Genomic DNA, 54,280 nt, shown 5'->3' with positions numbered 1-54,280 from the left:
GGATTCGTCTTCCGTGTCGCCGACACCGAGGACATGTGGGTCGCCGGTCGGTCCATCGGGAACGTCGAGAACGGGATGGCGATCGGGGCGAACTGGATGTCCGCCGCCTCGTACCTCGGCATGGCGGCGTCGATCGCGCTCGCGGGGTTCTACGGGCTGGTGTACGTCGTCGGCTGGACAACGGGGTACTTCATCCTGCTCATCTTCCTCGCCGCGCAGCTGCGCCGGTTCGGGAAGTACACGGCGCCGGACTTCGTCGGCGACCGATTCAACTCCGACACCGCGCGCGCCATCGCTGCGGTGACGACGTTCCTCATCGGCTTCGTCTACGCCATCGGACAGGCGAAGGGGATGGCCTTGGTCGGCCTGTACATCTTCGGTAACTACGGGGGTCTCATCCCCGGCCTCGACGGGTACCAAGTGATGGTCGTCGCCATGATGGTCGTCACCGTCGGCTACCTGACGCTGTCCGGGATGCTGGGCGCCACGAAGAACCAGGCGGTCCAGTACGTCATCCTCATCCTCGCGTTCGTGGTCGGCCTGTTCGTCGTCGGCTGGACGAACGGCTACTCCACGGTGCTGCCGCAGCTGGAGTACGGCGCGCTGATCAGCCAGCTCGGCAGCGAGTTCTCCGAGCCGTTCGCCTCGTCGAGCTACTACCTGTGGGTCGCGACGACGTTCTCGCTGATCGTCGGGACCTGCGGGCTCCCGCACGTGCTCGTCCGGTTCTACACGGTCGAGAGCGAGCGGACGGCCCGCTGGTCGACGGTCTGGGGGCTGTTCTTCATCTGCATCCTTTACTGGAGCGCTCCCGCGTTCGCGGCGTTCGGGACCGACCTCTACTCGCAGAACGTCGGTGCGACGTACGGTGACCCCGGCATGACGAGCGCGGCCAGCGAGGTCATCGTCGTGCTGGCGACGCAGCTTTCGGGGCTGCCGCCCTGGTTCGTCGGCATCGTCGCGGCGGGCGGTATCGCCGCGGCCATCGCGACGGTCGCCGGGCTGTTCATCGCCGGTTCGTCGGCGATCAGCCACGACATCTACACGAACATCATCAACGAGGACGCGACGCAGCGCCAGCAGATCCTCGTCGGCCGCCTCTCGATCGTTGCGCTGGGCGCGCTGACCACGCTGGCGGCGCTCAACCCCGCATCCTCGATCGCGGCGCTCGTGGGATACGCGTTCTCGCTCGCCGGCTCCGTCCTGTTCCCGATGTTCTTCCTCGGCATGTGGTGGGAGAACGCCAATCGGCAGGGCGCGCTCGCCGGCATGACCACCGGACTCACGCTCTGGTCGCTCCCGATGATCAACCAGATCGTGCCGACGTACATCGGTTCGCTCGAAGCGCCGCTGTCGGCGGGGCTGGCGCAGTGGATGCCCGCCATCGGCTCGGCGCTCATCACGCTCCCGATCGTGTTCGTCGTCACCATCGCCGTCTCGATGGCCACCGACGAGCCGTCGCTCGAGACGAAGCGGATCGTCCGGCAGTGTCACAGCCCCGAACCGATGGGCCAACAGGAGACCGCCGAGGACGTCGTCGCCGACGGCGGCGAGGACGTCGCGACCGACGGCGGCCGCGCAATGGACGACGCGGCCGCCGAGTGCGACCGCGCAGTTGAGGAAGACGAAAACACGGAGGAGCGATAATGTACGACCGAATACTCGTTCCCACGGACGGCAGTGACGTCGCGGAGGCCGCCGTCGACCACGCGCTCGACCTCGCGGAGAAGTACGACGCCGAGGTCCACGCGCTGTACGTGGTCGACATCGACTCCGTGAACTTCAGCCTCGGCACCGAGCAGGTCGACCGGCTCAAGCAGGGCCGGTTCGACGAGATGGGTGAGCTGAAAGAGCAGGCCGACGAGGCGACCGGCGTGGTCGCCGACCGCGGAGCCGAACGCGGCGTCGATATCGTCGAGCACGTCTCCGGCGGTCGACCGCACAAGGTGATCGGCGACTACGCCGAGAACCACGACATCGACCTCATCGTGATGGGGAGTCACGGCCGCGCGGGCGTCCGCCGCGCGCTGCTGGGCAGCGTCACGGAGCGCACCCTGCGCTCGACGCACGTGCCCGTTCTCGTCGTCGACTACCTCGACGAGGACTGAGGTCGCCGCACCGGGAGCGAACCGCCCGGTCCGCGAACCGTTTCCTCGCGCGGTCGACCCCGCGCGATTCCGCAACACCGACGTATCCCCTCTTCCACACTCAGTTCATGCCCGACTCGGACGCCACGGAGACGCCGGACGACCAGCCGACCGACCCGAGCGTCGCCGACCGCGCCCGGCACGTACTCAGCGAGAACGGCACCGGGATGCTCCAGGACCTGCTGTTCGCGCTCGTGTGGGTGGGGCTCGCGTCGGCGCTGTACAACGTCGCCTTCTCGACGGCCCCGCAGTGGGTGCTGTACATGTTCATGCTCGCGGGGATCCCGGCGTACTTCGGCTTCTTCATCTCGCTGGAGATGGCCAAGGAGCGCAGCGCGCGCTGACGGCTTTTTTTAATCAGGTATCGCTCCGCCGTTCACCCGGCGAGGTCGCGGATATCGGAGACGTCGAGCAGTCGCTCGTCCGGGTCCAGCGCGGCGCGATACGTCGCCCGCGCGACGGTGTCGACGGAGAGCGGTCGCGCCTCCCCGAGCCGCGACGCGAGCGGCGGCGCGCTCGCGACGAACCGGAGGACGCGGTCGACGACGCCGGGGAGGTGCGGCTGTCCCGGGCCGTAGACGGGACCGGGCCGGAGGGTGACAACGTCGAGATCGAGGTCGGCGATGGACGCCTCGGCGCGGCGCTTCGCCGTCAGGTAGGCGTTTCGAACGCCGGGCGGCTTCGCCGCCGCCGAGAGGAAGGCGAACGCGTCGACGCCGGCGCGCTCCGCCTCCAGCGCCGTGAGGAGGGCGGCGTCCCCGTTGACGCGCTCGAAGGTGACTCCCTCCCTCGGCGCCTCGGCGAGCGTCCCGACCGAGTGGACCACGGCGTCGACGCCGTCGAGGCGGTCGCGCCACGCGTTCGGGCGGAAGAGGTCGGCGCTCGTCCACGAGACGGCGTCCGCCCACGCCTCGTCGACATCGGGGCGGCCGCTCCGCGAGACGCTGCGGACCTCGTGGTCGTCGCGGACCGCGAACCGGCACACGTCGCGTCCGATGAAGCCGCTGCCGCCGACGACGAGGAGGGTCGACATGTGCCGGCGTACGCGCCGCGTCGTCTTGGGGCTTCGGGACCGCTGGCGGAGAAGGGAGATTGGGCCGCGCTCAACGCCGCAGGAACCCGAGGAGCCTGTAGTCGCCGTCGGGGTCGTACCGGCGGAACAGGAGGCTGTTCGTCAGCACCGACACCGAGGAGAACGCCATCGCCCCGGCCGCGAGGACGGGCTGGAGCAGCCCGAGCGACGCCAGCGGGATCATCGCCGTGTTGTAGCCGAGCGCCCACACGAGGTTCTGTTTGATCTTCTGGAGCGTCGCGTCCGAGACGCGGATCGCCTTCACGACGTCGAGCGGGTCGTCGCGCATCAGCGTCACGTCGGCGGCCTCGATGGCCACGTCGGTCCCGCTCCCGATGGCGGTGCCGACGTACGCGACCGCGAGCGCCGGCGCGTCGTTGACGCCGTCGCCGACCATCATCGCCCGGCGACCGTCGGACTGGATCTCCTCGACCGCGTCGGACTTGTCCTCCGGGAGGACGCCGGCGCGGACGTTGTCGGGGTCGATGCCGACCCGCTCGGCGACCGCGCGGGCGGTGCGCTCGTTGTCGCCCGTGATCATCATCACGTCGATGCCGCGGTCGCGGAGCTGACTCACCGCCTCTTCGGCGCTCGATTTCACCGTGTCCGCGTCGGCGACGACGCCCATGAGCTCCCCGTCGTCCGCGCCGTCTCGAATCCGGGCGACGAGCATCGCCGTCTTCCCCTCGCTCTCTAAGCGTTCCATCGTCTCGGCGGCGGGCGCAGGGTCGATCCCCGCGTCGCGCAGCAGCTTCCGGTTGCCGACCAGCACCTCGTCGCCGTCGACGGTCGCCCTCACCCCGTGTCCGGGGACGTTCTCGAAGTCCTCCGGGTCGGCGAGGTCGAGTCCGCGCGACTCGGCGCCGTCGACGATCGCCTGAGCGAGGGGGTGTTCGCTGCCGCGCTCCGCGCTCGCGGCGAGCCGGAGGACCTCGTCCTCGTCGGCCCGCGCGCCGGTCCCGGCGGCCCCGTCCGCGTCGTCGGCGGCCGTCGCGTCGTCGTCCGTCGCCTGCGCGTCGCCGCCCTCGGCGACAGCGCCGCCGTCGGGGACGCGCTCGTTGCCGACCGCGACGACGTCAGTGAGTTCCATCTCGCCTCTCGTGAGCGTCCCCGTCTTGTCGAACACCGCGGTGTCGACGTCCTTCGCGCGTTCGAGGACGTCGCCGCCCTTGAACAGGACGCCGTGTTGCGCGCCGATGGTGGTGCCGACCATCGTCGCGGCCGGCGTCGCGAGGCCGAGCGCGCAGGGACACGCGATCAGGACCGAGGAGGCGAAGACGACGATCGCGAACTCGAACACCGAGACGGTCCCGCCGACCACCGCGGGGCCGCCCGCGACCTGTCCCCACAGCGGAAGTCGGTCGACGAACGCGGCGAGCGTCTCGGGGAAGGCGAACCAGACGACGCCCCAGAACAGCGCGTTCGCGATGACCGCGGGCACGAAGTACGCGGAGATGCGGTCCGCGAGGTTCTGGATGTCGGGCTGTCGGGACTGCGCCTCCTTCACCGTCTGGACGATCTGCTGGAGCGCGGTGTCCGCGCCGACCTTCGTCGCCTCGACGACGAGGAGCCCGTTCTCGTTGATGGTGGAGCCGACGACCTCGTCGCCCTCCGACTTCTCCACCGGGACGGACTCGCCGGTCACCATCGACTCGTCGACCGCGGACTGCCCCTCGACGACGACCCCGTCGGTCGGGACCTGCTCGCCGGGGCGGACCTTCATCCGGTCGCCGACCTCGACCTCGTCGATCGGGACCTCGCGCTCGGTCCCGTCCTCGTCGACGAGGGTCGCGGTGTCGGCCTCCATCTCCAGGAGCTTCCGGAGCGCCTCCCCGGCCTGCCCCTTCGAGCGGGCCTCGAGGTAGTTGCCGAGCGTGATGAACACGAGGATGAGCGCCGCCGTGTCGAAGTAGACGCTCCCGGCGACCAGGTTGAGGAGGACCGCGACGGAGTAGACGTACGCCGTCGTCGACCCCAGCGCGATCAGCACGTCCATGTTGGCGCGCCCGTTCGTGACGAGCGCCTTGTAGGAGTTCACGTAGAACGGGCGACCGAGGACGACCTGGACCGGCGTCGCGAGCGCGAACGCGACCCAGTGGATCCCGACGCCGAAGAGCCGGTCCGGCACGACCGCACCCCCGAGGAGGAGGTTGTCGACGAGGAAGAAGAGCAGCGGCGCGGACAGCGCGGCGCCGAACAGCGTCAGGCGGCGCTGCTTTCGGATCTCGGCGTTCCGAGCCGCGTCGCGCGCGCTCTCGCCCGAGCCGTCGCCCTCGCCGTCCGCCTCCTCGCCGCCGCCCTCGCCCTCGCGCACCGGCGAGTAGCCGGCGTCCTCGACGGCGTCGTACAGCGCCGACAGCGAGGTCTCGGCGGGGTTGTACCGCACCTGTGCCTCGTCGGTCGCGTAGTTCACGTCGGCCTCGACGACGCCGGGCACGGACTCTAAGGCGTCGCGGTTCGCGTCCGCGCAGTTCGCGCACGTCATGTCGGTGATCGCCACGGTCGCCGTCTCGGAGACCGCCCCGTAGCCCGACTCCTCGATCGCGTCGTAGACCGCCGCGAGCGACGTCTCCTCCGGGTCGTACTCGACGGTCGCCTCGTCCGTGGCGTAGTTCGCGTCGGCTCGCGTGACGCCGTCTATCGACTCCACGGCGTCGCCGACGGTCGCCGAACAGTTGGCGCAGCTCATCCCCGTGATGTCGAGGTGGGTGGTTCTGGTGCTCATCTTGTGTAGTACTAGGGGCTACTCCCTTAGTGCGTTTTCCCCTTCGAAACCAAAGCTATCGACCGCCGATATCTTCGGATCGAAAGCGGTAGCGGCCCGAAGACCTCCGACAGGGAACCGACGAGAGCGAAATCGGTCGGAACGCCCCGTCTCCGTCCCCGGTCCGAGTCACCGGCCCAAGTCACCGGAACGCGCCGAAGAAAGACTATTGGAAGCGGCGCCTCGTACCCACGACATGGCCCGTTTGGAGCGACTCACGGTGTTTCCGGTGAAGGGGTTAGACGGGGTCGACGTCGAGGCCGCCCGGGTCCTCGACGGCGGGACGCTGAAACGCGACCGCGAGTTCGCGCTGTTCGACGCCGACGGCGACGTCGTCAACGGGAAGCGGACCGACCGGGTCCACGACCTCTCGACCGACTTCGACACCGAGTCGGGCGCGCTCCGGGTCGAGACGCCCGACGGGACCGTCCGGCGGTTCGACCTCGACGGGGAGCCCGCCCGCGCCGCCGAGTGGTTCGGCGACTTCTTCGACGCGGAGCTCCGGCTCCGGCGCGACGAGTCGCTCGGGTTCGTCGACCGCCGGGAGATGGGCCCCTCCGTCGTCAGCACGGCGACGCTGGAGGCGGTCGCCTCGTGGTTCGATGGAATGACCGTCGAGGGGGCGCGCCGCCGCCTCCGCGCGAACGTCGAGGTGTCGGGCGTCCCGGCGTTCTGGGAGGACCGGTTCGTCGGCGACGGGGCGCCGGCGTTCGAGATCGACGGCGTCCGCGTCGAGGGCGTGACGCCCTGCGGTCGGTGCGTCGTCCCGGAGCGCGACCCCGACACCGGCGAGCCGACGCCGGAGTTCCGCGAGCGGTTCGTTCGGCGGCGCGAGGCGACGTTCCCCGAGTGGGCCGACGAGGACGCGTTCGACCACTACTACACCTTGATGACCATCGCGCGGATACCCGAGCGCGACCGCGGCGAGACGCTCCGCGTCGGCGACGAGGTCACGGTCCGCGCGTAAGCGAGGGCGACCTCGTCGATCGAACGCGATCGATCCAGCGCGGAAATTCCCTTCTAAGCGGCGAATACGCCCGAGAGAGCGCGGGCGGCGGCGATTCAGCGCGGCACACAACACTTATCACCTCGTCGGGAGACAGTTAGGATGCGATGGCGACAGGCAAGGTTGACTTCTTCAACGACACTGGCGGCTACGGATTCATCGAGACTGACGACGCTGACGAGGACGTGTTCTTCCACATGGAAGACGTCGGCGGCCCGGACCTCGAGGAGGGACAGGAGGTAGAGTTCGAGATCGAGGAGGCGGACAAGGGTCCGCGCGCGACGAACCTCACTCGGCTGTAGCTCGTTCGGCAGTATCCGCTACCGGCGAACTCGGACAGCTCTCGAAACGCGTTCCGCGTATATTATCACCGCGAGCGACAGCGCCGCCGTTTTGGTCGCAGAGCCGGAAGCGGCGCGCATGGAGGCAGACGATCCCGACGCCGACGGTCCCGACGCGAACGCCCGCGACCTCGACGCGTTCGTCGCCGAGAACCTCGACCGCTACGCCGAGACGCAGGGCGTCCTCCCGGAGCGGCTGGAGGAGTTCGGCGAGGCGTACCGGTCGCAGGGGCACCTGACCCGCGATCAGCTGTACGAGATCGCCTACGAGTCGTCGACGCGGAGCGCCTATCACGTCGAAAAGAACCCCGAGTCCCGGTGCCGGGAGGTGACCCGCAACGCCCGCGCCGTCGACGGCGACTTCTCGACGGTCCACCTGCTCACCGGCCTCGCCGGCTTCAAGGCGCCGACCGCGTCGTGCGTGCTGGCCGCGCTCGACGGCGACCGCCACGCCGTCGTCGACACGCGGGTCTGGGCGTCCTTGGAGCGGCTCGGCTACCTCGACGGTCGCAAGGAGTCGTTCGACGCCGCAGACTACGTAACGATGATCGAGCCGATCCGCCAGATCGCCGACGAGACCGAGCACCGCGCGGTCGACGTGGGATACGCGCTGTTCGCGCACGACGCGCACGTCCGAGAGGGGACGCTCCACTGACACCTTCGAGAGACCGGAGCCGAGGACCGATCAGCTCTCGGAACGGGTGGACCTCGGAGCGGTCGGACGCAGGAGAGTGCGCTCCGAGCGAGGCGGAGCCGGAAGCCGGATATTCAAGTCGGTCCGGCGAGATGCGCGTGACATGGCCTCCCGCAGACGATTCCTCCGAGCCGGGGCGGCGGGCGCTCTCGCCGGCCTCGCGGGGTGTTCGGCGGTCCCGGCTCCGCGGCCGATGCTGGACCTCACCGTGAGTAACGTGCGCGACACCGCCGTCTACCTCGGCGTGCGGTTCTTCCGGCCGGACGTCGCCGAGCGGAGCGAGGCGCTCGTCTACCGCAACAGCGTCGAGATTCCACCCGGGGACTCGGACGACCCTTGGACGGCCGAGGACGTCGTCTCGGACCGGCCGTACCGGATCGAGATCGAAGACCGGAGCGCCCGGAGTTCACATCACTACCACTACCGACCGGACTGTTCCGACGACGATCCGTACGATATCGGCGTCCTCGTCCGATTCAACCCGGACGGCGGCGTCACCTTCTCGCAGACCACGTGCTCGTCCGACGCGCCCTTCCTGTAGGCTCCGGAGTGGGACCGCACGCGAGATCCGAAGGCGTCGCGCCGCTCACAGCGGGTACTCGACGGCGGTCGCCTCGGTCGAGTACTCCCAGAGCCGCCGGGCGTCCTCGCGGTCGTAGGAGGCGTCGTTCGACCGGCCGACGGTCGGGTGCCCGCGCATGTTCATGAGGCCGCCGGGCTCGACGTAGGCGCCGCCGTCGACGTCGGTCGTCGCGGCGAACAGCATCGGCTCGACCCCGATCTCGGGGGATTGTCCCAGCACCGCGTTCGCGGCCGTCATCGCGACCTTCATCAGGGGGTTGCCGCTCTCGGCCGCGGTCCGCATCTGGAGGTTCGTGTCGGTGTAGCCGGGGTGGCAGGCGACGCTGCGGATCCCCGGGTCGTCTGTCTCGTCCGTCTCGCCGCGCGCCGCGTCGAGGCGCCGCTGGAGCTCGTAGGCGAACAGCAGGTTCGCGAGCTTACTGCGCCCGTACGCCTTCCACTTGCCGTACGACGCCTCCCAGTTGAGGTCGGCGAAGTCCATCTCGCCCTGCTCGTGGGCGCCCGACGACTGGGTGACGACGCGCGCGTCGCCACCGATGCCGTCGGCGTCTTTTAAAAGGGAGAAGAGCCGCCCGGTGAGCGCGAAGTGGCCGAGGTGGTTGACGCCGAACTGCGTTTCGAAGCCGTCCTCGGTCTCGCTCCGCGGGATCGCCATCACGCCGGCGTTGTTACAGAGAATGTCGACCGCGTCGTAGTCGTCGTTCAAGCCCTCGGCGAACGCCTCGACCGAGTCGAGCGAGGCGAGGTCGCACTCGCGGACGTCGAGTTCGCCGTCGACCTGGCCGCCCGCGTCGGTGCGGATCTCGCTGGCCGCCGTCTCACCGCGCTCGACGCTCCGGCACGCCATCACGACGATCGCGCCCCGGGCGGCGAACGCGCGGGTGCCCGCGTAGCCCAGCCCGCTGTTCGCCCCCGTGACGACGACCGTCTTCCCGTCCAGTCGCGGCATCTCGTCGGTCGTCCAGTCTGCCATGGGGTACCGAAGGGGTGTCACGGGGAGAAACCTGTCGGCCGGATCGGACGTTTCCCGTTCGTGCGAGAGGTTCTCGATCGGGGCGACGAGACGGCGTCTGACGCCGGGATCCACTTTCACCTCGCCGCCGGTGCGTTTTTAGGTGCCTCGGAGGTAGGAACGGGTACCGAATGACGTCCTTCCAGTCGACGATCGGCGACGAGGAGGGGATCGCGGAGGAGCTGGCCGAGGGCCAGCGCGAGATCTCCATCGCCGAGTTCTTCGAGAAGAACAAACACATGCTCGGGTTCGACTCGGGCGCCCGCGGGCTCGTCACCGCCGTCAAGGAGGCGGTCGACAACGCCCTCGACGCGACCGAGGAGGCCGGCGTCCTCCCCGACATCTACATCGAGATAGAGGAGGTGGGCGACTACTACCGGGTCGTCATCGAAGACAACGGGCCGGGCATCACGAAGGAACAGCTCCCGAAAGTTTTCGGCAAACTCTTGTATGGTTCAAGATTTCATAAGCGTGAACAAAATCGCGGTCAACAGGGGATCGGGATCTCGGCGGCCGTCCTGTACTCGCAGCTGACCTCCGGCCAGCCCGCGAAGATCACCTCGCGGCCGAAGGGGCAGTCGCGGGCGCAGTACTTCGAGCTCATCATCGACACGGACACGAACGAGCCGGAGATTCAGGCCGACGAGGAGACGACGTGGGACCGCCCGCACGGCACCCGGATCGAGCTGGAGATGGAGGCGAACATGCGCGCGCGCCAGCAGCTCCACGACTACGTGAAACACACCGCGGTCGTCAACCCCCACGCGCGGCTGGAACTGCGCGAGCCGGGCCTCGACGAGCCGCTGAAGTTCGAGCGCGCGACCGACGAGCTGCCGGCGGAGACGGAGGAGATCCGCCCGCACCCCCACGGGGTCGAACTCGGCGCGCTGATCAAGATGCTGGAGGCGACCGAGTCGTACTCCGTCTCCGGGTTCCTCCAGGAGGAGTTCACGCGGGTCGGCAAGAAGACCGCCGACAGCGTGATCGACAACTTCCGCGACGTCTACTACGGCCGCGAGCTCGCCTGGTCGCCGCCGCGCGCCCACGACGACCGCGACGTCGCGAGCGCGGTGAGCGAGGCCGTCGCGAACAAGGGCGCGGAGGCGACGACCGCCTTCGCCGAGGGCGTCGCCGAGACGGTTTCGAACAACGAACGGATCGCCCGGTCCGAACTCGCGGAGATCGTCGACAACGTCGCGGAGACGGTCGAGGGCGACACCGGGAAGACGTTCGGCGGAACCGTCCGCGAGAACGCGGTCGACGCCGCGTGGCGGGCGGTGACGGGGCTCGGCGGCGACGAGGACGAGAGCGAGGAGGGGGCCGCCGACTCCGGCGAAGCCGACGGCGACGCGGACGAGTCGCCGCTCGTCCCCGACGTGTACGCCCTCGTGGACGAGGCGACGTCGACGCGGAAGGACGACGCCGCCGTTCAGGCGATGGCCGAGGCGCTCTCGCGGCGGTTCGAGAACCTCGACGGCGACGCGTTCCGGATCACCCGCGACGACCTCGAACGCCTCGTCGCGGACGCGGCCTCGTTCGTCGCCGAGCAGCGCGACGCGACGTTCGGCGAGACCGCCCGCGAGAACGTCGTCGAGGCGTTCTGGTCGCGGGCGCGGACGGTCCCGGACGACCCGCCGAAGGTGAAGGCGATCGGCGGCGACCGCGACGCCGCCGCCGACCTGCTCGACGCGATGCGGACGACGGACATCCTCTCGCCGCCGACCGACTGCCTCGCGCCGATCACGGCGGAGCTGGTCGAGGCCGGGCTCCGGAAGGAGTACGACGCCGACTTCTACGCGGCCGCGACCCGCGACGCCGACGTCCACGGCGGCGACCCGTTCATCGTCGAGGCCGGGATCGCCTACGGCGGGTCGATCCCGGCGGAGGGGTCGGTCGAACTGCTCCGGTTCGCGAACCGCGTTCCGCTCGTCTACCAGCGCGGGGCCTGCGCGACGACGGACGTGATCAAGAACATCGGGTGGCGCAACTACGGGCTCGACCAGCCCGGCGGCTCGGGGATGCCGAACGGGCCGGCCGTCATAAGTATCCACGTCGCCTCCACGAACGTCCCGTTCACGAGCGAGTCGAAGGACGCGCTCGCGAACGTCCCGGAGATCGAAGACGAGATCGAGCTCGCGGTGCGGGAGGCCGCCCGCGAGCTGAAGTCGTACCTCAACAAGCGGCGCTCGATGCAGCAGCGCCGCGAGAAGCAGGACGTGCTCGGCAAGATCCTCCCGGAGATGGCCGACAAGGTGAGCGAGGTCACGGGCCGGCCGCGCCCCGACATCGACGGCGCGCTGGCGCGGATCATGAACAACGTGAGCGTCGAGCGCGAGGTGAACGGCGAGACGGTGACGCTCGTCGTCGAGAACCACTCGGACGTGAACGAGGAGCTGGAGATCACCGACATCGTCTCGACGGAGCCGACGGACCTCTCCGACGGGACGGTGGTGGACATGGACGGCGAGTGGTTCGTCCAGTGGAAGCCCGAGGTGCCCTCGGGCGACGAGCGGGAACTGACGTACGCGGTCGACGGGGACCCCGAGTTCGAGGTCAGCGTCGGCGGCGTGGAGACGGAGAAACTCACGGTGAACGCCTAAATGACGACCGAAAGCGACGCACGAGACGAGCTGATCGACCTGGCGGCGGACTTCTACGACCAGTTCGCTGCGGGGTCTATTCCGGAGATGACGCTTCCCACGCGGACGAAGAGCAACATCGAGTACGACGAGGAGAGCGGCGTCTGGACCTACGGCGACCGCACCTCGACGCGCAGCGCCAACTCGGTGCGGGGCGCGCGCAAGCTGTTGAAGGCCGCGTACACCATCGAGTTCCTCGCGAACCAGCTCGACGACGACCGCTCGTCGACGCTGCGTGAGCTGTACTACCTCTCGGAGTCGTGGGACAACGACGAGGCGCAGTTCAAGAGCCAAGACGAGTCGAACGACCTCGTCGAGGACTTGGAGATCGTCACGGGCGTCACCCGCGAGGACTTCCACATGCGCCCGGAGGAGTCGGGCGCGAAGGTGATGGGCCCGCTGGAGATCCGCGAGCAGACCAACCGCGGCGACCGCGAGATCCACTGCCAGCTCGACGTCGGACAGGGCGGCTACCAGATCCCCAACAACCCCGACACCATCGAGTTCCTCGACAACGACGCGGAGTTCGTCCTCTGCGTCGAGACCGGCGGCATGCGCGACCGGCTCGTCGAGAACGGGTTCGACGAGGCACACGACGCCCTCGTCGTCCACCTCGGCGGCCAGCCCGCCCGCGCCACCCGGCGCCTGACGAAGCGCTTCCGCGACGAGCTCGACCTCCCCGTGGTGGTGTTCACCGACGGCGACCCGTGGTCGTACCGCATCTACGGCTCCGTGGCGTACGGCTCGATCAAGTCCGCGCACCTCTCGAAGTACCTCGCGACGCCGGAGGCGCGGTTCATCGGGATCCAGCCGGAGGACATCGTCGAGTACGACCTCCCCTCGGACCCGCTCTCGGACTCGGACGTCAACGCCCTCGAATCCGAGCTGGAGGACCCGCGCTTCCAGACCGACTACTGGGAAGAGCAGATCGAGCTCCAGCTCGACATCGGCAAGAAGTCCGAGCAGCAGTCGCTCGCGAGCCGCGGCCTCGACTTCGTCACGGACACCTACCTCCCCGAGCGGCTGAACGAGATGGGCGTGCTGTAGGCGCGACCGCCGCCCCGGGCGCGGACGGCGCCCCTCGCTACTCGTCGGCGTATCCGATCTCGTCGACCTCGCGCCGTTCCTCGTCGGCGTCGTCGTTCGGGTATTTATAAACGACGCCGTCTTCCTCGTCGGTCGTCGCGTTGTGCGACCCGTCACAGAGCGGCTTCGTGTCCGACAGGCCGCACTGACAGACGTAGATCAGTCCGTCGTCGCCCTTGTCGTCGTCGTCGAGTATCGCCGGCCCCCGCTCCTCGTGCGTGACTTCGCGCGCCATGGGCGCGGTTCGGCTCCCACCCGAATACGGCTTGTGTCCGCCGCAACCCCCTTGCCCGTGGGGCGCGTACGAGCGGTATGAGCGAGACCGACGAGCGCGACCCGAGCGAGCTGACCGACGAGGAGTGGCGCGAGCGGCTCTCCGAGGAGGAGTACCGCGTGCTGCGCGAGAGCGGCACGGAGGCGAAGTTCTCGGGCGAGTACGTCGACCACCACCCCGACGACGGGGAGTACCGCTGTCGGGCCTGCGGGACGGTCCTCTTCGAGGCCGAGACGAAGTACGAGTCCGGCTGCGGCTGGCCCGCCTTCTACGCCGCCGAGGAGGAGTCGGTGACGACGCAGGTCGACACCAGCCACGGGATGCGCCGCACCGAGGTCCGCTGCGCGAACTGCGACTCCCACCTCGGTCACGTGTTCGACGACGGCCCCGAGCCGACGGGCAAGCGCTTCTGTATCAACTCGGTCGCGATGGAGTACGACGACGAATAACTTAGTTCGCCAGACACGTTGGGAGAAGACGTTTATAAATCGATCTCGGGCACTGTTGTCAGCGATATATAAGCGATCGACGACGCAATGAAGGTTTCCGAATCTCCAGCCGTTCGCTTATAAGTAGTTGTCAGTGGTTCTGCGGTAAACAACTTCAAAGCCCCAGCCGCTCGCCCATAAATGACTAATCACAGATCGGTGTCGAACACCTCCAAAGCCCCAGCCGTGAGGCGGGCGCAGGCGACGCAAGCACCGCAAGGAGCGAGCACCGCGAGCGACTGAGGAGCGTGGTTCGAGAGAGCGAAGCTCTCTCGTCATCCCGAAAATCTTCGATTTTCGGGCGACAGCGAGCGTGCGCCCGCCTCACGGCTGCCCCTTTGAGTCCCGCCCCTCCGGAAGACGGTCCTGCTCGCTCACTCCGTTCGCTGCGCGGGCTGCGACTTCCGTGCTCCCGCTCGCTTCGTCGCCGGCGCTTTGCGCCGGCTGCCAGAGGGACCTTCGGTCCCTCCCTGCTCGCGGGAACGCACAGCACAGCACCTCACACCTCCCCAGCCTCGCCGCTCACGCCCTCCGGGCGTTCGCGGCGTCCCTCGCGCGTGCTGTCTCGCGGTCGCCGGGGCGACCGCTCGCAGGCACGCGCCACCGCGTCGTTCTTTATAAGTAATCGTCGCCGCTGTTGGCGGGAAATTAAATATCACGCCGCTGCCGCCGATATGATCCACCAACGTTCGCTATCGAACGCCGTCGCGTCCGCTGAGTGTCACCCCTCGCAGAGCGGCAGTTGGACGACGAAGATCGCACCCTTCGGTTCGTTGTCCTCGACCCACACGTCGCCGCCGTATATCTCGACGAGCGACCGGACCAGGTAGAGGCCGATCCCCGCTCCCGGGCTGTCGAGCCCCTTCTCGCCCTTACCGAATATCTCGTCGCGCTGGTCCTCGGGGATCCCCGGTCCGTTGTCGGCGACGCGGATCTCCGCGACGCCCTCCGCCTCCTCGACGCTCGCGGACACCGTCACCTTCGGCGGAGTCTCGTCGTTGTGCTGGACCGCGTTCCGGAGGAGGTTCCGGAACACGGAGCTCAGCATCTCGTCGCCGACGACCTCGACCTCCGGGAACGAGCCCTCGACCGTGAAGACCGCCTCCGGGCACCCCGACCGGACCTCCTCCACCTGCTGCGAGAGGACCCGGTCGAGCGCGACGCGGCTCGGCTCCGTGTCCTCGCGGAGCATCACCTCCGCGAGGTCGCGGACCGTCGTGGTGAGCGAGACCGCGCTCTGGGTGTTGCGCTTGATCACGTCCAGGTACTCTCTCCCCTCCTCGTCGACGTGGTCGTCGAGCAGCTCGGCGTACGCGCCGACGAGCTGGAGGTCGTTGCGGATGTCGTGGCGCATCACCTGGTTCAACAGCCGGAGGTCGTCGCGCTGTCGCTTGAGCCGCTCTTCCGGGTCCACCTCGGCCTCGCTCATGACGATACGTACGCCCGCCCTGAATTTTTAAATGCCGGTTGCGGACGACGCCCGGGCGAGCCGCGCCCGGCCTACATCCCCTCGTCGAGCAGTTCGCGGGCCACGATGTTCTTCTGGATCTCCGTGGTCCCCTCGTAGATCTGGGTGATCTTCGCGTCGCGGTAGAGCCGCTCGACGTCGTGGTCGTTGACGAAGCCCGCGCCGCCGTGGACCTGGACCGCCTCGTCCGCGACCTCCACCGCGGTCCGCGAGGCGAACTCCTTGGCCATCGACGCGAGCGCGGTCAGGTCGCCCGACTCGTTGTCGACCGCCCACGCCGAGCGGTAGGTAAGCCAGCGGGCGGCCTCGGTGTTCGTGTGTATCTCCGCGAGCTTGTGTTTGATCGCCTGGAAGTCGCTGATCGGGCGGTCGAACTGCTCGCGCTCCTCGGCGTACTCCAGGGCCCGCTCGGCCGCGCCGCGGGCGATCCCGACGCCCTGCGCCGCGACCGCGGTGCGCGTCTCGTCGAAGAACTGCATGAGCTGGAGAAAGCCCATCCCGCGCTGGCCGATCAGGTTCTCCTCGGGCACCCGGACGTCGTCGAAGCGCAGCTCCGCGGTGTCGCTCGCGCGGATCCCGAGCTTGCCGGTGATCTTGTCGCGGGTGAGCCCGTCGCGGTCGGCCTCGACGAGGATCTGCGAGTAGCCGGAGTAGCGGTCGTCGATCTCGGGGTCCGTCTCGCAGACGACGACGAAGTAGTCGGCGACGGTGCCGTTCGTGATCCACATCTTCGAGCCGTTTATCACCCACTCGTCGCCGTCCTTCTCGGCGCGCGTCGCGACCGAGGTCACGTCCGAGCCCGCCTGCGGCTCCGAGATGGCCGAGCCCATCACCGCGTCGCCCGCGGTCACCTCCGGAAGCACGCGCTCCTTCTGCTCCTCCGTCCCGAACTCCATCAGCGCCTCCGCGCCGAAGCCGGCGCTGGAGATACAGAGCCCGATCCCGGGGTCGGCCGCGAACAGCTCCTCGGTGAGGATCGCGTTCTCCAGCGAGGAGTAGCCGATCCCGCCGTACTCGACCGGGACGTGCGGCGCGAGCAGCCCCATGTCGGCCGCCTTCTCCATCACCTCGTGGGGGTACGCCTCGTCGACGTCGTACTCGGTCGCCACCGGCCGGATCTCCTCGTCGGCGAACTTCCGCACCTCCTCGCGCAGCTGCTTCTGTTCGTCCGTTAGCTGGAACTCCATACGCGGACGATCAGGAACGAGCGTGATAATCGTTAGCGAACGCTCGACAATTCGCGAGGAGTTGTTCGTTTAGGAACCGTCCGCCGGGTACTCGCGCTCCTCGCGCACCTCGTAGTGGCGCGCGCGGTCGTCGTACCGCTTCAGCACCTCGCGAGCGGCGTCCGGGACGTGCGCGTCCCGGTACTCCTCGCCGGCGAACGACTTCACTGACTCCAGCGAGTCGAACCGCAGGATCGTGACGAACTCGACCTCGTCGCCGTCGGCGTCGCGGCGGAGCACTCGGGCGCCGCGGTACCCCTCGTTGTCGGCGTCCGCGAAGTCGGGAAGGATCTCCTCCCGGAGCAGCCGCTCGTACTCGTCGGCGTTCGCCGGCGTCGTCCACCCGTGCCAGATCCTGTCGATCATCGTCGTTCGGCGACCCCGGTCACCGTCCGCTTGGCGGTCCCGATCATCGACCCTCCACGAACGACGCGATCCGGTCGGTCGCCTCCTTCAGTTCGCCCATCGAGGTCGCGTACGAGACGCGGAGGTGGCCCTCGCCGCCCGCGCCGAAGACGGAGCCGGGGACGACCGCGACGCCCTCCGCCTCCAGCAGCGCCTCGGCGAACGCCTCGTCGTCGCCGCCGCACTCGGGGAAGGCGTAGAAGGCGCCGCCCGGCTCGAACGTGTCGAGGCCCATCTCGTTGAACCGGGAGACGACCAGCCGCCGGCGGCGGTCGTACTCCTCGACCATCTCCGTCACCTCGTCGTCGCAGCGGTCCAGCGCCTCGATGGCCGCGTACTGCGGCGTCGTCGGCGCGGACAGCATGGTGTACTGGTGGATCCGGTTCATCGCGTCGATCGCCTCCGCGGGGCCCAGCGCGTAGCCCAGGCGGAGCCCGGTCATCGCGTACGCCTTCGAGAAGCCGTTGACGACGACGGTGCGCTCGCGCATTCCCGGCTGGGTGGCGATCGAGTTGTGGTCAGTCTCGTAGGTGAGCGCGGAATAGATCTCGTCGGCGACCACTCGGAGGTCCTCGTCGCGGCAGAACGCGGCGACCTCGGCCAGCTGCTCGTCGGTCATCGTCGCGCCGGTCGGGTTGTTCGGGTAACAGAGGACGAGCAGGTCGGCGTCGCCGGCGCCCGCCGCCTCCAGCGCCTCGCGGGTGAGCGCGAAGTCGTCCTCTGCGCGCGTGGGGACCGTCAGCTGCTCGCCGCCCGCCAGTTCGATCCCCGGCCCGTAGGAGATGTACGTCGGCTCGTGGACCGCGACGGTGTCGCCGGGGTCGACCAAGGCCCGGAACGCGAGGTCGACCGCCTCGCTCGCGCCGGTGGTGACGAGCACCTCCGACTCCGGGTCGTACGACTGGTCGTAGCGCTCGTGGTGGTCGGCGATCCGCTCGCGGAGCGCCGCCATCCCGCGGTTCGCGGTGTAGGAGGTCTTCCCGCGTTCGAGCGAGTCGATCGCGGCGGTGCGGGCGGTCCACGGGGCCGAGAAGTCCGGCTCCCCGACGCCGAGCGAGATGACGTCGTCGCGCGCCTCCGCGAGCTCGAAGAACTTCCGGATCCCGGACTCGGGGAGGGTTCGCGCGCGGTCCGACAGTCTCATGGCGACACGGAGAGGCGGTCGTCGTCGTCGCCGTCCTCGAACCGGATCCCCCCGTCCTTGTACGTCTCCATGATGTAGTGAGTCACCGTCTGGGTGACCTCCGGCATGGGCGCGACCTGCTCGGAGATGAACTCGGAGACGTCCTGCATGTTCTCGCCGAGCACCTCGACGGCGAAGTCGTAGTCGCCGGACACGAGGTGTAAGGCGTCGACCGCGGGGAACTTCGCGATCCGGTCGGCCACCTGCTCGTACCCCGTTTCGCGGTCGAGCTCGACGTTGATCTCGACGACCGCGCGGATCTTCCCCTCGTCGACGCGGTCCCAGTCGACGACGGCCTGGTAGCCGTGAACGACGTTTTTCGCCTCCAGCGCGTCGATCGCGTCCGCGACCGCCGCCGCGTCGAGGCCCGTCTGGGCCGCGATGTCGTCGATGTCCTCGCGGGCGTTCCGCGCCAACACGTCGAGTACCTCGCGCTCGGCGTCCATACCTCACGATCGCGCGGGGACGGTTTATGAGTAGCGACGGGCGCAACACGGGCGAGCGGCGGGGGGTCAGGTGCGTGCGCCCCGAACCCTTTTTAGTGATACCACTGTATCACACGATATGAGCACCGACACAGACGCGGGCGACGACCGGATGGAGAAGATCAACGTCCGGGTTCCGAAGTCCCTGCTGGACCGGATCGACGAGGAGTGGGAACGGCGGGGGTACGCGAGCAAGTCCGAGGCGATCCGCGACGCGCTGCGCGACTGGGTGGACCCGTCGGTGACGCTCTCCGAGGAGACGCTGTCGGATCTGGCGGAGAGCCGCGAGCAGGCGGAACGCGACGAGACGGTGTCGGCCGACGAGGCCCGAGAGCGACTGGGTCTGGATGACTGAGGTCGAGTACACCGAACAGGCGCTCTCTCACCTCGAATCACTCGATTCGCAGGCCGCCGATCGGATCCTGAACAAGGTCGACGAGGCGACGGAGTGGACCGAACACCGATTGGAACCGCTCTCCGGCTACCCGTACCACAAGCTCCGCGCCGGAGACTACCGAGCCATCGTCACGTGGGACCGGGGCGCTGACCTCATTCGCGTCGAGGCCGTCGGTCACCGCCGGAACGTGTACGATCGACACCTCCCTCCCTGAGCGCTCACTGCTGTTCCTCCCCTCTCCTTCCGGCATCCCCACGGCTTTCCGCGTGGCGCGAGATCCGTCGCGCATGGCTTCGAACACCACCGGCGGGAGCGAGACGTTCGACATCGGCGGCGAGCTTACCGTCAACCGACTCGGCTTCGGCGCGATGCGGATCACGGGCGAGGATATCATCGGCCGCCCCGAGGACGAGGCGGACGCGAAGGACGTGCTCCGGCGCGCGGTCGACCTCGGCGTCGACTTCGTCGACACGGCCGACTCCTACGGGCCGGGCGTCTCGGAGCGGCTCATCGGCGAGGCGTTGGGCGACCCCGACGACGTCGTCGTCGCCTCGAAGGCCGGACTGCTCCGCAACCGCGAGGGCGACTGGCTCCCCCACGGCGACCCGGACTTCCTGAAAAATCAGGTGCTGTGTAGCCTCGACCGACTGGGGACCGACACGATCGACCTCTACCAGTACCACCGCCCGGACCCCGACACCGACTTCGAGGAGTCGGTCCACGCGTTCGCGGAGATGAAAGACGCCGGGCAGGTCGCCCACGTCGGCCTCTCGAACGTCACCGTCGAGCAGCTGGAGACCGCGATGGAGATAGTCGACATCGCGACGGTCCAGAACCGCTACAACGTCGGCCACCGCGACGACGAGGACGTGCTGACCGCCTGCGAGGAGAAGGGCGTGGGGTTCATCCCGTGGGGCCCGATGTACGCGGTCGACGACGGCGAGGCCGGCGAGGCTCTCGCCGAGGTCGCCGAGCGGCGGGACGCGACCCCCCAGCAGGTCTCGCTCGCGTGGCTCCTCGACCACTCCGACGTGACGCTGCCGATCCCGGGGACGTCGAGCGTCGACCACCTCGAGTCCAACCTCGCGGCCGCGGACCTGTCGCTGACGGACGAGGACCGGGCCGCGCTGAACGACGTCGACCCGCAGTAGGCCGCGAGGCCACGCCTGCCGGCTTCACCCGGCGGTCTCGACGTCGGCCATCTCGGCGACCTTCAGCGCGGTCGCGACGTTGAATGCCAGCCCGAGCGGCGCGGCGACGACCGCGGCCGCGACCGCGCCGCCGGGGCCGGCGTGCGCGAGGAGGCTCACCGGGACCGAACAGAGCGCCGTGACGACCGCGACGGCGAGGAAGAACCCGAGCGGTCGGTGTTCGTCCACGAGCGCTCGTGCCCGCCGCGCCGCGGACTCGATCCCGCGGTCCTCCAAGGCGAGGACGTAGACGGTCGGGAAGTACAGGTACGAGACGACGAGCGCCGCGAGGACCGCGACCACGAACAGCGGCGGGAAGAGGAGCAGCGGCAGGAACAGGGCCGCGAGTGCGAGGACCACGAGCGCTTCGAGGAGGATCATCCGAGCGCCAAACCGGCGGACGGCCGTGACGAAGTCGAAGCGCCCGGTCGTGATCCCCGCCGCGATGCTCCCGAAGTACCCCGCGCTCAGCGCGCCGGAGACGACGACGTACGCGCCGATCAGGGGTGCGAGCAGCGGCAACGGGTCGACGGCCCCAAACGGGAGCGACACCGTCACGCCGTCGCCGCTCGGCGCGTCAACGAAGCTCCAGAGGTCGTACCGGTACACCGGGAACGAGGCGCGGAGCGAGAGCCCGTTCGTCCGTCCCGTCGCGAGCAGTTCCCGGGCGCGGAACAGCGCCGTCGCCAGCGGGACGAGCGCGAGCGGAAGCAGCCGCCCGAGGTGCGCGAACGTGCGTTGGAGGATCGGTTCCGGGGGCGGCGTGTCGGCTGACGGACCGGTGGAGGGCTCGGCCATGGCGGGTTGATTGCGTTCGATCGTGAAAAGCGTCGTCCGTTCGCTCCAATCGACCGCACGCCGCGACGGGATCGAGGTCCGGTGGCGAGCCTACTCCTCGAACGGGTTCGTCAGCTCGACGGTCTCCTCGCGGTCGGGGCCGACGCCGACGGCGTACACCGGGGTGTCGATCTCGTCGGCGAGGAACTCCAGATACTCGCGGGCCGCCTCGGGTAAGGCGTCGTAGCCGGCCTCCGCGACCGTCGAGGAATCGAACTCTTCCCACGTGTCGAGCGTCTCGTATATCGGCTCGCAGCGCTCCCACCGATCGGTCGTGGTGGGGACCGTGTCGATCTCTTCGCCCTCAAGTTCGTAGCCCGTACACACCCTCAGCTCGTCGAGCCCGGCGAGTACGTCGACGTGGTTGACCGCGACGCCGGTGAACCCGGAGACGCGCGCCGAGTGCCGGAGCATCGGGAGGTCGAGCCAGCCGATCCGGCGCGGACGACCGGTGACCGTGCCGAACTCGCCGCCCTTCTCGCGGATCTCGTCGGCGAGCGCCTCCTCGGCGGCGTCGCCGTCGAGCTCCGTCGGGAGCGGGCCTTCGCCGACGCGCGAGAGGTACGCCTTCACGATGCCGACGACCTCGCCGTCGCCGACTTTCGTGACGCCGAGCCCGGAGCCGACGGCCGCGCCGCCGGCCGTCGGGTTCGACGAGGTAACGAACGGGTAGTTCCCGTGGTCGACGTCGATGTGGGTTCCCTGCGCGCCCTCGAAGACGATCGCGTCGCCGGCCTCGTGACGGCGGTAGAGGTAGTCGGAGCAGTTGACGGTCATGCCCTCGTCGGCGAGGCGCTCGCCGATCGCGGCGAACTCCTCGTGGAGCGCGTCGACGTCGAACGCCTCGGCGCGGTCGTCATCGTCGAGTTCGAGCCCGTACACGTCCTCGACGAGCGCGCGCTTCTGCGGCACGGCGTACTCCAGCTTCTCGCGGAGCGCGTCCGGGTCGAGCAGGTCGGCGACCCGGATTCCGCGGCGGCCGGCCTTGTCCTCGTAGGTCGGGCCGATCCCGCGGCCGGTGGTGCCGACCTCGTCGCCGGCGTCGTCGTCGGCCTTCACCTCCTCCTCGATTCCGTCGAGCACGCGGTGGTACGGCATGATAACGTGCGCGCGGCGGGCGACGCGCACGTCGGGGTCGAGCCCGCGCTCGCGCAGGTCGTCTATCTCGGTGAACAGCGTGCGCGGGTTGACGACGCAGCCGTTGCCGAGAATGCCGACGGTCCCCCGGACCGCGCCGCTGGGAACCAGCGAGAGCTTGTACTCCGCGCCGCCTTCGACGACGGTGTGGCCGGCGTTGTCGCCGCCCTGATAACGGACTACGACGTCCGCGTCCCCTCCCCACCGGTCGACGAGGGCGCCCTTGCCCTCGTCGCCGAGCTGGGAGCCGACGATGGTGAGTGTCATTCCGCCTGCCGGTTTCCCGCGGGGGGTAAAACCGATTACGGTCTGCGACCGGAGAGACCAGCATAAATACGGATCGAATTCAGAGATATTTCCGTAAAATCGCCTTGTTCGTGTATTGTCTCTCAGCAGTATATCTGATGGCTCTCCTCGTGAAATAACCCCTGACTCGGATTGCTGAATCACAGGTAAAATAGGTTAAATATCGATGAATTTGTAGTTCTGTTCACAATGACCTGCTGACCATGTTCCCGGAACTGAATTAATATAAAATAGCATATAAATCCTCAGATTCATTTACTAACGGTCAAATTATGAGTCATGTCAAATCGGATCCTTTTGTACTCTGGCCAAATGGGAGGAAAATCGACGTTCACAGGCGGCCTGTTCAGTCACTTACAGAACCGCGAAGATACGGTGGTGAGTCACCGGATGCAGTATGGGAGGCCCGAGGACTTTGAGAAGCGCATTTTGTCGCAACTACTTGAGAGCCACCAGTACCCTCACCAAAATCCGGAACTATATATTGTCGACGTAACGCTGGGCGGGGGCGCACGAGATGGGCGACCTGACGAAATCACAATTATCGATTTTCCGGGAGAGTCCATAGAACTCATTCGTGACGACCCTCCCTGGAACCAACAAGATACGGATTCGATCGAACGACAGTACGAAGAACTCGAAACACACGATGATGGTTCCAGTTTCCTTATGTCGATAGAAGAACGAGAAACGGTGATTAAGCACGAATACTTTCAGAGCGATACCGTGATTTTCCTATTAAACTTCCATAAACTGCTCATGACTAATCAGCACACGCCCGTATACGACGCACGCGATTTGCGAACAGTGGCCGAAGAAAAGGACATCGCCCTCGTCGCTATCGGTACGGATATTCTCGACTACAAGCCGAACGATGATGTCGTTAGTAGCGACGGATTATTGAGTTTTATCCGAGGGTCCGGGAGTTCAGTCGACTCGGAGTTACTCGATACCATAGACGACACCGTTTCGGTGCCAGGCATTTGGGACATACTATACACAGCCAAATCAAATAAAAATATCTCGTTTTTCGGGGTAGCAGTTCCGAGCCGAGAGTCTGGTGGAGACGACCGCTCAGTTGTCTCCGAAAACGGAGTGGCGGAAACGTGGGGATACAAAAATGTCCTCAAGTGGTTATCTTGACTCGTTCTACAAACCAACTGATCAGGAGCGACGTCAAATCGGCGCTATAGCTCTCTGAATTCCGATGGAAGTACTGAGAACTGGACCTGATCTCCGAGGATTTACTGTCGTATTTATAACTCTGCCGCCGTGCCGCGATCGAACACGTTAATTACTCCCACGTCAAAGCCTGCGATCTGACGAGGCCTCCCCGGCCGCCGACAGCAACTTTTAAACGGGGGCATGACGAGTTAACATGTGCCATGATAGATCGACTAGAGAAGGAGGTAGACATGCTGGAACGTCACCTCCAAGTCCTGCGGATGGTCATCGAGAACGAGCCGATCGGCATCGTGAAGATGTCGAACGAGACGGGCTACCCGCACCACAAGGTCCGCTACTCGCTGCGGGTCCTCGAAGAGGAGAACCTCATCGAGCCGTCCAGCCAGGGCGCGATCACCACGGAGCGGACCCACGAGTTCGTCGACGAACTCGACGAGAAGCTCGACGAGACCGTCGAGAAGCTCGGCTCCATGCGGATCGACGACGCCGCCGAACTGGAGAACTGACCTGAATTTCGATTTCGCCCGCCGACGTGACTGACGCGTTTCTGCGCTCCCGGTAGCCGTCTCCGACAGGGTCCCGTGACGGCTACAAGTCGGGGACCGTCATGTGGAACCCGCCGTCGCGCGCCTCGACGAGGCACAGGTGGTACCCCTGCTTGCGCGAGAGCTTCACGAAGCTCGCCCGCTTCGACCGGCTGAACAGGCCGCCGCCGACCGCGTCGCTCGCGGTCTCTAAGGCGCCCGGCTCGAAGAAGCTCTCCGTCACCGCGAACGCCCCGGCGAACGTCTCGTTCGAGGCCGCGATGTCGCGCCCGTTCTCGACGAGCGACTCCAGCGTTCCCTCCGGCGTGGGGTCCCGGCTGTCGTTCAGGTCGGCGACGAACAGCGGGTGGCCCATCCGGTCGCGCAACACGAGGTCGAACGCCCGCTGCTCGCGGACCTCCTCGCCGCCCTCTCGGAGCTCGACGGACACCGTCCCGCCGATCTCGGCGCGGTCGATCTCGGGAAGCGCGTCGTAGAGGTCGCGGAGTGTCCCCTCGTTGCCGGTGCCGCGGACCTCGAACGGGAGGTCCTCGACGAGCCAGCGGGTGAAGCCGTACTCGATGGTGTCCTCTAAGAACTCCGCGAACGGCCGGCCGTCCACCGCGAGGCCGTCCGTCTCGAAGCTCGTGTGGTGTTCGACCCGGAGGTTCTCGCGAAGCGCCTCGCGGTCGACGGTCCCCTCGTGGGCGTCCGCCAGCGTCGCGCCCTCCTTCGAGTCGTACCTGATGAACAAGTTCGTCCCGTTACGCGCCTCGCCCGGCGTGAGCGTCCGCTCCGCGTCGGGGAGCCGCTCTTTGGCGTTCGAGAGCTCGCTGCGGAGCCGGTCGCGCTCCTCCTTGAGCTCGTCGACCTCGGACTCGAGCCGGTCGACCTCGTCGGCCAGCTCGTCGCGCTCCGACTCGACCTCGTCGCGCTCGGTCGCCAGCCGGTCTCGCTCCTCCGCCAGCGACTGCCGCTCCGTCTCCGTCTCCTCTAAGGCCGCCTCGAGTTTTCGAACCCTATCGGGGTCGGCGCCGCCCTGCGCGTCGCGTCCGTCGCGTTTCGACACCGCGGACGGCCCCGACGACGTTCCGTCGGTGGAGCGCGGCGACGGCGACCCGCCGTTCGCGTTCGACCCGTCCCGATCGGCCCTGCCGCGGTCGGCGCCCGAGCGGGAGCGCCGCGACGACGCGGCGCGGCGCTCTTCCGCGCTCCGGGGCTCCCCGCCCGCCTCGGAGGGGTCGAGCGCCGGGATCGACTTCTGTTCCCGCCACTCGGCCTCCTCCGAGAAGACGTCCTCGGAGTCCGGCGCGTCGGCGGCGTTCGGGTCGGGAGAGTCCCCGGCGTCGGACTCCGAATCGGACGCCCCGTCGGGCTCGGTCGGCGGGCGGCGCACGCGGTCGGATCCGGCCGGTCCGTCGGCGTCCCGCTCGGCCGACTCCGCGTCGCCGATACGGACCTCGTCGGGCGTCGATCCTTCTTCCGCCGACGCCTCGCCCCCGTTGCGTTCGTCTCTCGCGTCGACACCCGGCGACTCGTCGCTTCCGCTCGCGGCGGTCGGGTCGCCGTCTCGGCCGGCGCTCGCGGCGGGACCGACCGCGCTCGCGGGGCCGCCGTCGTCTCCTGCCGTCTCCGGCTCGGCGTCGCTCTCGGCGTCCGACGGTCCGTCGTCCGCGTCGCTCGCGTCGTCGGAACCGGCGGTCTCGGTCGGGTCGACCGCGGCGCTCGGTTCACCCGCGTCGCCCGCGTCGTCCGCATCTTCTGCGTCGTCGCCGTCCGGGAGCGGGCGGACGTCGAGGTCGACCTCGTACACCGTGTAGATGCCGACCTCGTCGGCGGCGAGGTCGAACGCGTCGTCGCCCGTCTCCAGCCGCCGCGCGTTGCCGACGTACGCGGCCGCCATCGACTCGCCGCCGGTGTAGGCGACGTAGTAGTCGCCGGAGAGGACGTTCTCCGACAGCTCGATGTAGCCGGTGAACCCGCCCTGCGAGAGCTTCCGGTCGGCCTCCTTCAGCGGCGTGTCGTTGGTGTAGTACTTCGCCCGCGGCTCGCCGCCCAGCTCCTGCATCGCGAAGAGCACGGGGAGCGCGTCGTCCGGGGCCCGGTAGACGGTCCCGGCGGCGTCGGCGAAGGCGTCGAGCGTCGCGTCCACGACGCCGACGACGCGCCCGTCGACGAGGAACAGCCACCCGGTCCCGTCGGTCGCCGCGCCGGAGAACCCGTCGTCGACGATCCGCCGGAGCCCCGCGAACCCGTCGGAAAAGGAGCGGTCGTCCCACTCGGTGATCGCTTCCCGTCGCTGTGCGTCCATCCTTGCGTTTACGTCGCCAACACCGACCCAAATACCTTCCGGAGCGTGAGACGGCCGTCTGACGCCGCGACGCCCTTCGTTCAGTCCCCTCCGACGGCGGCGATCGCCTCTCGACCGAGGTCGACGACGTCGTCCGGGAGGTCGCTCGCCGCCAGTTCCTCCGAGGTGTACCAGCGCCAGCGCGCCGGGTCGACCTCGTCGTCCCCGTTGGGAGCGATCTCGCGGGAGTCGACGCGGGCGTAGTAGAGGTGGTCGACGTGCTGGTGGCCCACCGACCCGTCCTCGTGGACGTTGATATCGTGGAGCATGAGGTGGGCCGGCTCCGGGAGCCCGCGGGTGTTCGGGCCCGTAACCTCGGACTCCGTCGCGACCAGCTCGGGGGTCAGCCCCGTCTCCTCGCGGACCTCGCGGCGAGCGGCCTCGTGCGGGAGCTCGTCGCGGTCCACGTGCCCGCCGGGAGGCAGCTTAATTCCGAGCCGCTCGTGGTCGTGAAGGGCCGTCGCGCCGTCGTGGACGATGTACGTCGTCGCCGTGAAGTGGCGAGTCGTCTCCATGTCCGCGGGTGGCGACGCGTCGCCTTCGCGGTTTCGGCTCGGGCGGACGCCGCGACGCGGGGGCGCGGGCCGGACGACGGACGCTCCCTCGGCGACGCGAACGATTTTGGCGTTCCCACCTAACAGTGGTCCATGCCACCTATCAACGCGGACGACCTGTCGTGGACGGCCCCCGACGCGGACGACGCCGCCTGGCGGCGGAAGCGTCTGGGCGCGGCGGCGGGCGGCGAGGACCTCGGGTGTAGCCTCTACGAACTGCCGCCCGGAGAGCGGTCGTGGCCGTACCACTACCACACGGCCAACGAGGAGGCGCTGTACGTCCTCGCGGGCGAAGGCACGCTGCGGCTGGACGAGGAGACGCACCCGCTTCGACCGGGGGAGTACGCCGCGTTCCCCGCCGACGCCTCGGGCGGCCATCGCGTGGTGAACGACGGCGACGACACGCTGCGTTACCTCGTCGTCTCGACGATGCGGGAGCCCGACGTGACCCTGTACCCCGACTCGGAGAAGTTCGGCGTGTACGTCGGCTCGCCGCCCGGCGGCCGCGAGGAGCGGTCGCTGTCGGGATACTATCGGATCGGCGACGACGTGGGGTACTGGGAGGACGAAGAACGCGGATGAAAACGGCGGAAATCGAACGTCACGACGACCGGACGCGGAGCGACGCGTCAGTTCAGCGCGACCGAGTCCTCGGCCTCGAGGAGCTCGTGGTACCGGTTCCGGATGGTGACCTCACTGATGTTCGCGACCTCGCTGACCTCGCTCTGGGTCACCTTCTCGTTGACGAGCAGGGAGGCGGCGTAGACGGCGGCCGCGGCGAGCCCGACCGGCGACTTGCCGGAGTGGATCCCCTGTTCCTTCGCCGTGTCGAGCAGGCTGCGGGCGCGGCGCTCGGCCTCGTCGGAGAGGCCGAGGTCGGAGGCGAACCGCGGGACGTAGCTCTCGGGGTCGGCGGGCTGGATCTCCAGCTTCAGCTCGCGGACGACGTAGCGGTACGTCCGGGCGATCTCGTCTTTCTCCACCCGGGAGACGCCCGCGATCTCGTCGAGGCTGCGGGGCGTCCCCGCCTGTCGGGCGGCGGCGTACAGCGACGCCGTCGAGACGCCCTCGATGGAGCGGCCTGGGAGCAGGTCCTCGTCGAGCGCGCGGCGGTAGATGACGGAGGCGGTCTCGCGGACGTTGTCGGGGAGGCCGAGCGCGCTGGCCATGCGGTCGATCTCGCCGAGCGCCTGCTTGAGGTTTCGCTCCTTGGAGTCTCGGGTGCGGAACCGCTCGTTCCACGTCCGCAGCCGCTGCATCTTCTCGCGCTGTCGGCTGGACAGCGACTTGCCGTAGGCGTCTTTGTCCTGCCAGCCGATGTTCGTCGAGAGCCCCTTGTCGTGCATCATGTTCGTCGTCGGGGCGCCCACCCGCGACTTGCTGTCCTTCTCCTTGGAGTCGAACGCGCGCCACTCCGGCCCGCGGTCGATCTCGTCCTCCTCGACGACCAGCCCGCAGTCGACACAGACGGTCTCGCCGTGTTCCGTGTCGGTCGCGAGCTGGCCGCCGCACTCGGGGCACCGCAGCTCCTCTGCCTCGCTCTCCGACTCGGTCTCGCTCTCGTCGTCGACGTTCTCGGTCGTGTACGTTCGAAGGTTCTCGCTCATTGGTTTGGTGCGTGGAGGGAACAACGAAACCGAGAGACGGGTCTCGGTGTTTTCCTCACCTTCGGGTAAGTGAGCGACGAACTTAAATGTTTGCGTGTTTGGTGCCGCCGAGACACGGCCGAATTCAACGTGTAGAACCCTGTACGATTCGGAATTTGTGACGGTGCGAGTCGACCCGTCGCGAGAACCGATCCGACGGTGAAAGCGCGGGATATAGTATATAGGCGTTTCGTGGAAGCCGGACGCCGCCCGAGCGTCCGATCCGTCCGTCAGTCTCCGGTCGCGGCCGTCGCGACCGCGCCGGCCACGCCGCCGATGACCACGCCGGTCCCGGACACGAGTAGCAGGGTCGCGACGAGGTCGGGGGCGGCGGTGACGCCGGCCGCATCCGTCACCGGAACCCCGTCCGCGTCGGAGATCGGGAGCGCCTCGTCGCTCGCGTGACCAGTGCGCGTCGAAGCGGAACCAGACCGTCCCCTCGACCGCGGATATCTGTCCGCCGACCACGCCGGGCGACGGCCGAGTCGCCCGGTGACACGCCGGCGAACGCGAGTCCGACCCACGTGAGCGCCAGTCCGAGCAGCGCCGCGCCGCTCCCGCAGGCGACGTCGACGGGCAGCCAGCCGGACGGGAGGGACACGAGCGAACGGAGGGTAGTTCGTCGGTCGGTCGACATCGCAGCCGCCTCGTTCCGGAGTGAGCGGTATCTGCCTTTCTCGGCGCCGTCAACGGCCCCGCCGTTCGGCCGGTTCCGCGAGGACAACCGCTTTGACCGTCGCCCGAACAGGGGCAGGTATGAACCGAGCGCGACTCGACGACCGCCTCGCCGACCTCGACACGGACGGCTACCTGCTCGACGCCTCGCAGGAGGACGCCAACCAGCTGTACCTCTCCGGGTTCACCGGGCCCGACCCGTTCCTCACGCTGTACGCCGACGGCGAGGTCCACCTCCTCGTCAGCGGGCTGGAGTACGGCCGCGCGACGGCGGAGGCGGCGGCGGACACGGTGGAGCGCCACGCCGACTACGACTTCGAGTACGGCGGCCGCGAGGAGCGCAACGACATGTACGCCGCGTTCGTCCGCGACAAGGGCGTCGAGTCAGTCTCGATGCCGCCGCGCGGCCCGGTCGGCACCGCGGACGCCCTCCGCGAGCGCGGCATCGACGTCGCGGTCGACGCCGACGATCGACTACAGGAGGTCCGCGCGGTGAAGACCGACGAGGAGATCGACGCGATCCGCGACGCGCAGCGGGCGAACGAGGCCGCGATGCGGGCCGCCGAGGAGCTGATCGCCGGCGCCGACGTGGCCGGGGAGGACGTCCCGGCGGACGGCGACGTCGAGCCCGGCACCCTGCTCCACGGGGGCGAGCCGCTCACCAGCGAGCGGGTGACCGAGGAGATCGAGGTGACGCTGCTGCGCCGCGGCTGCGCGCTCGACGAGACGATCGTCGCCGGCGGCGCGCAGGCCGCGGACCCGCACGACCGCGGCTCGGGGCCGCTCCGCGCCGACGAGGCGATCATCGTCGACATCTTCCCGCGCTCGAAGGCGACGAAGTACAACGCCGACATGACGCGGACGTTCTGCGTCGGCGAGCCGAGCGAGACCCTCCGCGAGTGGTACGACCTCACCGAGCGGGCGCTGGACGCCGCGCTCGACGCCGTCGAGCCGGGCGCCACGGGCGAGGAGGTCCACGCCGCCGCCTGCGAGGTGTACGAGGAGGCGGGCGAGCCCACCTTCCGGACCGACCCCGAGACGGAGACCGGGTTCATCCACTCCACCGGTCACGGGATCGGGCTCGACGTCCACGAGTCGCCGCGGCTGGCGAACGGCGGCGAGGAGCTGGAGCCGGGTCACGTGATCACCGTCGAGCCCGGCCTCTACGACCCCGCGGTCGGCGGCGTCCGGATCGAGGACCTCGTCGTCGTCACCGAGGACGGGTACGAGAACCTCACCGACTACCCGATCCGGTTCGCGGCGGAGTGAGCCGCCGCGGGGCGCCCGGATCGCCGTCGGCGACGCGGCGCCGCGCGACACCCGGCCCGTCTGACCGCGATCGGAAGCCGCTTTGACCCGTGCCGGGAACGGCGACCGTGAACTGGCGGTACGAACACGCGGCGCTCGCGCTCTGTACGCTCGCGTTCACCGGCACGATGGTGGCGCGGCTGGTCGTCAGCCCGCTCGTCCCCGAGATCACGGCGCGGTTCGGCGTGACCAACGGGACCGTCGGGCTCGCCTTGAGCGGGATGTGGCTCACCTACGCGCTGGCGCAGTTTCCCTCGGGCGTCCTCGGCGACCGCTACGGCGAGCGCCGCGTCATCCTCGCCGCGGTCGGCGCAACCGCGGTCGCCTCCGTCCTCCTCGCGGCGTCGCCGTCGATGCTCGCGTTCGGGCTGTTCGCGGCCGCGCTCGGCGTCGGGGCGGGGCTCCACTACTCGGTCGCGACGACGTTCCTCACGCGGCAGTTCGACGACACCGGCCGCGCGGTCGGCGTCCACGTGGCCGGCGGGCCGCTCGCGGGACTCGCCGCGCCGCCCGCCGCCGCGCTCGTCGGGTCGCGGTACGGCTGGCGCGCCGGCGTCCTCCTCGGCGCCGCCGTGGCGGTCCCCGTCTTCGTCCTGTTCGCGTGGCGGGTCCGGCCGACCGAACCCCTCCGCCCCGACCAGCCGATGGGCGAGCGGTTCGCGCTCGGTCCGCTCGTCGAACTGCTCTCGCGGCCGCGGATCCTCTACACGACCGCGCTGGCGACGATGGGCGCGTTCACGTGGCAGGCGACCGCCTCGTTCCTCCCGACGTTTCTGGAGTTCGGGACCGGCCTGTCGAGCGCGCTGTCGGCGCTTCTGTTCTCGGTGTACTTCCTCGTCCACGGCGGCACGCAGCCGGTGACCGGGTCGGTGTCCGACCGGATCGGCCGCGACGCCACCGCGATGGTGACGATGGGCGCCGGCGTCGTCGGCTACGGGACCCTCGTCGCGGCCGCGGCGTTCGACTGGGGGATCGCCGCCGTCGTCCCGGGCGTCGGCCTCGTCGGCCTCGCGATGTCGTGGGGGGCGCCGGTCCAGTCGCGGTTCATGGACCTCCTGTCCGACACTGAGCGCGGCGCCGGCTTCGGGCTCGTCCGCACCGCGTACATGGTGACGGGCGCCACCGGGAGCGTGGTCGTCGGCACCGTCTCCGACGCCGCGGGGTGGGCGGTCGCCTTCGGACTGCTCGCCTGCGTGATGGCGCTCGGACTGGCGACGCTGTCGGCGAACCGGCTGTTCGGGTTGGGGTACTGAACCGCGGTTCGTTTAAAAGGAGCGCAGCCGAGCGCGAGTACTTAGAGTCGGTCGTCTTCGATGCTGCCCGGGTCCTCCGCGGTGTCGAACATGTTGTTCTCGGCGCCGTCGAGCATCTCGTCGCGGGGCTCGTCGTCGACGACGCTCACGTTGTACGCCTCGATGCCGGACGCGATGAGGTCCTCCGCGGCCTGCTCTTCGGAGACGAACTCGTCGTCCGCCAGCTGCTGAAACTCCGCGTACACGTCGTCCGAGAGGTTCAGCTCGAAAGTGGGCATACCCCTCGTTCCGACCGGACACTTTTAAATTGATCCCTCGTTGCGTGACGTGTTCGGAGTCCCCCGCTCATGAACGACGGCGACGAGACGGTGATCGAAGCGTACGACGACGGTCTGCGGGTCGTTCACGAGGAGCGCATGCGACCCGACGCCTACCACGTCGACGGCCCCGACGGCCGGATCGCGTCGTTCGAGATCGCGGCGGCGGCCCGGCTGTACGCCGACCTGTACGCGATCACCGACGGCTTCGACGAGAAGCAGACCGGCAGGCGGGGCGTCCCGCCGACGATCGCCCGCGCCGACGAGGGGATCCGAATGACGTACCTCGCCGTCCGCCGGTCGGTTGCGTACGCCGCAGCGGCGTTCGACGTCGACGAGTCGGTCGTCCGCGACGCCGTCGACGGCGTCCACGCGCGGGCGACGGAACTGCGCTCGGGGCCGGACGGAAACGGCTGAGGCCCGCTCGCCAGTGACGGCCCGAACATCTGCGGGGTCAGGAGTACCCCGGCGGACCGCCACCTTACGCACATGCCCAGTTTCCCGTCTCCCTTCGGCTCCGACGAGGACGACCTGTTCGACGGCTACGACGAGTTCGTCGCGGACGACCTCCCGCGACCGGGCGGGTTCCTCGACGGCCACGACGTGCTCACGGGGGCGGACCATCTCGCGTTCCACCGCCTCACGCGCGAGTGTTTCGAGGCGCGGACGGTGTACGACATGACGTTCGACTACAACCTCGCGCGGCTGAACCTGGACACGCGCCACGAGGACGCCGGGTTCCGCTACGCCGTCGAGCGCGGCGACGCGGCCGACGCCGTCGACGCCGCTGACGCCGGCGGGGACGCCTTCGACGGGAGCGGGGTCGACCGCGTCCTCCGCGCGGAGTTCACGCCGACGACCGCGTTCTGCCCGCAGACGCACACGCTGACTATCGGAGCCTTCCGCGCGTGGAACGGCCTCGCCGACCGCCACGAGTACGACCTCGTCCGGGTCCGCGCGGCCCCGATGCACAACCAGAGCGAGGCGGTGAACGACCGGCTCGCGGAGTTGGAAGACCGGTTCCTCGAAACGGGCGACGTGGAGGCTGAGGGCGACGAGGGCGTGGGAATCGGGTCGAACCCGGTGGGTGGAAGGGGAGAAGCGAGCGCGCCGAGCGGCTCGACCGACGCGCCGTTTTAAATAGCGATCTCGAAGCCGGCTACAGGTCCCGCCAGGCCCCGAGGAACCGCTGGACCGCGGTGAGGTGGCCGACGACGGCGAACAGCGCGAGCAGCACGCCGACGACGTTCAGGCCGGCGACGATCGGCGCCGAGTAGACCGCGGCGACGACGCCGACGATCCCGGCGAGCGCGAGCCGGTCGGCCCGGCCGAGGAGCCCGCCGTACTCGCGGCCGATGCCGACCGCCTGGATCTGCGTGCCGAGGTAGGAGGTGAGGAGGACGCCCGTGACGGCGGCGAAGCCGAGGGCGTACGCCTCGATCCCCGCGGTGAACCCCGCGATGATCGCCACGTCGGCGTAGCGGTCGAGGACGTGGTCGAGGAAGTCGCCGCCGTCGGAGGCGACTCCCTGATGGCGTGCGAGCGCCCCGTCGACCACGTCGAGCCACCCGTTGAGGAGGACGAGCAGCGCGCCGGCCGCGTAGAGGGGAGCAGAGCCGGCGGCGAAGGCGGCGGCGGCCGCGACCGCGACGAGGAAAGCGATAACGCTCACCTGGTCCGGCGAGAGGCCGAGCCTGTCGGCCGCCGACACCCACGGGCCGAGGAGGCGGTCCGCCACGGACCGGTACTGGTCGAGAGTCATCTACCGTCCCGAGGGTTGCGGCCGGCTCATATATAATCGATGAAGTCCACGGTGCCGGCGCTCGGCTCCCGCTCGCCCTCGATCACGGCGCGGACCGCGTCGGCGACCGCCTCGGGGTCGCGGTCGGTCGCGTCGACCTCGTAGACGTTCTCGACGCCGTGCTCGTCGACCGCCTCCGAGAGGATCACGTCGAGCGCCTCGCTCTCGGCGTTCTCCGCGGCGGTCTCCGGGGACTCGCCGCGCTCGCGGAGCCGGGACTCGATCGTCTCGGGGCGACAGCGCAACACGACCACGCGGTCGACGTCGAACCGGTGAGCGAGGTGCGAGTCGAGGACGCCGGCCCAGTCGCCGAGGTGATCGCGGACCGCGTCGAGGTCGGCGACGAGCGTGTCGCGGTCGTCGTCGCGCTCGGTCCAGAGCTCCTCGTCCTCCTTGATCCGGTCGTTGAGATGGATCACTTCGTACTCGCCTTCGAGCAGCGCGGTCGCGGTCGACTTGCCGGTTCCGGGCGTGCCCGTGACGGCGACGCGGTCGGCGCGGCCGCCGTCGGCGCCTCCGCTGGCGTCGGCGTCCGCTGCGGCCTCGGTGTCGCCGTCGCTCACGCGCGGACACCGAGTTCGAGGTCCGCCAGCGTCTCGTTGAGCAGGGCGACCGCCTCGCGGGTCTCCTCGCGGGTGCCCGTCGAGATCCGGACGTGCTCCGGGAGGCCGAACGAGGTACAGTCGCGGATGATGACGCCGCGCTCCTGGGCCGCCTCGGCGACGCGCTCGCCGTCGCCGACCGCGGCGAGGACGAAGTTGCCCGCGGAGTCGACGGTGGGCGCGTCGAGCTCGCTCGCGATGTACTCGCGGGCCCATCGGGCGGTCTCGACCGACTGCTCCACGTGTTCGTCGTCGTCGAGCGCGGCGAGCGCGGCGCGGCAGGCGAGCTCGTTGGCCGCGAACGGGGTGTTGACGCGGGCGTACGCCTCGCCCCACGCCTCCGGGACGACGCTGTAGCCGATCCGGAGCCCCGCGAGGCCGTACGCCTTCGAGAAGGTGCGGAGGACCGCCACGTCGTCGCGCTCGTCGACGAGCGGGATCGCGCTGTCGACCTCGGCGAACTCGCCGTACGCCTCGTCGACGACGACGAGCGTCTCCTCGGCGGTCGCGTCCGCGATCGCCTCGATCTCGTCGAGTGGCATCGTCGAGCCGGAGGGGTTGTGCGGGGAGGTGACGTAGACGATCCGCTCGCCGCCGTACGCGGACAGGACGGTCTCCGCGTCCTGCGCGAAGCCGTCGGCCGGAGTGAGGTCGTACTCCGTCACCTCGCCGTGGTGGTACCGCGACGACATCGCGTAGTAGGCGAAGCCGGGGCTCGGCACCAGCACCTCGTCGCCGGGATCCAAGGCCGCCCGAGAGAGGTAGTCGATCGAGCCGTCGGCGCCCGGCGACACCCACACCTGCTCGTCGTCGACGCCCCACTTCGCGGCGATCTCCGCGGTGAGGTCCGTGTGCGACGACTTCGGGTACTGGTTCACGCTGTCGGCGTGCTCGCGGATCGCCTCGACGGCCGCCGGGCTCGGGCCGTGCGGGTTCTCGTTCGAGGAGAGCTTGATCAGGTCGTCGGGGTCGAGCCCGCGCTCGCGGGCGACCTCCTCGACGCCCCGCCCCGGGACGTACTCGGAGTGGTCCGAGAGATCGCGTGGTTGCATGCCCGGGAGTCGGAGACCGGCGGGCTTAAGCGTGGTCTTGACGGTCGACCGGGTCCGACCGCTCGGCGCCGCGTTCGGGACCGCCCGCCTCGACTCAGGGAATCCGGACGTCGTGTTCGAGCGTCCCGACGCCCTCGACCTCGACCTCGACGGTGTCGCCGTCGGAGAGCGCGCCGACGCCCTCGGGGGTGCCGGTCGCGATGACGTCGCCGGGTTCGAGCGTGAGGTACGTCGTGATCTCCTCGATCAGCGTCGGCACGTCGAAGATCATGTGCTCGCGGTCGCTCGACTGCTTCGTCTCGCCGTTGACGCGGAGCTCGACGCTCGCGTCGTCCGGGACCTCGTCGGGCGTCGCGAGGACCGGGCCGAGCGGCGCGGCGCCGTCGAACGCCTTCCCGCGCACCCAGTTCTGCTCGCGGTTCTGGTCGTCGCGGTTCGACACGTCGTTCATACAGGTGAACCCCGCGACGACGTCCATCGCGTCCGCGGCGTCGACCGCCTTACACTGCTCGCCGATGACGACCGCGAACTCCGCTTCCCAGTCGATCCGGTCCTTCCCGGCGGGGACGGTCACGGTGTCGCCGTGGCTCGCGACCGCGTTCGGCGGCTTTAAGAATAGCAGCGGGCGGTCGGGAACGTCGTTGCCGAGCTCGGCGGCGTGGTCGGCGTAGTTGCGGCCGATACAGACGATCTTCGAGGGCTCGGTCGGGGCGAGCACGTCGATCGCGGGGTCCGAGAGCGCGTAGTCGTCGCCGCCGAAGGCGACCGTGTCGGTCGCCGGGTCGTACTCGCCCTCGCGGATCGATCCGGCCGGGTCGCGGAACCGTGCGCGGTACATACGCGAGCGAACGGGCGGCCGCCCGAAAAGCGTTCCCGGAGAGGCAAGCGACGCCCGCGGGGGGTCGGGACCGCCGGCTCACTCGGTCGCTTCCGTGGCCCGCTCGTCGCGGGAGGCGTCGTCCGCAGCGTCCCCGTCGTCGGCGTCCGCGTCTGCGAAGCCCTCGTCGATCGCGTCCGCGCCGTCGACCGGGCTCGCGTCGTCCGCGATGTCGTCGAGCGACGGCGCCCCGACGCGGTCGCCGAACAGCTCGGACTGCGCGCAGTCGACGCAGTAGTAGTTGTGGCGGATCGAGTGGGTGCGGACCGGGACGCCCGCGGCGACCGTCTCGTCCCGCCGCCGCCTGACGAGGCCGCGGTCGAACGCCTCGCCGCAGACGACGCAGGGCTCGTCGACGGACTCGGGCGGCCGGACGACCCGATGGTCGACCGTCTTCTTCCGGCCGAACGCCGTGATCCCGTGGCGGCGGTCGAGCCGCCGGCGGACCGGCGGGGCCACGCCGAGGCCGAGGCCGGCGAACGCGATCCCGATCAGCGCGGCGGGCGGGGAACCGCTCGTCGCCGCGAAGAACGCGATCAGGCCGCCGATCAGCAGCAGCAGCGTCGTCAGGACGTACGCGGTGGCAGTCTCCATCCGCCCCGCGTCCGCGACGCTCGACGGGGCGCGCGCCGGCGTCTCGTCGCCGCGGACGAGTCTGCGCCGCTCGGCCAGCTTCGAGTAGTGCCACCAGCCGTACAGCAGGTTCCCGATGCCGCTGGTGAAGATGAAAAGCAGGATGTGGACGCCGACGGAGCCGACACCGCGGTCGACGAGGACCACTCGGTCCCCGTCGTCGCGCTCGACGTCCCAGCCGGCGTCGAGGTGGTCCTGGACGCGGCGGCGGAAGGCGCGCTCGCTCTCGGCCGCGGTCGACGCCGAGCGCGACGGGGACGAGTCCGGCCCGCCCGATTCCTCGGGCTCGCGGCTCGTCGGCCCGGACGCGAGGGGTTCACCGCCGGACCGCGACGCGCCGCAGTTCGAACAGAACCGGTCGTCGTCGTCGAACGCCTCGCCGCACGCGGAACAGTACGCGGGGTCGTCCGGGTCGCCGAGGTCGGCACCGCAGTCGGGGCAGAAACTCGCCCCGGCCGGCACCGCCTCGCCGCAGGCGGGGCAGGCGGCCGGCGGGTCGCCTGGGTCGCTGGTCTCGGAGGGCATCTGATCGGCGTTCGCGTTCGTCCCTGTTAATTGCTTTCGCCGGCGGGCGACGAGTTCCGCGGCGTCGAGTTTTATTACCGTTCGCCGAGACGTACCGAACGAACCATGGAACTCACCTGGCACGGCCACTCCACGTGGCACGTCGTCGTCGACGACACCGAGCTGCTGATCGACCCGTTCTTCGACAACCCGAAGACCGACGTCGATCCCGGGGACCTCGACCCAGACTACCTCCTCCTGACCCACGGGCACGCGGACCACATCGCCGACGCCGCGGAGTTCGAGGACGCCACCGTGGTCGCCACGCCGGAGCTGACCGCGTACGTCCAGGAGAACTTCGGCCTCGAACACACCCTCCCGGCCGGCGGGATGAACGTCGGCGGCACCGTCGAGTGCGGGGACGCGTGGGTGACGATGGTCCGCGCGGACCACTCGAACGGCATCGAGAACGACCCCGACTACTCGGCCGGCATGCCGACCGGGTTCGTGATCGGCGACAAGAAGCCGACCCAGGAGTCGGACGCCGACTGCACCACGTTCTACCACGCGGGCGACACGGGCCTGATGTCCGAGATGGTCGACGTGATCGCGCCGTACCTCGAACCGGACGCCGCCGCCCTCCCCGCCGGCGACCACTTCACGATGGGGCCCGCGGGCGCCGGCATCGCCGCCGACTGGGTGGGCGCCGACGTCGTCTTCCCGATGCACTACGACTCGTTCGGCCCGATCGAGATCGAGACCCGCGAGTTCGTCAACGAGGTGAAGGCCGCGGGTGCGGCCGCCGAGCCGGTCGTCCTCGAGGGCGACGAGACGTACACGCTCGACTGACGGCCACGGGTCGGCGACCCCACCGGTGACTCCGCAATTTTTCCGAGTCCGACCGCGCAGCGACGCGGCCGCCGTCCGGGGAACGCGGCCCTCGCCCCGGCAGCGACGTCCCGTGTCGGCAGCCTTTAGCGGCGGGAGGTCGAACCGTCACTCGACTATGGCAGACATCGAGACATCCACGGTTTCCGAGGAAGGGTACGCCAGCACCAGCCAGGTCGGCGAGTTCGACCTCCAGATCGACGCGACCGACGAGACGGGCCCGAACCCGAACGCGGCGCTCGTCGCCACGTACGCCTCCTGTTACCTCCCGGCGCTCCGCGTCGGCGGGAGCCAGCGCGGCGAAGAGGACCTCGGTAAGGTCCAGATCGACGCGAGCGCCGAACTCGACGACGACGACGACCTCGAATCCATCGCCTTCGACGTCCACGTCGAGGCCGACCTCGACGAGGAGACCGCCGCCGACATCGCCGAGCGCGCCGAGGGCATCTGCCACGTCCACAGCGCGCTCCGCGAGGGGCTCCACGCCGACGTCAGCGTCTACCCCGGCGCGTTCTGAGGGCGTCGACCGCCGGCTTTTCCCGATCGGTTCGGACGTGCGACCCGCACTCAGTCCCGGGGCTCGACCGTCTCGCCGGGCGACGCTGACCCCTGCGGCGACGGGTCCGGGCGGTCGACGCCGGTGAATTCGAACCGGGCGCCGCCGCGCTCTCCCTCCGTGACCGCGACGTCCCAGCCGTGCGCCTCGGCGATGCGCTGGACGATGGAGAGCCCGAATCCGGTCCCCGTCTCTGAGGTGGTGTAGCCGCTCTCGAACACCGTCTCCCGCTCGTCGGGGTCGATCCCGGGCCCGTCGTCCTCGACGTAGAACCCGTCGGAGAGATCGCCGACGACGACGCGCTCGCCGCCGTGTTCGGCGGCGTTTCGGAACAGGTTCCCGAGGAGCTGGCGGACCCGCCCGGGGTCGGCGCAGATCTCGCCGTCGGCGTCGACTTCGACCTCGATCGGAGCGGTCTTCGCCCCGCCGCCGCTCGTCTCGTCGCCGCTCGCCCCGCCGCCGAACGGGTCCTCGTCGCCCGCCGATCCGAACGCGTCGTCGCTGTACCCGGCGGCCAGTTCGCCGAGGTGAACGCGCTCGAACGACCCGACCGCCTCGCCCTGCTTGGCCAGCGCGAGCACGTCCTCGATCAGCCGCTCCATCTCGTCGAGCGCGCGCTCGCAGCGGTCGAAGTACGAGTCGGTCCCCGTCTCGCGGGCGAGCCGGAGGTACCCCGAGAGGACGTTGAGCGGGTTCCGGAGGTCGTGGGAGACGATGCTCGCGAACTCGTCGAGCCGCTCGTTCTCGCGTTCGATCCGGCGCTCGTACGCCTTCCGCTCGGAGATGTCGCGGCTGCTCGCCAGAAACCGGTCCTCGCCCTGAACGTCGATGCGTCGCACGTGGACCTCGACGGGGAACGTCGAGCCGTCCGCGCGGGCGAACGTCGTCTCCAGCCGGACCGTCTCGTCCGTCTCTAACCCCTTCCAGAGCCGCTTCCCCTCGTCGGGATCGAGTTCGGTGTCGACGTCCCAGACGTCCATACCGACGACCTCGTCGCGGTCGTAGCCGAGCGCCTCCGTCATCGCGCGGTTGGCGTCGACGATCGCTCCCGCCTCGTCGTGGATGTCGATCATGTCGGGGGACCCCTCGAACAGCGCCTCCAGCCGGGCCGAGGTGCGTTCGAGCCGCCGCTGCCGCCGCCGCTCGTCGGTCACGTCGCGGGAGATGCCGAGAACCCCGTCGAACTCCCCGTCGATGACGAGGCGGGTCAGGCCGTAGTCGACGATCGCCTCGGACTTCCCGGGCAGGTCGACCTCGACCGTCCCGGCCAGCGAGTCGCGCTCGCCGTCGACGAGGGCGTCGTACCGGTCGCCGTCGCCCGCCGCCCGAATACGGTCGACGAGGCGGCTCTCCCGGCCGACGAGCGCCTCGGGATCGGTCTCCAACACGTCGGCGGTGTGGTCGTTCGCGAGCGCGATGCGGCCGTCGGCGTCGTAGATGCACACCGACTCCGGCAGCTCGTCGACGATGCGGCGGTACCGCTGCAGCTCTCGCTCGCGTTCCTTCTCCTCGGTGACGTCGATGTGGATGCCGACGGCCCGGAGCGGCTCGCCGTCGTCCGTCCGCTCGACGACCCGGCCGCGGTCGCGGATCCACTTCCAGTCGCCCGACTTCGTCCGCATCCGGAAGTCGCTCTGGTAGAGGTCGACTTCGCCTGCGAAGTGCGCCTCGATGGCGTCCCAAGCGTCGCCGACGTCGTCGGGGTGGACGCGGTCCTCCCACGCCGACAGGTCGAAGTCGATCTCGTCGGCCTCGTACCCGAGCATCGCCGCCCACCGCTCGTCGAACCGGACCTCGTCCGTCCGGACGTTCCAGTCCCAGACGCCGACGTCGGCGCCCTCGACGGCCAGCTGGAGCCGCTCGGAGAGCTCGCGGAGCTCCCGCTCCCGTTCCCGCTTCTCCGTCACGTCCCGGAAGTACAGCGCGATCCCGTCTGGCGTCGGGTAGGCGTTCACGACGAGGTCGGCGCCGAGCCGGTCCACGTGCTCCTCGAACCGCACCGGATCGCCGGTCTCGGCGGCTTTTCGGAGCGCCGCCTCGCCGTCGGTTCCCGTGGTCTGGGGGAACAGGTCCCAGATCCGTTCCCCGAGCAGCTCCTTCGCGTCGAGGTCGATCATCTCCGCCGCGCGGTCGTTGAGGTACGTGATCCGCCAGTCGTCGTCGACCTCGCAGAACGCGTCGGAGACGCGCTCCAAGTGCTCCGCGACCCGCCGCTCGCCTCGGGTCCGCGAGACGAGCCCCTCGACGGCGCCCGCGAGCTGCGAGTACTGGTCGGACGCGGCCCCCTTGCGGAGGTACTCGTCGACGCCCGCGGAGACCGCCTCGCTGGCGACCGCCTCGGACCCCTCGCCGGTGAACAGCACGAACGGGACGTCGCCGTGTCGCTCGCGGACGGTTTCGAGCAGCTCGACCCCGTCGGTCTCGGGCATCCCGTAGTCCGAGACGACGCAGTCGTACGACGACGCCGAGAGCGCGTCGAGCGCCGCCGCCGCGCTCTCGACCGGCGTCGCCTCGATCCGGTCGTCGCGCGACTCCAACAGCGAGGCCGCCACGTCCGCGAACCCCGGCTCGTCGTCGACGACGAGCACGCTGACGAGCGAGCGCTCTCGCCCGCCCGTCGACCCCTCGTCGTCAGTCCCTCCGCTCATCCGAATTGGTGTTCCCTATCCGACAAGATAACCGTTTCGTTCGGTTTCACCGGACGACCGTCGAAACGGCGATCCCGGAGCCGACCGGGAGGACCGCGGTCTCCACGGCGTCGTCCGAGCGGACGGTCCCCACGTACTCGCCGATGCCGCGCGTCTCCTCGTCGACCGCGTCGTCCGGGAGCGGTTCGCCCGCCTCGAAGTGCGCGACGAGGGCCTCGAAGTCGATGGGGCCGCGGGTGACGTTGTCGGCGACGATCACGCCGCCGGACCGGACCTTCGGGAGGACCTCCCGGTAGGCGTCGGCGTACCGCCCCTTCTGGTGGTCGATCAGGACCACGTCGAAGGGGCCCTCGTAGCGGTCTATCGCCTCCATCGCGTCGCCGACCTCGAAGGTGACGCGGTCGGCGTAGCCGCCCTCGTCGGCGAACGCGACGCCGCGTTCCGCCTCGTCGGCGTCGAACTCGGTACAGACCACGCTCCCGGCGCCGCCGCGGAGGAACCACGTGGCGGAGTAGCCGAACCCGGAGCCGAACTCGAAGACGCGGTCCGCGTCCGTCAGGCGTGCGAGCAGGCGGAGGACCGCCCCCGCCTCGGGGCCGATGATCGGGAACCCCCACTCGTCGGCGAGGTCGGCCATCTCCGACTGGATCGGGGTGTGGTCCGGCGCCGTCGCCGTCAGGAACCGGCGCGCTGGGTCCGTGAGCACGTCCATGCGAGCGCATCGGACGCGTGACACTTAAATCGGGCCGGCGGGCGCGACTCCCGCCGGGCGAGGACCGTCGCACTGGCGACCGGGCGGACCCTGAAAACTGTTAAGTCGCGGTCGGTCGACCGATTCGATAATGTACGATCCCGAGGAACTCGCCGAGATCCGGGCGGCCAAGGAGTCGTGGGAGGACGGCACCTACGGCGAGACGGTCGACCGGTTCGGCGAGCGCGAGGAGACGTTCACCACCGATACCGGCGGCCAGGAGGTCGACCCCCTCTACACCCCCGCCGACGTCGAGACGGACTACCGGGAGGACCTCGGCTACCCCGGCGAGGAGCCGTACACCCGGGGGGTCTACTCGACGATGCACCGGGGGCGGCTGTGGACGATGCGCCAGTACGCCGGGATGGGCACCGCCGCGGAGACGAACGAGCGGTTCCGCTACCTCATCGACGAGGGCTCGTCGGGCCTCTCGATGGCGTTCGACCTGCCGACGCAGATGGGGTACGACTCCGACGCCGCGATGGCCGAGGGCGAGGTCGGCCGCTCCGGCGTCGCTATCGACACCTTAGACGACTTCGAGACCGTCTTCGACTCGATTCCGCTCGACGAGGTGTCCACGTCGATGACGATCAACGCCCCCGCCGCCGTCCTCCTCGCGATGTACGTCGCGATGGGCGACGAGCAGGGCGTCCCGCGCGAGGAGCTCCGCGGGACGATTCAAAACGACATCATGAAGGAGTACATCGCGCGGAACCTCTACATCTACCCGCCGAAGGAGTCGATGCGGCTGATCACGGACATCTTCGAGTTCTGCGCGGCCGAGACGCCTTCGTTCAACACCATCTCCATCTCGGGGTATCACATCCGCGAGGCGGGCTCGACCGCGGCCCAAGAGATCGCCTTCACCCTCGGCGACGGCATCGAGTACGTCGAGGCCGCGATCGACGCCGGGCTCGACGTCGACGAGTTCGCCCCGCAGCTCTCCTTCTTCTTCAACGCCCACAACAACATCTTCGAAGAGGCCGCGAAGTTCCGCGCCGCGCGCCGGATGTGGGCGCAGATCATGGACGAGCGGTTCGACGCCCAGAACCCCAAGTCGAAGCAGCTGAAGTTCCACACCCAGACCGGCGGCTCGACGCTCACCGCCCAGCAGATCGAGAACAACGTCGTCCGCGTCTCCTACCAGGCGCTCGCGGCGGTGCTCGGCGGTACCCAGAGCCTCCACACGAACGGGAAAGACGAGGCGCTCGCGTTACCGACCGAGAAGTCGGTCCGCACCGCGCTCCGCACCCAGCAGATCCTCGCCCACGAGTCGGGCGCGGCCGACACGATCGACCCGCTCGCGGGGTCGTACTACGTCGAGGACCTCACAGACGGGATCGAAGAGGAGGCGTTCGAGATCTTAGAGGAGGTCGACCGGCGCGGCGGGATGCTGGAGGCCGTCGAGAGCGGGTGGGTCCAGCGACAGATCCAGGACGTCGCCTTCGAGCGCCAGCAGGAGATCGAGGAGGGCGAGCGGATCATCGTCGGCGTCAACAAGTTCGAGGTCGACGAGGAGCCGGAGATGGACTTAGAGGAGGTCGACCCGGAACAGGAGCAGAACCAGCGCGACCGCCTGAACGAGGTGAAGGCAGACCGCGACGACGACGCGGTCGACGACGCGCTCGCCGGGCTGCGAGAGGCCGCACAGGGGAGCGAGAACGTGATGCCCCACATCGTCGACGCGGTGAAGGCGTACGCGACGGTCCAGGAGGTCTCGGACGTCCTCCGCGACGAGTTCGGGGAGTACAAGCCGGGGCGGTGAGCCGGTTCGCCGACCCGCGAGGCGGCCGGTCGGCCGCCGATCGAGCGGTCAGTCCGCGCCGCGGACGACGTGTTCGTACTTCAGCGCCGCGACGAAGATCCCGCCGCCGACGGCGTTGCCGACGGTCGCGAGCGCGAGGAAGGACAGGTAGTCGGTCACGGTGATCGCGGGCGAGACGAACAGTCCGAACAGCACCTCCACGTTGCCCGCGATCGAGTGCGGCAGGTGGAGCAGTCCGATGGTGCCGGTGACTATCAGCACCATGAGCAGGCGCCCCGTCGTCTCTTGCGCGGCCGTGATCAGCCACGCCAGCAGCCCCATCAGCCAGCCGGCGAACACGCCGCCGACGAACAGCCACGCGAGGTCGTGGGAGACGAGTTTCAGCGCGATGGCCTCGAAGGCGGCCGCCTCGACGACGCCGAGCCCGGGCGTGAGGAGGGTCGCGAGCAGGGCGAACGACAGGCCGCCGAGGAGGTTCCCGACGTACACGAGCCCCCAGAGGCGGCCGAGCTGTCGGAGCGACGCCTGCCGGTCCAACACGGGGATCACCGCGAGCATCGTGTGTTCGGTGAACAGCTCCGACCGGCCGAGGATGACGAAGATGAAGCCGACGGAGTAGACGCTCGCGAGCAGCAGCTCCGTGCCGAGGTCCCCGTACCCGCCGGGCGAGAGGGTCAGCGCCACGGCCATCAACAGCGGGCCGAACCCGATGTCGAGGCCCGCGGAGAGCCCGGAGAGGAAGAGTCCGGAGGGCTCACGGTTCATCTCGTGGAGGGCGCTGTCGAGGATAGTGCCGAGGATCGTCCGTGACGTCGCCTGTTCCGACGCCGCGTTCTGGGTCTGGTCGCTCACGGGATGGCTCGGGACGAGATTGCGTCTCGAACTACCCAACCCTTTCCATCGGCGAACCTCGCCGCCGGAACCCTCGGGTCCATTTATTATCTCCGCGCCGCGACCCCACGCCATGCGCTTCGACCACGTCGGCGTCGCGACGCGCGACGCCACCGCCCTCGCCGACCTGTTCGGCGGCCTGCTCGACGCCCCGGTCGCCCACGAGGAGACGTTCGACGGGATGCGCGTCGTCTTCCTCGAACTCGACGGCGGCGGCTACTTCGAACTGCTCGAACCGGACACCGGCGGAACGATCGCGGACTACCTCGACCGCGAGGGACCCGGCGTTCACCACGTCGCGCTCGCGGTCGACGACCTCCCGGCCGCGCTCGACGACGCGCGCGACCTCGGCATCGACCTCGTCGACGAGGACCCCCGTCCCGGCGCGTGGGGCCACGAGGTCGCGTTTCTCCATCCGCGGTCGACGGCCGGGGTACTCGTCGAGTTCGTCGAGCACTGAGCGGTCGCGCCGAACAGTCCGGTCCGCCGCGGCTCAGTCGTCCGCCCCGACCGCAGGGTCGTGCGTCTCGTACCAGCCGAGGATCTTCTCCAGTCGGTGGATCGCGCGGTCGGGATCGCCGATGTTGTGGTGCTCGTCCGGGTAGACGACCAGTTCGGCGTCGATCCCCTGCTTGCGGGCGGCGACGTACAGCTGCTCCGACTGCGAGGGCGGACACCGCCAGTCCTCGCCGCCGGCCATCACGAGCAGCGGCGTCTCGATGTTCCCGGCGTCGAGGATCGCCGTCGACGCGTCGAACGCCTCCGGGTTCTCCCACGGGAGCCCGAACTCGGCCTCCATCCAGTTGTGCGTGTCGTCCGTGCCGAACGCCGACCGGATGTCGTAGATACCGTGCTCGGGCGCCGCGGCGGCGAACAGGTCCGGCTCCCGCGTGACGAGGAACCCCTGCGCGATGCCGCCGTACGAGAAGCCGTGGCCGAACACGCGGTCGGGGTCGACCCAGCCGCGGTCCGCGAGCGACTCCACGCCGGCCGCGATGTCGTCGACCTCGGCGGTGCCCCACTTCCCGGTCAGCTCCGCGGTGAACTCCCGGCCGCGGGAGGTGCCGCCGCGGTAGTTCGGGCGGAAGACGAGGTAGCCCCGGCTCGTCAGCGCGGCGTGCCCGAAGCTGAAGACGGGCTCGTCGTACGACATCGGACCGCCGTGGATCGCCACTACCAGCGGGTGGTCGCCGTCTTCGGGGTCCACGTCCGGGTCGTGGTAGAGCACGCCGTCGAGCATCCAGCCGTCCGACTCCCACTCGACGCGCCGGGCCTCCGGCATCGCGAACTCGTCGACGAGCGACTCGTTGACCGACGTCAGCCGCCGGAAGGAGTCCGGTTCCGTGGCCGCGTCGAGGTCGTCGACGTCGACCGCGTACAGGTCCGTCCCGTCGGTCGGCGTCGAGAGGACCGTCACCGCCGTCGACCCGTCGTCGGCGACGTCGAACCCGGTCATGGCGCGGTCGCGGCCCTGCGCCTCGAAGACGCGCTCGACGGTCCCGTCGGTCCCGACGCGGACCAAGCGGGTGTGGCTCTCGTCCGCGATCCGCGTGTAGATCGCGCCGTCGACCCAGTCGACCCCGCTGCCGCGGGCCACCGTCCTGTCGAGGTCGCCGGTGAGCGAGGTCGGGCCCTCGTCGGCGCCCCCCTCGATGAGGTACACCTCCGCCGGGGCGGGCGGGTCCTCGGGGTCGCCGGCGACCGTCGCGACGCCGTCGCCGTCGGGGCGCCACGCCGGCTCGCCGTGTGTGAGATCACCGCCCGTGAGCTGCTCGGCGTCGCCGCCGTCGGGCGAGACCGCGTAGACGTCGCGGACGGAGGTGTCGTCCGGGCGGTCGAGCCGACACGAGGTGAACGCGATCCGGCCGGCCTCGCCCCACGTCGGGTCCATCCCGGCGAGGTCCTCGAAGGCGCCGCCGCCGTACGCGTCGTCGAGCCGGCGGGGGTCGCTCTCTGGGTCGTCGAGGTCGACGACGAAGAGGTACCGCGTCACGTCGTCGGTCCAGCCCGCGCCGTTCACCTTGTGCTGGAGCCGCGTCGTCTCGATCGGGCCGCCCTCCTCGCGCACCTGATCGAGGTACTCGGACTCCTCGTCGGTCGGGTCGCGCGACTCGATCACCAGCCGGTCGCCGTCGGGCGACCAGTCGAAGCCGGCGACGCCCTCGTCGCGCTCCGTGACCTGATGCGCGTCGCCCCCGAGCGCGAGGTCGAAGATCCACACCTGCGGCTTCGACTCCTCGTCGCCGTTTTCGAGGGGCCCGTCGTCCTCGGTCTCGGCGTCGGCGTCGTCGGCGTCGTCTTCGGCCTCCGCGTCGTCGCCGTCGGCTTCCTCCCCGTCGGCTTCTTCCTCGTCTCGGTCGCGCCAGCCGACCCGCTTCTCGGCGTCGCGGTCGCGGGCGGCCACGAACGCGAGGCGGTCGCCCTCGGGCCCCCACGTCGGCGCCGAGGCGCCGGAGGCGCTCGTCAGCCGGTGCGGCTCGCGGGAGCCGTCGCTCGGGGCGACGAACAGCGAGGAGACCGCCTCGTCGGCGGCCTGGTCGTACTCGGTCGCGGTGAAGGCGACGCGGTCGCCGGTCGGGGAGACGGCGACCTCGCCGATCTGGGTCAGGTCGTAGTAGGCTTCGAGCGGCAGTTCCGACATAAACGCACCCTGCGGCGGGCGCAGGAAATACGTTCGGGCCGCGGAACCTCGGCGGTCGACCCCGACCCGACGCCTCCCGCGTCGCGGTCCGGGCGCCGGCGACCGACTTAACCGCGCCGCGGCCCGACCGCTGACCGTGTTCCGCGACTGCTCGCGGCCGATCGAGACGGGGATGCCGACCTACCCGGGCGACCCCGACGTGTCGCTCGCGCCGGACGCGACCCACGAGGCCGATGGCTACGCGACGAGCGAGCTCCGGACCGGCACCCACGCGGGGACCCACGTCGACGCGCCGAAGCACACGGTGCCTGGTGGCGAGGCGATCGACGGGGAGGCGGTCGGGCGGTTCGCGTTCGACGCGCGGCTCGTCGACCCCCGCCCGCTCGGACCGCGGGAAGCGATCGCGCCCGACGCGCTGCCCGAGCCGAGCGATCTCGACCCCGACATCGACCTCCTCGTTGTCCGGACCGGCTGGGGATCGCACTGGGGGACCGACCGGTACCGCGACCACCCGTACCTGACTGCCGCGGCCGCCGAGCGGTGTCGGGCGGCTGGCGTCGGCGTCGGTCTCGATACGTTCGGGCCCGATCCGACCCCGACCGCGGGAGGCGCCGCCGGATCGTCCGCGACCGCAGGCGACGCCGACTCGGCCGTAACGACGGACGACGAACCCGACGGTACCCCCGCCCACGACGTCCTCCTGGGCGACTCGCTTCCGATCGTCGAGAACCTCTGCGGGCTCGACGGTCTCCCCGACCGGTTCCGGCTGTACGCCTTCCCGCTCCGGCTGCGCGGCGCCGACGGGTCGCCGGTGCGCGCGGTCGCGGAGTGGGAGTAGGACGACCGGACACGGGCCGTCACGCGCGCCGGCTCGCGGGCGCCCCATACCAAACCCGTTTTAAGCGTCGGCGACGAACCGCGCCATAAGGTCGATATCCATGGAAATGCCACGCCGCTTCAACACGTACTGTCCGCACTGTGACTCCCATCAGGAGCACGAGGTGGAGAAGGTCCGATCGGGTCGCGCGACCGGAATGAAGCGCGACGCGCGGCAGCAGCGCCGCGCGCTCGCGACCATCGGCAACGCCGGCGGGTACTCGAAGGTGCCCGGTGGCGACAAGCCGACGAAGAAGACCCACCTGAAGTACCGCTGCGGCGACTGCGGCAAGGCCCACATGCGCGAGGGATGGCGCGCCGGCCGTCTCACGTTCCAGGAGTAAGCATGGCGGGAGACTTCCACCGCGTCGCCTGCGGCGACTGCGAGAACGAACAGGTCGTCTTCGGCAAGGCCTCCTCGACGGTGTCGTGCGCGGTCTGCGGCACGACCCTCGCGACCCCCACCGGCGGGGAGGCGGAGCTTCACGGCGAAATCGTCGAAACCGTTGAGGCGCGGTAACCGCCTCACCCACCCCGTATGAAGTACAGCGGCTGGCCCGAACCCGGCGAGTTGGTGGTCGGCGACGTCGACGAGATCGCCGACTTCGGCGTGTTCGTCGACCTCGACGAGTACGAGGACAAGCGCGGCCTCTGCCACATCAGCGAGGTCGCGTCCGGCTGGATCAAGAACGTCCGCGACCACGTCCGCGAGGGACAGACGGTCGTCGCGAAGGTGCTGGAGGTCGACGAGTCGTCGAACCAGATCGACCTGTCGATCAAAGACGTCAACGAACACCAGCGAAAGGAGACGATCCAGGACTGGAAGAACGCCCAGAAGGCCGACAACTGGATGCTCATCGCGCTCGGCGAGGACGTCGACGACGACCGCTACACGTCGGTCGCCAACGCCCTCCTCGCGGAGTACGAGAGCCTCTACGACGCCTTCGAGTCGGCCGCGATCAGCGGCGACGAGGCGCTCGACGACGTCGACGTCGACGCCGACACCGCCGACGCGGTGGTCACGGCCGCCCGCGACAACGTCTCCGTCCCGTACGTCGACGTGACGGGCTACGTCGACCTCGAGTCGGCGGCCCCCGACGGCGTCGACGACGTGCGCGACGCGCTCGCGGCCGCCGAGGGGAACGGCGAGATCCCGGACGGCGTCGAGCTCGACGTCGGCTACGTGGGCTCGCCCGAGTACCGGATCAAGGTCCGCGCGCCGGACTACAAGACGGCGGAGTCGCAGCTCGAGACCGCCGCCGAGCGCGCCCGCGAGTCGATCGAGGCCGCCGGCGGCGCCGGCGAGTTCCACCGCGAGCGGCGCGAAGACGACGAGTAACCGCGAGCCGTTCGACCCGCAACTTTTCACCGTGAAATCAGATATCCGCGTCTGCGCGAACTGGGAGACCGCTCACGACCGACCGGTGTACGCGCTCGGCGACCGCTGTCCGGCGTGTGACGGCCCCACCGAGAACAGCGCGCCGGCCCCGTTCGGCCCGGAGGACCCCTACGGCGAGTACCGCCGGCGGGCGCGGCGGCGGTCGGAGTAGCCCCCGCCCGGCAGAGGTCAGACGGACGGTCGTCGGCCGCGACCTATCGCGCGCCGCCGGAATAGCCACGCTCTTGTGACCGCCGCCCGGACGGACGGGACATGGAGGACATCGAGATCGACGAGGTCGCGACGCCGGAGCTTACGGACCCGGTGTTGATCGAGGGGCTGCCGGGCGTCGGCCACGTGGGGAAACTGGCGGCCGAACACCTCTTAGAGGAGTTCGACGGGGAGTTAGTCCGCCGGGTGTACGCCACGGAGTTCCCGCCGCAGGTGAGCGTCGACGACGAGGGGGTCGCGGAGCTGACCTGCGCCGAGTTCCACGCCGTCGAGACCGACGGCGCCGACCTGCTCGTGTTAACCGGCGACCACCAGGCCGGATCGAACGAGGGCCACTACCGGCTCACGTCGACGTTCCTCGACATCGCCGAGGAGTTCGGCGCCGAGCGGGCGTTCGCGCTCGGCGGCGTCCCGACCGGCGAGCTCGTCGAGGAGTACACCGTCCTCGGGGCCGTCTCCGACGCGTCTCTCACCGCCGACCTCGAAGAGGCGGGCGTCGAGTTCCGCGCGGACGAGCCGGCCGGCGGCATCGTCGGCGTCTCCGGGCTCGTGCTCGGCCTCGGCGGTCGGCGCGGCTTCGAGGCCGCCTGCCTGATGGGCGAGACGAGCGGCTACCTCGTCGACCCGAAGAGCGCTCGCGCCGTGCTGGAGACGCTGGAGGCGGTCCTCGACATGTCCGTCGACTACGAGAGCTTAGAGGACCGCGCCGAGGAGATGGAGGAGGTCGTCGGCAAGATCCGCGAGATGCAGGAGGGGCCGGCGGTGCCGGACGACGACCTGCGCTACATCGGGTGAATCGGACGCGTTCGCCGGATTCGCCTCGTTCTCTCCGCGGCGGTTCGCTTCCGCCCGGGGGCCGGAACCCCCGGTTCCGGCAAAGCTAAACCGCATCCCCGATCATCGTTCCTGTATGACTGACGTACGCGTCGCCGGGGTCGGGCTCACTCCCTTCGGCAGCCACCCGGAGCGCACCGGCCGCGACCTGTTCGGCGAGGCCGCGCTGCGGGCGTTCGAGGACGCGGCCGTCGACAGGGCCGACGTCGAGGAGCTGAACTACGGGAACTTCATGGGCGCGCTCGCCGAACACCAGGGCCACCAGGCGCCGCTGATGGCCGAGGCCGCGGGGGTCCGCTGCCCGGCGACGCGCTACGAGTCGGCGTGCGCGTCGGCCGGCGTCGCGGTCCGCGAGGCGGTCCGGACGGTGGCGGCGGGCGACGCCGACGTCGTCCTCGCGGGCGGGATGGAGCGCATGACGAACCTCCCGACCGACGAGGTGACGGAGGGGCTCGCCATCGCGGCCGACGACCTCTTCGAGGTGCGGGCCGGGGTGACCTTCCCGGGCGCGTACGCGCTGATGGCGAACGCCTACTTCGACGCCTACGGCGGGAGCCGCGAGGACCTCGCCCATATCGCGTCGAAGAACCACGAGAACGCACTGCCGAACGAGTACGCCCAGTACCGCAGGGAGGTGTCGGTCGCGGAGGCGATGGACGCCCCGCCGGTCGCGGAGCCGCTCCACCTGTACGACGCCTGTCCGATCACCGACGGGGCGAGCGCGCTCGTGCTGGTCTCCGAGGAGTACGCCGCCGAGCACGACCTCGACGCCTCGGTCGCGGTGACGGGGACCGGGCAGGGGACCGACCGGATGGCGCTCGGGGACCGCGAGCACCTCGCCCGGACGCCCGCGGCCGACGACGCGGCCGACGCGGCCTACGCCGATGCGGGCGTCGAGGCCGCCGACGTCGACGTCGCCGAGGTCCACGACTGCTTCACCATCGCGGAGGTGCTGGCGCTGGAGTCGCTCGGGCTGTTCGAACCGGGTGAGGGGATCTCGGCGGCCCGCGAGGGGCTCACGACCGCCGACGGCGACCTCCCGGTGAACCTCTCCGGCGGGCTGAAGGCGAAGGGCCACCCGGTCGGCGCCACCGGCGGCTCGCAGATCGCCGAGCTGACCCGCCTGCTCCGGGGCGACCATCCCAACAGCGAGCACGTCCCGGAGGCGGAGGTCGGCGTCGCGCACAACGCGGGCGGCACGGTCGCCAGCGCGGTCGTCCACGTGCTGGAGGTGGCCGGATGAGCGACGACGGCGCGGACGCGGCGGACGAGACGGACGAGACGGACGCGGCGCCGCCGACGGACCGCCACTACGCCGAGTGGCTCGACGCGCTCGCCGACGGGGACGGGTTCGCCTTGGTCTGTCCGGAGGGACACGGCTCCCTTCCCCCGCGGCGGGTGTGTCCCGAGTGCGGGGCCGCCGACCTCTCGCGGGAGCCCCTCGACGAGACGGGGACGGTGGCGACGTACAGCGTCGTCCACGTCCCGTCGCCGCGCTTCGCCGACGACGCGCCGTACGCGACCGCGGTGGCGGACTTCGGTCCGACGCGGCTGACGGGAATCGTCCGCGACGGCGGCGCGGACGACGAAGCGCCCGAGGTCGAAATCGGCGACACGATCGCGGTCGACGTGGGCGAGCGGGCCACCGACGGCGAGCGCCTCGTCGTCTTTCGGCCGGCTGGCGGGCGCTGAGCGCGGCGGTCGCCCGACGGCGCCGGTGAGTCGAAACGGGTCCCGGTCTCCGAGAGCGTTTCCGTGACGAGCGTGTCAGCGCCAAAACCGTTATATCCGGGTCGTCGGTACTCCGGACGTATGCCCGACCGCATCCCGGTCCTCCTCGTCGACGACGACCCGGACCTCCGAGCGGTCACCGCCACGTTCCTAGAGCGCGAGGCGGACCGAATCGCGGTCGAGACGGCGCCCGACGCGGCCGACGGCCTCGACGTCTTAGCGGAGCGCGACGTCGAGTGCGTCGTCTCCGACTACGAGATGCCCGGGAAGGACGGGCTCGCGTTCCTCGCCGAGGTGCGCGAGCGCCACCCGGACATTCCCTTCATCCTCTTCACCGGACGGGGGAGCGAGGAGGTCGCGAGCGAGGCGATCTCCGCCGGCGTCACCGACTACCTCCAGAAGCGCGGCGGCACGGAGCGGTACGAGCGGCTGGCGAACCGGATCGTCGAGGCCGTCGAGAAGCGGCGAGCCGAGCGGGACGCCGAGCAGGCGGTCGAGCAGTTCCGCGCGGTCGCGGAGGGCGCGTCCGACGCGATCGTAACGATCGACACCGACGGCGTGATCCGGTTCGCGAACCCGGCCGTCGAGTCCGTGCTCGGGTACGAACCGTCGGAGTTGGAAGGGGAACCGCTGACGACGCTGATGCCCGAGCGACACCGCGACGACCACCGCGAGGCGGTCGACCGGTACCTCGACACGGGCGAGCGGAGCGTCGACTGGGCGGACGTTCGGTTCAACGCGCTCCACCGCGACGGCGGCGAAGTCCCCGTCTCCCTGTCGTACGGCGAGTACGAGGTCGAGGGAGAACGGCGCTTCGTGGGCGTGATCCGCGACGACGGCGAGCGGGAGCGACACCGGGCGTTCATCGAACACGCCAGCGACGTGGTCGCGGTGCTGTCGAGCGACTGGCGGTTCCGGTACCTGAGCCCCTCCTGCGAGCGCGTGACCGGTCACGCGCCGTCCCATCTGCTCGGCGAGCGGTCGCTGGGCTACCTTCACCCCGCGGGCCGCGGGGCGGGCAGAACGGCGTTCGGCGGACTCACCGCCGGGGCGGGCCCCCCCCCCGCCGC

Annotated in this window: 58 protein-coding genes (1 of these 58 cut by a window edge); 33 read left to right on the top strand and 25 right to left on the bottom strand. The window is 69.7% G+C overall.

Going from position 1 to position 54,280, the window contains the following annotated elements; translation table 11 throughout:
• The 3 genes from AC4NMM_RS10560 to AC4NMM_RS10550 form a co-directional block, all read left to right on the top strand.
• Positions 1–1,647: the 3' portion of a VC_2705 family sodium/solute symporter gene (locus AC4NMM_RS10560; RefSeq protein WP_096393077.1), read on the top strand. 117 nt of this gene lie to the left of the window's left edge; only the last 1,647 of its 1,764 coding nucleotides appear in the window; its start codon lies beyond the left edge, outside the window; its stop codon occupies positions 1,645–1,647.
• Positions 1,647–2,108: a universal stress protein gene (locus AC4NMM_RS10555; RefSeq protein WP_096393078.1), complete on the top strand. Its 462-nt coding sequence runs from the start codon at positions 1,647–1,649 to the stop codon at positions 2,106–2,108. Before AC4NMM_RS10560 ends, AC4NMM_RS10555 begins: the two co-directional genes overlap by 1 nt.
• 107 nt (positions 2,109–2,215) lie before the next feature.
• Positions 2,216–2,491 carry a DUF8119 family protein gene (locus AC4NMM_RS10550; protein ID WP_096393079.1) on the top strand — a complete coding sequence of 92 codons (276 nt, stop codon included), beginning with the start codon at positions 2,216–2,218 and terminating at the stop codon, positions 2,489–2,491.
• A gap of 32 nt (positions 2,492–2,523) precedes the next feature.
• Here the strand turns inward: AC4NMM_RS10550 and AC4NMM_RS10545 are convergent, their stop codons facing one another.
• Both AC4NMM_RS10545 and AC4NMM_RS10540 read right to left on the bottom strand, forming a co-directional pair.
• Positions 2,524–3,180, bottom strand: coding sequence for an NAD-dependent epimerase/dehydratase family protein (locus tag AC4NMM_RS10545; RefSeq protein WP_096393080.1), 657 nt, complete (start codon positions 3,178–3,180; stop codon positions 2,524–2,526).
• A gap of 70 nt (positions 3,181–3,250) precedes the next feature.
• A complete protein-coding gene (locus AC4NMM_RS10540; protein ID WP_096393081.1) occupies positions 3,251–5,944 on the bottom strand; it encodes a heavy metal translocating P-type ATPase in 2,694 nt (897 codons plus the stop codon).
• Between the two features lie 235 nt (positions 5,945–6,179).
• Between AC4NMM_RS10540 and AC4NMM_RS10535 the strand changes: the two genes are divergently transcribed.
• The 4 genes from AC4NMM_RS10535 (at position 6,180) to AC4NMM_RS10520 (ending at position 8,565) form a co-directional block, all read left to right on the top strand.
• Positions 6,180–6,950: an MOSC domain-containing protein gene (locus AC4NMM_RS10535; RefSeq protein WP_096393082.1), complete on the top strand. Its 771-nt coding sequence runs from the start codon at positions 6,180–6,182 to the stop codon at positions 6,948–6,950.
• A 146-nt stretch (positions 6,951–7,096) separates the two neighbouring features.
• Positions 7,097–7,291 (top strand): cold-shock protein, encoded by a 195-nt coding sequence (locus AC4NMM_RS10530; RefSeq protein ID WP_004045866.1) that lies wholly within the window; start codon positions 7,097–7,099, stop codon positions 7,289–7,291.
• A gap of 118 nt (positions 7,292–7,409) precedes the next feature.
• The gene (locus AC4NMM_RS10525) at positions 7,410–7,985 is read left to right on the top strand and encodes a hypothetical protein (protein WP_096393083.1); all 576 of its coding nucleotides are present in this window, start codon (positions 7,410–7,412) and stop codon (positions 7,983–7,985) included.
• Positions 7,986–8,127: 142 nt separating this feature from the next.
• Positions 8,128–8,565, top strand: coding sequence for a hypothetical protein (locus tag AC4NMM_RS10520; RefSeq protein WP_231899198.1), 438 nt, complete (start codon positions 8,128–8,130; stop codon positions 8,563–8,565).
• Positions 8,566–8,610: 45 nt separating this feature from the next.
• Here the strand turns inward: AC4NMM_RS10520 and AC4NMM_RS10515 are convergent, their stop codons facing one another.
• The gene (locus AC4NMM_RS10515) at positions 8,611–9,579 is read right to left on the bottom strand and encodes an oxidoreductase (protein WP_096393084.1); all 969 of its coding nucleotides are present in this window, start codon (positions 9,577–9,579) and stop codon (positions 8,611–8,613) included.
• Positions 9,580–9,749: 170 nt separating this feature from the next.
• Between AC4NMM_RS10515 and AC4NMM_RS10510 the strand changes: the two genes are divergently transcribed.
• Both AC4NMM_RS10510 and AC4NMM_RS10505 read left to right on the top strand, forming a co-directional pair.
• Complete coding sequence (locus tag AC4NMM_RS10510; RefSeq protein ID WP_096393085.1) at positions 9,750–12,218, top strand: DNA topoisomerase VI subunit B; 2,469 nt, start codon at positions 9,750–9,752, stop codon at positions 12,216–12,218.
• Positions 12,219–13,304 carry a DNA topoisomerase IV subunit A gene (locus AC4NMM_RS10505; protein WP_096393086.1) on the top strand — a complete coding sequence of 362 codons (1,086 nt, stop codon included), beginning with the start codon at positions 12,219–12,221 and terminating at the stop codon, positions 13,302–13,304.
• Between the two features lie 37 nt (positions 13,305–13,341).
• Here AC4NMM_RS10505 and AC4NMM_RS10500 read toward each other — a convergent pair whose 3' ends face one another.
• A complete protein-coding gene (locus AC4NMM_RS10500) occupies positions 13,342–13,578 on the bottom strand; it encodes a CDGSH iron-sulfur domain-containing protein (protein WP_096393087.1) in 237 nt (78 codons plus the stop codon).
• Positions 13,579–13,655: 77 nt separating this feature from the next.
• Here AC4NMM_RS10500 and msrB point away from each other — a divergent pair, with 77 nt between their 5' ends.
• Entirely contained in the window at positions 13,656–14,066 is a 411-nt protein-coding gene (msrB, locus tag AC4NMM_RS10495) for a peptide-methionine (R)-S-oxide reductase MsrB (protein ID WP_491924218.1), read from the top strand.
• A gap of 760 nt (positions 14,067–14,826) precedes the next feature.
• Here msrB and AC4NMM_RS10490 read toward each other — a convergent pair.
• The 5 genes from AC4NMM_RS10490 to AC4NMM_RS10470 form a co-directional block, all read right to left on the bottom strand.
• Complete coding sequence (locus AC4NMM_RS10490; protein ID WP_491924217.1) at positions 14,827–15,534, bottom strand: sensor histidine kinase; 708 nt, start codon at positions 15,532–15,534, stop codon at positions 14,827–14,829.
• A gap of 71 nt (positions 15,535–15,605) precedes the next feature.
• Positions 15,606–16,760, bottom strand: a complete 1,155-nt coding sequence (locus tag AC4NMM_RS10485) for an acyl-CoA dehydrogenase family protein (RefSeq protein WP_491924216.1) — start codon at positions 16,758–16,760, stop codon at positions 15,606–15,608.
• Between the two features lie 69 nt (positions 16,761–16,829).
• Complete coding sequence (locus AC4NMM_RS10480) at positions 16,830–17,165, bottom strand: putative antibiotic biosynthesis monooxygenase (RefSeq protein WP_096393091.1); 336 nt, start codon at positions 17,163–17,165, stop codon at positions 16,830–16,832.
• Between the two features lie 43 nt (positions 17,166–17,208).
• Positions 17,209–18,348: a pyridoxal phosphate-dependent aminotransferase gene (locus AC4NMM_RS10475; RefSeq protein ID WP_491924215.1), complete on the bottom strand. Its 1,140-nt coding sequence runs from the start codon at positions 18,346–18,348 to the stop codon at positions 17,209–17,211.
• Positions 18,345–18,833, bottom strand: a complete 489-nt coding sequence (locus AC4NMM_RS10470; RefSeq protein ID WP_096393093.1) for an Lrp/AsnC family transcriptional regulator — start codon at positions 18,831–18,833, stop codon at positions 18,345–18,347. The genes AC4NMM_RS10475 and AC4NMM_RS10470 overlap by 4 nt, the downstream gene beginning before the upstream one ends.
• 118 nt (positions 18,834–18,951) lie before the next feature.
• On the opposite strand from AC4NMM_RS10470, the gene AC4NMM_RS10465 reads away from it, so the two are divergent.
• From AC4NMM_RS10465 to AC4NMM_RS10455, 3 genes are all read left to right on the top strand, one after another.
• Positions 18,952–19,227 carry a ribbon-helix-helix domain-containing protein gene (locus tag AC4NMM_RS10465; protein WP_096393094.1) on the top strand — a complete coding sequence of 92 codons (276 nt, stop codon included), beginning with the start codon at positions 18,952–18,954 and terminating at the stop codon, positions 19,225–19,227.
• The gene (locus AC4NMM_RS10460) at positions 19,220–19,483 is read left to right on the top strand and encodes a type II toxin-antitoxin system RelE family toxin (RefSeq protein ID WP_491924214.1); all 264 of its coding nucleotides are present in this window, start codon (positions 19,220–19,222) and stop codon (positions 19,481–19,483) included. Before AC4NMM_RS10465 ends, AC4NMM_RS10460 begins: the two co-directional genes overlap by 8 nt.
• Before the next feature lie 73 nt (positions 19,484–19,556).
• On the top strand, positions 19,557–20,420 hold the full coding sequence (locus AC4NMM_RS10455; protein ID WP_096393096.1) for an aldo/keto reductase: 864 nt from the start codon (positions 19,557–19,559) through the stop codon (positions 20,418–20,420).
• Between the two features lie 24 nt (positions 20,421–20,444).
• Here the strand turns inward: AC4NMM_RS10455 and AC4NMM_RS10450 are convergent, their stop codons facing one another.
• Entirely contained in the window at positions 20,445–21,257 is an 813-nt protein-coding gene (locus AC4NMM_RS10450; protein ID WP_491924213.1) for a hypothetical protein, read from the bottom strand.
• Positions 21,258–21,347: 90 nt separating this feature from the next.
• Positions 21,348–22,700 carry an adenylosuccinate synthase gene (locus tag AC4NMM_RS10445; protein ID WP_096393098.1) on the bottom strand — a complete coding sequence of 451 codons (1,353 nt, stop codon included), beginning with the start codon at positions 22,698–22,700 and terminating at the stop codon, positions 21,348–21,350.
• A 318-nt stretch (positions 22,701–23,018) separates the two neighbouring features.
• On the opposite strand from AC4NMM_RS10445, the gene AC4NMM_RS10440 reads away from it, so the two are divergent.
• Both AC4NMM_RS10440 and AC4NMM_RS10435 read left to right on the top strand, forming a co-directional pair.
• Positions 23,019–23,882: a hypothetical protein gene (locus tag AC4NMM_RS10440; protein ID WP_157745911.1), complete on the top strand. Its 864-nt coding sequence runs from the start codon at positions 23,019–23,021 to the stop codon at positions 23,880–23,882.
• 242 nt (positions 23,883–24,124) lie between these two features.
• Complete coding sequence (locus tag AC4NMM_RS10435) at positions 24,125–24,430, top strand: hypothetical protein (RefSeq protein ID WP_004595838.1); 306 nt, start codon at positions 24,125–24,127, stop codon at positions 24,428–24,430.
• A gap of 82 nt (positions 24,431–24,512) precedes the next feature.
• On the opposite strand, the gene AC4NMM_RS10430 is transcribed toward AC4NMM_RS10435, so the two are convergent.
• Both AC4NMM_RS10430 and AC4NMM_RS10425 read right to left on the bottom strand, forming a co-directional pair.
• The gene (locus AC4NMM_RS10430; protein WP_096393099.1) at positions 24,513–26,759 is read right to left on the bottom strand and encodes a DUF7527 domain-containing protein; all 2,247 of its coding nucleotides are present in this window, start codon (positions 26,757–26,759) and stop codon (positions 24,513–24,515) included.
• Between the two features lie 80 nt (positions 26,760–26,839).
• Positions 26,840–27,313, bottom strand: coding sequence for an NUDIX hydrolase (locus AC4NMM_RS10425; RefSeq protein WP_096393100.1), 474 nt, complete (start codon positions 27,311–27,313; stop codon positions 26,840–26,842).
• Between the two features lie 132 nt (positions 27,314–27,445).
• On the opposite strand from AC4NMM_RS10425, the gene AC4NMM_RS10420 reads away from it, so the two are divergent.
• On the top strand, positions 27,446–27,934 hold the full coding sequence (locus AC4NMM_RS10420) for a cupin domain-containing protein (protein ID WP_096393101.1): 489 nt from the start codon (positions 27,446–27,448) through the stop codon (positions 27,932–27,934).
• Positions 27,935–27,981: 47 nt separating this feature from the next.
• Here AC4NMM_RS10420 and AC4NMM_RS10415 read toward each other — a convergent pair whose 3' ends face one another.
• Positions 27,982–28,959: a transcription initiation factor IIB gene (locus AC4NMM_RS10415; protein WP_096393102.1), complete on the bottom strand. Its 978-nt coding sequence runs from the start codon at positions 28,957–28,959 to the stop codon at positions 27,982–27,984.
• Positions 28,960–29,228: 269 nt separating this feature from the next.
• On the bottom strand, positions 29,229–29,354 hold the full coding sequence (locus AC4NMM_RS10410; RefSeq protein WP_269459580.1) for a hypothetical protein: 126 nt from the start codon (positions 29,352–29,354) through the stop codon (positions 29,229–29,231).
• A 400-nt stretch (positions 29,355–29,754) separates the two neighbouring features.
• Between AC4NMM_RS10410 and AC4NMM_RS10405 the strand changes: the two genes are divergently transcribed.
• Together AC4NMM_RS10405 and AC4NMM_RS10400 are read left to right on the top strand one after the other, a co-directional pair.
• Entirely contained in the window at positions 29,755–30,942 is a 1,188-nt protein-coding gene (locus AC4NMM_RS10405; protein WP_491924212.1) for a M24 family metallopeptidase, read from the top strand.
• A 107-nt stretch (positions 30,943–31,049) separates the two neighbouring features.
• Positions 31,050–32,234, top strand: a complete 1,185-nt coding sequence (locus tag AC4NMM_RS10400) for an MFS transporter (protein WP_096396086.1) — start codon at positions 31,050–31,052, stop codon at positions 32,232–32,234.
• Between the two features lie 41 nt (positions 32,235–32,275).
• Here the strand turns inward: AC4NMM_RS10400 and AC4NMM_RS10395 are convergent, their stop codons facing one another.
• The gene (locus AC4NMM_RS10395) at positions 32,276–32,512 is read right to left on the bottom strand and encodes a DUF7120 family protein (protein WP_096393104.1); all 237 of its coding nucleotides are present in this window, start codon (positions 32,510–32,512) and stop codon (positions 32,276–32,278) included.
• Between the two features lie 69 nt (positions 32,513–32,581).
• Here AC4NMM_RS10395 and AC4NMM_RS10390 point away from each other — a divergent pair, with 69 nt between their 5' ends.
• Both AC4NMM_RS10390 and AC4NMM_RS10385 read left to right on the top strand, forming a co-directional pair.
• Positions 32,582–32,968 (top strand): hypothetical protein, encoded by a 387-nt coding sequence (locus AC4NMM_RS10390; RefSeq protein WP_096393105.1) that lies wholly within the window; start codon positions 32,582–32,584, stop codon positions 32,966–32,968.
• Positions 32,969–33,040: 72 nt separating this feature from the next.
• Entirely contained in the window at positions 33,041–33,691 is a 651-nt protein-coding gene (locus AC4NMM_RS10385) for a DUF7998 family protein (protein ID WP_491924211.1), read from the top strand.
• 19 nt (positions 33,692–33,710) lie between these two features.
• Here the strand turns inward: AC4NMM_RS10385 and AC4NMM_RS10380 are convergent, their stop codons facing one another.
• The 5 genes from AC4NMM_RS10380 to AC4NMM_RS10360 all read right to left on the bottom strand — a co-directional run bounded on the left by AC4NMM_RS10380 (position 33,711) and on the right by AC4NMM_RS10360 (position 38,041).
• Positions 33,711–34,313, bottom strand: a complete 603-nt coding sequence (locus AC4NMM_RS10380; RefSeq protein ID WP_096393107.1) for a CDP-alcohol phosphatidyltransferase family protein — start codon at positions 34,311–34,313, stop codon at positions 33,711–33,713.
• Positions 34,314–34,339: 26 nt separating this feature from the next.
• The gene (locus tag AC4NMM_RS10375) at positions 34,340–34,915 is read right to left on the bottom strand and encodes an adenylate kinase family protein (RefSeq protein WP_096393108.1); all 576 of its coding nucleotides are present in this window, start codon (positions 34,913–34,915) and stop codon (positions 34,340–34,342) included.
• A complete protein-coding gene (gene hisC, locus AC4NMM_RS10370) occupies positions 34,912–36,006 on the bottom strand; it encodes a histidinol-phosphate transaminase (RefSeq protein ID WP_491924210.1) in 1,095 nt (364 codons plus the stop codon). Before hisC ends, AC4NMM_RS10375 begins: the two co-directional genes overlap by 4 nt.
• A 94-nt stretch (positions 36,007–36,100) precedes the next feature.
• Entirely contained in the window at positions 36,101–36,844 is a 744-nt protein-coding gene (locus AC4NMM_RS10365; protein WP_096393110.1) for a fumarylacetoacetate hydrolase family protein, read from the bottom strand.
• 78 nt (positions 36,845–36,922) lie between these two features.
• The gene (locus AC4NMM_RS10360) at positions 36,923–38,041 is read right to left on the bottom strand and encodes a zinc ribbon domain-containing protein (protein ID WP_096393111.1); all 1,119 of its coding nucleotides are present in this window, start codon (positions 38,039–38,041) and stop codon (positions 36,923–36,925) included.
• A gap of 105 nt (positions 38,042–38,146) precedes the next feature.
• Between AC4NMM_RS10360 and AC4NMM_RS10355 the strand changes: the two genes are divergently transcribed.
• Both AC4NMM_RS10355 and AC4NMM_RS10350 read left to right on the top strand, forming a co-directional pair.
• Positions 38,147–38,869 carry a metal-dependent hydrolase gene (locus tag AC4NMM_RS10355; protein ID WP_491924209.1) on the top strand — a complete coding sequence of 241 codons (723 nt, stop codon included), beginning with the start codon at positions 38,147–38,149 and terminating at the stop codon, positions 38,867–38,869.
• Positions 38,870–39,026: 157 nt separating this feature from the next.
• A complete protein-coding gene (locus AC4NMM_RS10350) occupies positions 39,027–39,425 on the top strand; it encodes an OsmC family protein (RefSeq protein WP_096393113.1) in 399 nt (132 codons plus the stop codon).
• A 50-nt stretch (positions 39,426–39,475) separates the two neighbouring features.
• On the opposite strand, the gene AC4NMM_RS10345 is transcribed toward AC4NMM_RS10350, so the two are convergent.
• Together AC4NMM_RS10345 and AC4NMM_RS10340 are read right to left on the bottom strand one after the other, a co-directional pair.
• Positions 39,476–42,112 carry a PAS domain-containing sensor histidine kinase gene (locus AC4NMM_RS10345; RefSeq protein ID WP_491924208.1) on the bottom strand — a complete coding sequence of 879 codons (2,637 nt, stop codon included), beginning with the start codon at positions 42,110–42,112 and terminating at the stop codon, positions 39,476–39,478.
• Positions 42,113–42,158: 46 nt separating this feature from the next.
• A complete protein-coding gene (locus tag AC4NMM_RS10340; RefSeq protein WP_096393115.1) occupies positions 42,159–42,824 on the bottom strand; it encodes an O-methyltransferase in 666 nt (221 codons plus the stop codon).
• Positions 42,825–42,954: 130 nt separating this feature from the next.
• Between AC4NMM_RS10340 and AC4NMM_RS10335 the strand changes: the two genes are divergently transcribed.
• Positions 42,955–44,628, top strand: coding sequence for an acyl-CoA mutase large subunit family protein (locus tag AC4NMM_RS10335; protein WP_491924207.1), 1,674 nt, complete (start codon positions 42,955–42,957; stop codon positions 44,626–44,628).
• A gap of 48 nt (positions 44,629–44,676) precedes the next feature.
• Here AC4NMM_RS10335 and AC4NMM_RS10330 read toward each other — a convergent pair whose 3' ends face one another.
• Positions 44,677–45,480: a formate/nitrite transporter family protein gene (locus AC4NMM_RS10330; protein WP_096393117.1), complete on the bottom strand. Its 804-nt coding sequence runs from the start codon at positions 45,478–45,480 to the stop codon at positions 44,677–44,679.
• A 112-nt stretch (positions 45,481–45,592) separates the two neighbouring features.
• On the opposite strand from AC4NMM_RS10330, the gene mce reads away from it, so the two are divergent.
• Positions 45,593–45,979 carry a methylmalonyl-CoA epimerase gene (gene mce, locus AC4NMM_RS10325; RefSeq protein ID WP_096393118.1) on the top strand — a complete coding sequence of 129 codons (387 nt, stop codon included), beginning with the start codon at positions 45,593–45,595 and terminating at the stop codon, positions 45,977–45,979.
• A gap of 33 nt (positions 45,980–46,012) precedes the next feature.
• Here the strand turns inward: mce and AC4NMM_RS10320 are convergent, their stop codons facing one another.
• On the bottom strand, positions 46,013–48,160 hold the full coding sequence (locus AC4NMM_RS10320) for a S9 family peptidase (RefSeq protein WP_491924206.1): 2,148 nt from the start codon (positions 48,158–48,160) through the stop codon (positions 46,013–46,015).
• 136 nt (positions 48,161–48,296) lie between these two features.
• Here AC4NMM_RS10320 and AC4NMM_RS10315 point away from each other — a divergent pair, with 136 nt between their 5' ends.
• The 9 genes from AC4NMM_RS10315 to AC4NMM_RS10275 all read left to right on the top strand — a co-directional run.
• Positions 48,297–48,998, top strand: a complete 702-nt coding sequence (locus AC4NMM_RS10315; protein ID WP_491924205.1) for a cyclase family protein — start codon at positions 48,297–48,299, stop codon at positions 48,996–48,998.
• 100 nt (positions 48,999–49,098) lie between these two features.
• Positions 49,099–49,380, top strand: a complete 282-nt coding sequence (locus tag AC4NMM_RS10310; RefSeq protein WP_004050353.1) for a 50S ribosomal protein L44e — start codon at positions 49,099–49,101, stop codon at positions 49,378–49,380.
• A gap of 2 nt (positions 49,381–49,382) precedes the next feature.
• Positions 49,383–49,556, top strand: coding sequence for a 30S ribosomal protein S27e (locus tag AC4NMM_RS10305; protein ID WP_004595868.1), 174 nt, complete (start codon positions 49,383–49,385; stop codon positions 49,554–49,556).
• Between the two features lie 18 nt (positions 49,557–49,574).
• Positions 49,575–50,375, top strand: coding sequence for a translation initiation factor IF-2 subunit alpha (locus AC4NMM_RS10300; RefSeq protein ID WP_096393121.1), 801 nt, complete (start codon positions 49,575–49,577; stop codon positions 50,373–50,375).
• 31 nt (positions 50,376–50,406) lie between these two features.
• Entirely contained in the window at positions 50,407–50,586 is a 180-nt protein-coding gene (locus AC4NMM_RS10295) for an RNA-protein complex protein Nop10 (RefSeq protein WP_004595878.1), read from the top strand.
• A 101-nt stretch (positions 50,587–50,687) separates the two neighbouring features.
• Entirely contained in the window at positions 50,688–51,440 is a 753-nt protein-coding gene (locus AC4NMM_RS10290; protein WP_491924204.1) for a proteasome assembly chaperone family protein, read from the top strand.
• Between the two features lie 115 nt (positions 51,441–51,555).
• A complete protein-coding gene (locus AC4NMM_RS10285; protein ID WP_491924203.1) occupies positions 51,556–52,722 on the top strand; it encodes a thiolase domain-containing protein in 1,167 nt (388 codons plus the stop codon).
• Positions 52,719–53,171: a Zn-ribbon domain-containing OB-fold protein gene (locus AC4NMM_RS10280; RefSeq protein ID WP_211553096.1), complete on the top strand. Its 453-nt coding sequence runs from the start codon at positions 52,719–52,721 to the stop codon at positions 53,169–53,171. Before AC4NMM_RS10285 ends, AC4NMM_RS10280 begins: the two co-directional genes overlap by 4 nt.
• 120 nt (positions 53,172–53,291) lie before the next feature.
• Positions 53,292–54,280: PAS domain-containing protein (locus AC4NMM_RS10275; protein ID WP_491924202.1), on the top strand; the 989-nt coding region annotated here is incomplete at its 3' end.

This window comes from Halorubrum sp. SD41, from assembly GCF_058630335.1.
The sequence above is the reverse complement of the archived record's forward strand: the minus strand, read 5'-3'. Positions and strand labels throughout refer to the sequence as shown.

Excerpts from the sequence above, each read along its gene's own strand:
- AC4NMM_RS10555 (WP_096393078.1), top strand. The coding sequence starts at position 1,647 with ATGTACGACCGAATACTCGTTCCCACGGACGGCAGTGACGTCGCGGAG.
- AC4NMM_RS10550 (WP_096393079.1), top strand. The coding sequence starts at position 2,216 with ATGCCCGACTCGGACGCCACGGAGACGCCGGACGACCAGCCGACCGAC.
- AC4NMM_RS10545 (WP_096393080.1), bottom strand. The coding sequence starts at position 3,180 with ATGTCGACCCTCCTCGTCGTCGGCGGCAGCGGCTTCATCGGACGCGAC.
- AC4NMM_RS10540 (WP_096393081.1), bottom strand. The coding sequence starts at position 5,944 with ATGAGCACCAGAACCACCCACCTCGACATCACGGGGATGAGCTGCGCC.
- AC4NMM_RS10535 (WP_096393082.1), top strand. The coding sequence starts at position 6,180 with ATGGCCCGTTTGGAGCGACTCACGGTGTTTCCGGTGAAGGGGTTAGAC.
- AC4NMM_RS10530 (WP_004045866.1), top strand. The coding sequence starts at position 7,097 with ATGGCGACAGGCAAGGTTGACTTCTTCAACGACACTGGCGGCTACGGA.
- AC4NMM_RS10525 (WP_096393083.1), top strand. The coding sequence starts at position 7,410 with ATGGAGGCAGACGATCCCGACGCCGACGGTCCCGACGCGAACGCCCGC.
- AC4NMM_RS10520 (WP_231899198.1), top strand. The coding sequence starts at position 8,128 with ATGGCCTCCCGCAGACGATTCCTCCGAGCCGGGGCGGCGGGCGCTCTC.
- AC4NMM_RS10515 (WP_096393084.1), bottom strand. The coding sequence starts at position 9,579 with ATGGCAGACTGGACGACCGACGAGATGCCGCGACTGGACGGGAAGACG.
- AC4NMM_RS10510 (WP_096393085.1), top strand. The coding sequence starts at position 9,750 with ATGACGTCCTTCCAGTCGACGATCGGCGACGAGGAGGGGATCGCGGAG.
- AC4NMM_RS10505 (WP_096393086.1), top strand. The coding sequence starts at position 12,219 with ATGACGACCGAAAGCGACGCACGAGACGAGCTGATCGACCTGGCGGCG.
- AC4NMM_RS10500 (WP_096393087.1), bottom strand. The coding sequence starts at position 13,578 with ATGGCGCGCGAAGTCACGCACGAGGAGCGGGGGCCGGCGATACTCGAC.
- msrB (WP_491924218.1), top strand. The coding sequence starts at position 13,656 with ATGAGCGAGACCGACGAGCGCGACCCGAGCGAGCTGACCGACGAGGAG.
- AC4NMM_RS10490 (WP_491924217.1), bottom strand. The coding sequence starts at position 15,534 with ATGAGCGAGGCCGAGGTGGACCCGGAAGAGCGGCTCAAGCGACAGCGC.
- AC4NMM_RS10485 (WP_491924216.1), bottom strand. The coding sequence starts at position 16,760 with ATGGAGTTCCAGCTAACGGACGAACAGAAGCAGCTGCGCGAGGAGGTG.
- AC4NMM_RS10480 (WP_096393091.1), bottom strand. The coding sequence starts at position 17,165 with ATGATCGACAGGATCTGGCACGGGTGGACGACGCCGGCGAACGCCGAC.
- AC4NMM_RS10475 (WP_491924215.1), bottom strand. The coding sequence starts at position 18,348 with ATGAGACTGTCGGACCGCGCGCGAACCCTCCCCGAGTCCGGGATCCGG.
- AC4NMM_RS10470 (WP_096393093.1), bottom strand. The coding sequence starts at position 18,833 with ATGGACGCCGAGCGCGAGGTACTCGACGTGTTGGCGCGGAACGCCCGC.
- AC4NMM_RS10465 (WP_096393094.1), top strand. The coding sequence starts at position 18,952 with ATGAGCACCGACACAGACGCGGGCGACGACCGGATGGAGAAGATCAAC.
- AC4NMM_RS10460 (WP_491924214.1), top strand. The coding sequence starts at position 19,220 with ATGACTGAGGTCGAGTACACCGAACAGGCGCTCTCTCACCTCGAATCA.
- AC4NMM_RS10455 (WP_096393096.1), top strand. The coding sequence starts at position 19,557 with ATGGCTTCGAACACCACCGGCGGGAGCGAGACGTTCGACATCGGCGGC.
- AC4NMM_RS10450 (WP_491924213.1), bottom strand. The coding sequence starts at position 21,257 with ATGGCCGAGCCCTCCACCGGTCCGTCAGCCGACACGCCGCCCCCGGAA.
- AC4NMM_RS10445 (WP_096393098.1), bottom strand. The coding sequence starts at position 22,700 with ATGACACTCACCATCGTCGGCTCCCAGCTCGGCGACGAGGGCAAGGGC.
- AC4NMM_RS10440 (WP_157745911.1), top strand. The coding sequence starts at position 23,019 with ATGTCAAATCGGATCCTTTTGTACTCTGGCCAAATGGGAGGAAAATCG.
- AC4NMM_RS10435 (WP_004595838.1), top strand. The coding sequence starts at position 24,125 with ATGATAGATCGACTAGAGAAGGAGGTAGACATGCTGGAACGTCACCTC.
- AC4NMM_RS10430 (WP_096393099.1), bottom strand. The coding sequence starts at position 26,759 with ATGGACGCACAGCGACGGGAAGCGATCACCGAGTGGGACGACCGCTCC.
- AC4NMM_RS10425 (WP_096393100.1), bottom strand. The coding sequence starts at position 27,313 with ATGGAGACGACTCGCCACTTCACGGCGACGACGTACATCGTCCACGAC.
- AC4NMM_RS10420 (WP_096393101.1), top strand. The coding sequence starts at position 27,446 with ATGCCACCTATCAACGCGGACGACCTGTCGTGGACGGCCCCCGACGCG.
- AC4NMM_RS10415 (WP_096393102.1), bottom strand. The coding sequence starts at position 28,959 with ATGAGCGAGAACCTTCGAACGTACACGACCGAGAACGTCGACGACGAG.
- AC4NMM_RS10405 (WP_491924212.1), top strand. The coding sequence starts at position 29,755 with ATGAACCGAGCGCGACTCGACGACCGCCTCGCCGACCTCGACACGGAC.
- AC4NMM_RS10395 (WP_096393104.1), bottom strand. The coding sequence starts at position 32,512 with ATGCCCACTTTCGAGCTGAACCTCTCGGACGACGTGTACGCGGAGTTT.
- AC4NMM_RS10390 (WP_096393105.1), top strand. The coding sequence starts at position 32,582 with ATGAACGACGGCGACGAGACGGTGATCGAAGCGTACGACGACGGTCTG.
- AC4NMM_RS10385 (WP_491924211.1), top strand. The coding sequence starts at position 33,041 with ATGCCCAGTTTCCCGTCTCCCTTCGGCTCCGACGAGGACGACCTGTTC.
- AC4NMM_RS10380 (WP_096393107.1), bottom strand. The coding sequence starts at position 34,313 with ATGACTCTCGACCAGTACCGGTCCGTGGCGGACCGCCTCCTCGGCCCG.
- hisC (WP_491924210.1), bottom strand. The coding sequence starts at position 36,006 with ATGCAACCACGCGATCTCTCGGACCACTCCGAGTACGTCCCGGGGCGG.
- AC4NMM_RS10365 (WP_096393110.1), bottom strand. The coding sequence starts at position 36,844 with ATGTACCGCGCACGGTTCCGCGACCCGGCCGGATCGATCCGCGAGGGC.
- AC4NMM_RS10360 (WP_096393111.1), bottom strand. The coding sequence starts at position 38,041 with ATGCCCTCCGAGACCAGCGACCCAGGCGACCCGCCGGCCGCCTGCCCC.
- AC4NMM_RS10355 (WP_491924209.1), top strand. The coding sequence starts at position 38,147 with ATGGAACTCACCTGGCACGGCCACTCCACGTGGCACGTCGTCGTCGAC.
- AC4NMM_RS10350 (WP_096393113.1), top strand. The coding sequence starts at position 39,027 with ATGGCAGACATCGAGACATCCACGGTTTCCGAGGAAGGGTACGCCAGC.
- AC4NMM_RS10345 (WP_491924208.1), bottom strand. The coding sequence starts at position 42,112 with ATGAGCGGAGGGACTGACGACGAGGGGTCGACGGGCGGGCGAGAGCGC.
- AC4NMM_RS10340 (WP_096393115.1), bottom strand. The coding sequence starts at position 42,824 with ATGGACGTGCTCACGGACCCAGCGCGCCGGTTCCTGACGGCGACGGCG.
- AC4NMM_RS10335 (WP_491924207.1), top strand. The coding sequence starts at position 42,955 with ATGTACGATCCCGAGGAACTCGCCGAGATCCGGGCGGCCAAGGAGTCG.
- mce (WP_096393118.1), top strand. The coding sequence starts at position 45,593 with ATGCGCTTCGACCACGTCGGCGTCGCGACGCGCGACGCCACCGCCCTC.
- AC4NMM_RS10320 (WP_491924206.1), bottom strand. The coding sequence starts at position 48,160 with ATGTCGGAACTGCCGCTCGAAGCCTACTACGACCTGACCCAGATCGGC.
- AC4NMM_RS10310 (WP_004050353.1), top strand. The coding sequence starts at position 49,099 with ATGGAAATGCCACGCCGCTTCAACACGTACTGTCCGCACTGTGACTCC.
- AC4NMM_RS10305 (WP_004595868.1), top strand. The coding sequence starts at position 49,383 with ATGGCGGGAGACTTCCACCGCGTCGCCTGCGGCGACTGCGAGAACGAA.
- AC4NMM_RS10300 (WP_096393121.1), top strand. The coding sequence starts at position 49,575 with ATGAAGTACAGCGGCTGGCCCGAACCCGGCGAGTTGGTGGTCGGCGAC.
- AC4NMM_RS10290 (WP_491924204.1), top strand. The coding sequence starts at position 50,688 with ATGGAGGACATCGAGATCGACGAGGTCGCGACGCCGGAGCTTACGGAC.
- AC4NMM_RS10285 (WP_491924203.1), top strand. The coding sequence starts at position 51,556 with ATGACTGACGTACGCGTCGCCGGGGTCGGGCTCACTCCCTTCGGCAGC.
- AC4NMM_RS10280 (WP_211553096.1), top strand. The coding sequence starts at position 52,719 with ATGAGCGACGACGGCGCGGACGCGGCGGACGAGACGGACGAGACGGAC.